General features: G+C 37.8%; 62 protein-coding genes and 1 rRNA gene (1 of these 63 only partly in view). 41 read left to right on the forward strand and 22 right to left on the reverse strand.

Annotation, left to right across the window (positions count from 1 at the left end; genetic code table 11):
• Positions 1-204: 204 nt before the first annotated feature.
• The 5 genes from rrf to E2K98_RS31665 all read left to right on the forward strand — a co-directional run bounded on the left by rrf (position 205) and on the right by E2K98_RS31665 (position 3,068).
• A 5S ribosomal RNA gene (gene rrf, locus E2K98_RS13090) occupies positions 205-321 on the forward strand.
• A 424-nt stretch (positions 322-745) separates the two neighbouring features.
• The gene (locus E2K98_RS13095; RefSeq protein WP_133334736.1) at positions 746-1,561 is read left to right on the forward strand and encodes a dienelactone hydrolase family protein; all 816 of its coding nucleotides are present in this window, start codon (positions 746-748) and stop codon (positions 1,559-1,561) included.
• 136 nt (positions 1,562-1,697) lie between these two features.
• A complete protein-coding gene (locus E2K98_RS13100) occupies positions 1,698-2,345 on the forward strand; it encodes a glycoside hydrolase domain-containing protein (RefSeq protein ID WP_133334738.1) in 648 nt (215 codons plus the stop codon).
• 121 nt (positions 2,346-2,466) lie between these two features.
• A complete protein-coding gene (locus E2K98_RS31660) occupies positions 2,467-2,757 on the forward strand; it encodes a hypothetical protein (protein ID WP_235824827.1) in 291 nt (96 codons plus the stop codon).
• The gene (locus tag E2K98_RS31665) at positions 2,694-3,068 is read left to right on the forward strand and encodes a VanZ family protein (protein ID WP_235824817.1); all 375 of its coding nucleotides are present in this window, start codon (positions 2,694-2,696) and stop codon (positions 3,066-3,068) included. Before E2K98_RS31660 ends, E2K98_RS31665 begins: the two co-directional genes overlap by 64 nt.
• A 128-nt stretch (positions 3,069-3,196) precedes the next feature.
• Here E2K98_RS31665 and E2K98_RS13110 read toward each other — a convergent pair whose 3' ends face one another.
• Positions 3,197-4,177 (reverse strand): NAD(P)H-dependent flavin oxidoreductase, encoded by a 981-nt coding sequence (locus E2K98_RS13110; RefSeq protein WP_208025367.1) that lies wholly within the window; start codon positions 4,175-4,177, stop codon positions 3,197-3,199.
• Positions 4,178-4,454: 277 nt separating this feature from the next.
• Here E2K98_RS13110 and E2K98_RS13115 point away from each other — a divergent pair, with 277 nt between their 5' ends.
• From E2K98_RS13115 to E2K98_RS13125, 3 genes are all read left to right on the forward strand, one after another.
• Positions 4,455-5,684 carry a DUF438 domain-containing protein gene (locus tag E2K98_RS13115; protein WP_133334742.1) on the forward strand — a complete coding sequence of 410 codons (1,230 nt, stop codon included), beginning with the start codon at positions 4,455-4,457 and terminating at the stop codon, positions 5,682-5,684.
• Positions 5,685-5,964: 280 nt separating this feature from the next.
• Positions 5,965-7,185 (forward strand): CaiB/BaiF CoA transferase family protein, encoded by a 1,221-nt coding sequence (locus tag E2K98_RS13120; RefSeq protein ID WP_133334744.1) that lies wholly within the window; start codon positions 5,965-5,967, stop codon positions 7,183-7,185.
• Between the two features lie 21 nt (positions 7,186-7,206).
• The gene (locus E2K98_RS13125) at positions 7,207-8,418 is read left to right on the forward strand and encodes an acyl-CoA dehydrogenase family protein (protein WP_133334746.1); all 1,212 of its coding nucleotides are present in this window, start codon (positions 7,207-7,209) and stop codon (positions 8,416-8,418) included.
• A gap of 255 nt (positions 8,419-8,673) precedes the next feature.
• Here the strand turns inward: E2K98_RS13125 and E2K98_RS13130 are convergent, their stop codons facing one another.
• Positions 8,674-8,982, reverse strand: a complete 309-nt coding sequence (locus E2K98_RS13130; RefSeq protein WP_026576089.1) for a DUF3870 domain-containing protein — start codon at positions 8,980-8,982, stop codon at positions 8,674-8,676.
• Positions 8,983-9,174: 192 nt separating this feature from the next.
• Here E2K98_RS13130 and E2K98_RS13135 point away from each other — a divergent pair, with 192 nt between their 5' ends.
• The 3 genes from E2K98_RS13135 (at position 9,175) to brnQ (E2K98_RS13140) (ending at position 12,286) form a co-directional block, all read left to right on the forward strand.
• A complete protein-coding gene (locus E2K98_RS13135; protein ID WP_133334748.1) occupies positions 9,175-10,485 on the forward strand; it encodes a sensor histidine kinase in 1,311 nt (436 codons plus the stop codon).
• A gap of 102 nt (positions 10,486-10,587) precedes the next feature.
• Complete coding sequence (locus tag E2K98_RS32040) at positions 10,588-10,722, forward strand: hypothetical protein (protein WP_268884087.1); 135 nt, start codon at positions 10,588-10,590, stop codon at positions 10,720-10,722.
• Between the two features lie 208 nt (positions 10,723-10,930).
• Positions 10,931-12,286: a branched-chain amino acid transport system II carrier protein gene (gene brnQ / locus E2K98_RS13140; protein ID WP_133334750.1), complete on the forward strand. Its 1,356-nt coding sequence runs from the start codon at positions 10,931-10,933 to the stop codon at positions 12,284-12,286.
• A 114-nt stretch (positions 12,287-12,400) separates the two neighbouring features.
• Here brnQ (E2K98_RS13140) and E2K98_RS13145 read toward each other — a convergent pair whose 3' ends face one another.
• Together E2K98_RS13145 and guaC are read right to left on the reverse strand one after the other, a co-directional pair.
• Positions 12,401-13,120, reverse strand: coding sequence for a cell wall hydrolase (locus tag E2K98_RS13145; RefSeq protein WP_133334752.1), 720 nt, complete (start codon positions 13,118-13,120; stop codon positions 12,401-12,403).
• A gap of 196 nt (positions 13,121-13,316) precedes the next feature.
• The gene (gene guaC / locus E2K98_RS13150; protein WP_133334754.1) at positions 13,317-14,300 is read right to left on the reverse strand and encodes a GMP reductase; all 984 of its coding nucleotides are present in this window, start codon (positions 14,298-14,300) and stop codon (positions 13,317-13,319) included.
• Between the two features lie 320 nt (positions 14,301-14,620).
• Here guaC and E2K98_RS13155 point away from each other — a divergent pair, with 320 nt between their 5' ends.
• From E2K98_RS13155 to proC, 5 genes are all read left to right on the forward strand, one after another.
• Positions 14,621-15,730, forward strand: a complete 1,110-nt coding sequence (locus E2K98_RS13155) for an FtsZ/tubulin family protein (protein ID WP_133334756.1) — start codon at positions 14,621-14,623, stop codon at positions 15,728-15,730.
• A gap of 177 nt (positions 15,731-15,907) precedes the next feature.
• The gene (locus tag E2K98_RS13160; RefSeq protein WP_133334758.1) at positions 15,908-16,669 is read left to right on the forward strand and encodes an SDR family NAD(P)-dependent oxidoreductase; all 762 of its coding nucleotides are present in this window, start codon (positions 15,908-15,910) and stop codon (positions 16,667-16,669) included.
• 14 nt (positions 16,670-16,683) lie between these two features.
• On the forward strand, positions 16,684-17,595 hold the full coding sequence (locus E2K98_RS13165) for a ketopantoate reductase family protein (protein WP_133334760.1): 912 nt from the start codon (positions 16,684-16,686) through the stop codon (positions 17,593-17,595).
• A 209-nt stretch (positions 17,596-17,804) separates the two neighbouring features.
• Positions 17,805-18,722, forward strand: a complete 918-nt coding sequence (locus E2K98_RS13170; protein ID WP_133334762.1) for a DUF1002 domain-containing protein — start codon at positions 17,805-17,807, stop codon at positions 18,720-18,722.
• A 66-nt stretch (positions 18,723-18,788) separates the two neighbouring features.
• Positions 18,789-19,586, forward strand: a complete 798-nt coding sequence (proC, locus tag E2K98_RS13175) for a pyrroline-5-carboxylate reductase (protein WP_133334764.1) — start codon at positions 18,789-18,791, stop codon at positions 19,584-19,586.
• 49 nt (positions 19,587-19,635) lie between these two features.
• Here the strand turns inward: proC and E2K98_RS13180 are convergent, their stop codons facing one another.
• Positions 19,636-20,457, reverse strand: a complete 822-nt coding sequence (locus E2K98_RS13180; protein WP_133334766.1) for an HAD family hydrolase — start codon at positions 20,455-20,457, stop codon at positions 19,636-19,638.
• Between the two features lie 118 nt (positions 20,458-20,575).
• On the opposite strand from E2K98_RS13180, the gene E2K98_RS13185 reads away from it, so the two are divergent.
• The 4 genes from E2K98_RS13185 (at position 20,576) to E2K98_RS13200 (ending at position 24,704) form a co-directional block, all read left to right on the forward strand.
• On the forward strand, positions 20,576-21,256 hold the full coding sequence (locus E2K98_RS13185) for a glycosyltransferase (RefSeq protein WP_235824806.1): 681 nt from the start codon (positions 20,576-20,578) through the stop codon (positions 21,254-21,256).
• 151 nt (positions 21,257-21,407) lie between these two features.
• Positions 21,408-21,779: a hypothetical protein gene (locus E2K98_RS13190; RefSeq protein WP_133334768.1), complete on the forward strand. Its 372-nt coding sequence runs from the start codon at positions 21,408-21,410 to the stop codon at positions 21,777-21,779.
• Between the two features lie 275 nt (positions 21,780-22,054).
• The gene (locus E2K98_RS13195) at positions 22,055-22,555 is read left to right on the forward strand and encodes a hypothetical protein (protein WP_133334770.1); all 501 of its coding nucleotides are present in this window, start codon (positions 22,055-22,057) and stop codon (positions 22,553-22,555) included.
• 223 nt (positions 22,556-22,778) lie between these two features.
• The gene (locus E2K98_RS13200) at positions 22,779-24,704 is read left to right on the forward strand and encodes an FUSC family protein (protein ID WP_133334772.1); all 1,926 of its coding nucleotides are present in this window, start codon (positions 22,779-22,781) and stop codon (positions 24,702-24,704) included.
• Positions 24,705-24,815: 111 nt separating this feature from the next.
• Here the strand turns inward: E2K98_RS13200 and E2K98_RS13205 are convergent, their stop codons facing one another.
• Entirely contained in the window at positions 24,816-25,802 is a 987-nt protein-coding gene (locus tag E2K98_RS13205; protein WP_133334774.1) for an inorganic phosphate transporter, read from the reverse strand.
• A 37-nt stretch (positions 25,803-25,839) separates the two neighbouring features.
• Positions 25,840-26,454, reverse strand: a complete 615-nt coding sequence (locus E2K98_RS13210; protein ID WP_133334776.1) for a DUF47 domain-containing protein — start codon at positions 26,452-26,454, stop codon at positions 25,840-25,842.
• A 257-nt stretch (positions 26,455-26,711) separates the two neighbouring features.
• On the opposite strand from E2K98_RS13210, the gene E2K98_RS13215 reads away from it, so the two are divergent.
• On the forward strand, positions 26,712-27,989 hold the full coding sequence (locus tag E2K98_RS13215; RefSeq protein WP_133334778.1) for a VTT domain-containing protein: 1,278 nt from the start codon (positions 26,712-26,714) through the stop codon (positions 27,987-27,989).
• 30 nt (positions 27,990-28,019) lie between these two features.
• Here E2K98_RS13215 and serC read toward each other — a convergent pair whose 3' ends face one another.
• From serC to E2K98_RS13230, 3 genes are all read right to left on the reverse strand, one after another.
• Positions 28,020-29,117: a 3-phosphoserine/phosphohydroxythreonine transaminase gene (gene serC / locus E2K98_RS13220; RefSeq protein ID WP_133334780.1), complete on the reverse strand. Its 1,098-nt coding sequence runs from the start codon at positions 29,115-29,117 to the stop codon at positions 28,020-28,022.
• 293 nt (positions 29,118-29,410) lie between these two features.
• Complete coding sequence (locus tag E2K98_RS13225) at positions 29,411-29,527, reverse strand: YjcZ family sporulation protein (protein WP_133334782.1); 117 nt, start codon at positions 29,525-29,527, stop codon at positions 29,411-29,413.
• Positions 29,528-29,565: 38 nt separating this feature from the next.
• The gene (locus tag E2K98_RS13230; RefSeq protein ID WP_133334784.1) at positions 29,566-29,667 is read right to left on the reverse strand and encodes a YjcZ family sporulation protein; all 102 of its coding nucleotides are present in this window, start codon (positions 29,665-29,667) and stop codon (positions 29,566-29,568) included.
• A 453-nt stretch (positions 29,668-30,120) separates the two neighbouring features.
• Between E2K98_RS13230 and E2K98_RS13235 the strand changes: the two genes are divergently transcribed.
• Together E2K98_RS13235 and E2K98_RS13240 are read left to right on the forward strand one after the other, a co-directional pair.
• Positions 30,121-31,578, forward strand: coding sequence for a sensor histidine kinase (locus tag E2K98_RS13235; RefSeq protein WP_133334786.1), 1,458 nt, complete (start codon positions 30,121-30,123; stop codon positions 31,576-31,578).
• Entirely contained in the window at positions 31,575-32,267 is a 693-nt protein-coding gene (locus E2K98_RS13240) for a response regulator transcription factor (protein ID WP_133334788.1), read from the forward strand. The genes E2K98_RS13235 and E2K98_RS13240 overlap by 4 nt, the downstream gene beginning before the upstream one ends.
• A 91-nt stretch (positions 32,268-32,358) precedes the next feature.
• Here E2K98_RS13240 and brnQ (E2K98_RS13245) read toward each other — a convergent pair whose 3' ends face one another.
• Entirely contained in the window at positions 32,359-33,711 is a 1,353-nt protein-coding gene (gene brnQ / locus E2K98_RS13245) for a branched-chain amino acid transport system II carrier protein (RefSeq protein ID WP_133334790.1), read from the reverse strand.
• Positions 33,712-33,963: 252 nt separating this feature from the next.
• Between brnQ (E2K98_RS13245) and E2K98_RS13250 the strand changes: the two genes are divergently transcribed.
• From E2K98_RS13250 to pdxR, 3 genes are all read left to right on the forward strand, one after another.
• Positions 33,964-34,482, forward strand: a complete 519-nt coding sequence (locus E2K98_RS13250) for a DUF2269 family protein (RefSeq protein ID WP_133334792.1) — start codon at positions 33,964-33,966, stop codon at positions 34,480-34,482.
• Positions 34,483-34,721: 239 nt separating this feature from the next.
• Positions 34,722-35,108, forward strand: coding sequence for a YkvA family protein (locus E2K98_RS13255; RefSeq protein ID WP_133334794.1), 387 nt, complete (start codon positions 34,722-34,724; stop codon positions 35,106-35,108).
• A 101-nt stretch (positions 35,109-35,209) separates the two neighbouring features.
• The gene (gene pdxR, locus E2K98_RS13260) at positions 35,210-36,646 is read left to right on the forward strand and encodes a MocR-like pyridoxine biosynthesis transcription factor PdxR (protein ID WP_133334796.1); all 1,437 of its coding nucleotides are present in this window, start codon (positions 35,210-35,212) and stop codon (positions 36,644-36,646) included.
• 50 nt (positions 36,647-36,696) lie between these two features.
• On the opposite strand, the gene E2K98_RS13265 is transcribed toward pdxR, so the two are convergent.
• From E2K98_RS13265 to E2K98_RS13275, 3 genes are all read right to left on the reverse strand, one after another.
• Positions 36,697-37,128, reverse strand: coding sequence for a YfmQ family protein (locus E2K98_RS13265; RefSeq protein WP_133334798.1), 432 nt, complete (start codon positions 37,126-37,128; stop codon positions 36,697-36,699).
• Positions 37,129-37,180: 52 nt separating this feature from the next.
• The gene (locus tag E2K98_RS13270; RefSeq protein ID WP_133334800.1) at positions 37,181-37,375 is read right to left on the reverse strand and encodes a hypothetical protein; all 195 of its coding nucleotides are present in this window, start codon (positions 37,373-37,375) and stop codon (positions 37,181-37,183) included.
• 199 nt (positions 37,376-37,574) lie between these two features.
• Positions 37,575-38,006 carry a Gp49 family protein gene (locus E2K98_RS13275; RefSeq protein ID WP_133334802.1) on the reverse strand — a complete coding sequence of 144 codons (432 nt, stop codon included), beginning with the start codon at positions 38,004-38,006 and terminating at the stop codon, positions 37,575-37,577.
• 273 nt (positions 38,007-38,279) lie between these two features.
• On the opposite strand from E2K98_RS13275, the gene E2K98_RS30930 reads away from it, so the two are divergent.
• On the forward strand, positions 38,280-38,429 hold the full coding sequence (locus E2K98_RS30930; protein WP_165976264.1) for a hypothetical protein: 150 nt from the start codon (positions 38,280-38,282) through the stop codon (positions 38,427-38,429).
• Between the two features lie 157 nt (positions 38,430-38,586).
• Here the strand turns inward: E2K98_RS30930 and trxA are convergent, their stop codons facing one another.
• Entirely contained in the window at positions 38,587-38,907 is a 321-nt protein-coding gene (gene trxA, locus E2K98_RS13280) for a thioredoxin (protein WP_133334804.1), read from the reverse strand.
• Between the two features lie 121 nt (positions 38,908-39,028).
• Here trxA and E2K98_RS13285 point away from each other — a divergent pair, with 121 nt between their 5' ends.
• The 3 genes from E2K98_RS13285 to E2K98_RS13295 all read left to right on the forward strand — a co-directional run bounded on the left by E2K98_RS13285 (position 39,029) and on the right by E2K98_RS13295 (position 42,215).
• A complete protein-coding gene (locus tag E2K98_RS13285) occupies positions 39,029-39,943 on the forward strand; it encodes a LysR family transcriptional regulator (RefSeq protein ID WP_133334806.1) in 915 nt (304 codons plus the stop codon).
• Positions 39,944-40,030: 87 nt separating this feature from the next.
• Positions 40,031-40,885, forward strand: coding sequence for an MBL fold metallo-hydrolase (locus E2K98_RS13290; protein WP_133334808.1), 855 nt, complete (start codon positions 40,031-40,033; stop codon positions 40,883-40,885).
• Between the two features lie 130 nt (positions 40,886-41,015).
• Complete coding sequence (locus tag E2K98_RS13295; protein ID WP_133334810.1) at positions 41,016-42,215, forward strand: class I SAM-dependent rRNA methyltransferase; 1,200 nt, start codon at positions 41,016-41,018, stop codon at positions 42,213-42,215.
• Between the two features lie 216 nt (positions 42,216-42,431).
• Here E2K98_RS13295 and E2K98_RS13300 read toward each other — a convergent pair whose 3' ends face one another.
• Positions 42,432-42,770, reverse strand: a complete 339-nt coding sequence (locus E2K98_RS13300; protein WP_133334812.1) for a DsrE family protein — start codon at positions 42,768-42,770, stop codon at positions 42,432-42,434.
• A gap of 686 nt (positions 42,771-43,456) precedes the next feature.
• Here E2K98_RS13300 and E2K98_RS13305 point away from each other — a divergent pair.
• Together E2K98_RS13305 and E2K98_RS13310 are read left to right on the forward strand one after the other, a co-directional pair.
• Positions 43,457-44,221, forward strand: coding sequence for an SDR family NAD(P)-dependent oxidoreductase (locus E2K98_RS13305; protein ID WP_133334814.1), 765 nt, complete (start codon positions 43,457-43,459; stop codon positions 44,219-44,221).
• Between the two features lie 16 nt (positions 44,222-44,237).
• On the forward strand, positions 44,238-44,543 hold the full coding sequence (locus tag E2K98_RS13310) for an ArsR/SmtB family transcription factor (protein ID WP_133334816.1): 306 nt from the start codon (positions 44,238-44,240) through the stop codon (positions 44,541-44,543).
• A 561-nt stretch (positions 44,544-45,104) separates the two neighbouring features.
• Here the strand turns inward: E2K98_RS13310 and E2K98_RS13315 are convergent.
• The 3 genes from E2K98_RS13315 to E2K98_RS13325 all read right to left on the reverse strand — a co-directional run bounded on the left by E2K98_RS13315 (position 45,105) and on the right by E2K98_RS13325 (position 47,727).
• Complete coding sequence (locus tag E2K98_RS13315) at positions 45,105-46,520, reverse strand: LysM peptidoglycan-binding domain-containing protein (RefSeq protein ID WP_133334818.1); 1,416 nt, start codon at positions 46,518-46,520, stop codon at positions 45,105-45,107.
• Positions 46,521-46,697: 177 nt separating this feature from the next.
• The gene (locus tag E2K98_RS13320; protein WP_133334820.1) at positions 46,698-46,853 is read right to left on the reverse strand and encodes an Arc family DNA-binding protein; all 156 of its coding nucleotides are present in this window, start codon (positions 46,851-46,853) and stop codon (positions 46,698-46,700) included.
• A 13-nt stretch (positions 46,854-46,866) separates the two neighbouring features.
• Positions 46,867-47,727, reverse strand: a complete 861-nt coding sequence (locus E2K98_RS13325; protein WP_133334822.1) for an SPFH domain-containing protein — start codon at positions 47,725-47,727, stop codon at positions 46,867-46,869.
• A 286-nt stretch (positions 47,728-48,013) separates the two neighbouring features.
• On the opposite strand from E2K98_RS13325, the gene E2K98_RS13330 reads away from it, so the two are divergent.
• The 8 genes from E2K98_RS13330 (at position 48,014) to E2K98_RS13365 (ending at position 53,338) form a co-directional block, all read left to right on the forward strand.
• The gene (locus E2K98_RS13330) at positions 48,014-48,646 is read left to right on the forward strand and encodes an AmiS/UreI family transporter (RefSeq protein WP_133334824.1); all 633 of its coding nucleotides are present in this window, start codon (positions 48,014-48,016) and stop codon (positions 48,644-48,646) included.
• Positions 48,647-48,810: 164 nt separating this feature from the next.
• Entirely contained in the window at positions 48,811-49,233 is a 423-nt protein-coding gene (locus E2K98_RS13335) for a MarR family winged helix-turn-helix transcriptional regulator (protein ID WP_133334826.1), read from the forward strand.
• Between the two features lie 62 nt (positions 49,234-49,295).
• Positions 49,296-49,694 carry a DoxX family protein gene (locus E2K98_RS13340; protein WP_133334828.1) on the forward strand — a complete coding sequence of 133 codons (399 nt, stop codon included), beginning with the start codon at positions 49,296-49,298 and terminating at the stop codon, positions 49,692-49,694.
• Positions 49,695-49,818: 124 nt separating this feature from the next.
• On the forward strand, positions 49,819-50,757 hold the full coding sequence (locus E2K98_RS13345) for a ring-cleaving dioxygenase (protein WP_133334830.1): 939 nt from the start codon (positions 49,819-49,821) through the stop codon (positions 50,755-50,757).
• A 23-nt stretch (positions 50,758-50,780) separates the two neighbouring features.
• A complete protein-coding gene (locus E2K98_RS13350; RefSeq protein WP_133335560.1) occupies positions 50,781-51,389 on the forward strand; it encodes a flavin reductase family protein in 609 nt (202 codons plus the stop codon).
• A 38-nt stretch (positions 51,390-51,427) separates the two neighbouring features.
• A complete protein-coding gene (locus tag E2K98_RS13355) occupies positions 51,428-52,045 on the forward strand; it encodes an alpha/beta hydrolase (protein WP_133334832.1) in 618 nt (205 codons plus the stop codon).
• A gap of 147 nt (positions 52,046-52,192) precedes the next feature.
• Complete coding sequence (locus tag E2K98_RS13360; protein WP_133334834.1) at positions 52,193-52,798, forward strand: hypothetical protein; 606 nt, start codon at positions 52,193-52,195, stop codon at positions 52,796-52,798.
• Positions 52,799-52,924: 126 nt separating this feature from the next.
• Positions 52,925-53,338, forward strand: a complete 414-nt coding sequence (locus E2K98_RS13365) for a gamma-glutamylcyclotransferase family protein (RefSeq protein ID WP_165976265.1) — start codon at positions 52,925-52,927, stop codon at positions 53,336-53,338.
• A 46-nt stretch (positions 53,339-53,384) separates the two neighbouring features.
• On the opposite strand, the gene E2K98_RS13370 is transcribed toward E2K98_RS13365, so the two are convergent.
• Positions 53,385-53,813 (reverse strand): hypothetical protein, encoded by a 429-nt coding sequence (locus E2K98_RS13370; RefSeq protein ID WP_133334838.1) that lies wholly within the window; start codon positions 53,811-53,813, stop codon positions 53,385-53,387.
• A gap of 443 nt (positions 53,814-54,256) precedes the next feature.
• Between E2K98_RS13370 and E2K98_RS13375 the strand changes: the two genes are divergently transcribed.
• Positions 54,257-55,270, forward strand: a complete 1,014-nt coding sequence (locus tag E2K98_RS13375) for a DUF3231 family protein (RefSeq protein ID WP_133334840.1) — start codon at positions 54,257-54,259, stop codon at positions 55,268-55,270.
• Positions 55,271-55,567: 297 nt separating this feature from the next.
• Here E2K98_RS13375 and E2K98_RS13380 read toward each other — a convergent pair whose 3' ends face one another.
• Together E2K98_RS13380 and E2K98_RS13385 are read right to left on the reverse strand one after the other, a co-directional pair.
• On the reverse strand, positions 55,568-55,939 hold the full coding sequence (locus E2K98_RS13380; protein WP_133334842.1) for a hypothetical protein: 372 nt from the start codon (positions 55,937-55,939) through the stop codon (positions 55,568-55,570).
• 87 nt (positions 55,940-56,026) lie between these two features.
• On the reverse strand, positions 56,027-56,640 hold the 3' portion of the coding sequence (locus tag E2K98_RS13385) for a hypothetical protein (RefSeq protein WP_133334844.1). Its footprint extends 178 nt past the window's final position; the window shows 614 of its 792 coding nt (coding positions 179-792); its start codon lies off the right edge, out of view; it ends in the stop codon at positions 56,027-56,029.

Genomic DNA, 56,640 nt, shown 5'->3' on the forward strand with positions numbered 1-56,640 from the left:
AGGCGACTGTTCAACTTCGACGAACGCTTCCGAGCCGGCACTGCAAATCCTGCCTTTTGGATTTGTAGAGACGGATCGAAACGGCCGAGAAGTTAGGAGCCGAAGCTAGACAAGTCATATGTATCATATGAAGGTGAACTCGTTTTTACTAAAAACTTCTTCTGTATTATCTAGTTTTGAGGGAATGATACCTCATATAAATAGTCTGGCAATAATGGCGAGAAGGTCACACCCGTTCCCATACCGAACACGGAAGTTAAGCTTCTCAGCGCCGATGGTAGTTGGGGGCTGTCCCCCTGTGAGAGTAGGACGTTGCCAGGCATGATGAAAGACAACCTAAAGAGGGTTGTCTTTTTTGATGTTTCATTTACTGGAAAATAATACAATTAAAGGTGGGGAATATAGTTCAAAAATGGGACAATAAAATCAAAACCTGGAAAATAAATTGAGAAAGCTATTTTTTATAAAAGAATACCTAAAAGATGGTAATTATTAGGAACTTTGTTGCGGATAAGGTCTTTGTAATATGTTTTCATTAGGATTTTTCCTTTTCGGATGGTCTTTGGAAAATAGAATGGGTAAACTGGAAGATAAAATTCATTAATAGGACAATAAAACCCAAAACCGGAAAATAAAATCTTCAAAGTGTGTTCATCAAGTGAGGTTAACCTAAAATTTTTATTTTCCATAGTGGTCTGATAAAATGATATGGGATTACTTGGACAATGAGGATGGAGGTAAATAGATGACATTAGCAACCGAATGGGTTCGTTATGGTAAAAATCAAGAGTACATAGGTTATATAGCAAAAATGGATCGGGTAAATGAAAACCTCCCTGCTGTATTGGTAATTCAGGAAATATGGGGTGTTGATAAACATATCCAGGATATAACGGAAAGATTTGCAGAAGCAGGTTACCTTGCGTTTGCTCCTGATTTATATGCAAAGGCCGAAGAATTGCGTACAGAGCGGGTTGCTGAGGTGAAGGCCTTTCTCGACACATTGCCACATTCGGTATGGAACAACCCTGATGAACGAGAGCAGGCTCTTCGCGAATTAGAGGAAGAAAAACAAAACCGTGTAACAAAAACCTTTGAACGAATGTTTAGCGGGATTAATTCTTCTGATTATATTGAACAGCTTTTGGCAACTTCTAGTTTTTTGCGTGAGGAATACGGGGCGTCTAAGGGACAAGGTGTTGCATCCGTTGGTTTTTGTATGGGAGGGGCTCTTTCCGCACAATTAGCCTGCCGGGATCCCAAATTAAAAGGAGCGGTTATCTTTTACGGAAATGCTCCACAGGATGAAGATATCAAGCATATTCAGTGTCCAGTCTATGGATTTTACGGTGATCAGGACAAACGGATATCGGACAATGTTCCACATCTTGCAGAACAAATGAAACAAAATGGTAAATCATTTGAATATAAAATTTATCAAAATACAGGTCATGCTTTTTTCAACGATACGCGTGCATCCTACAATGTGGCCTCTGCAAGGGATGCTTACCAGCAAGTGTTACAATTTTTTCATCAAGTGCTTAATACAGAAACAAAATAGCTTGATTAAAAGCGTCTCTCCATTTAGAGGGCGCTTTTTTAAGTTTTATAATAAATGCTAATGGCTGTCTTAATCGATTTTTTCATTAGGATAAGTATCCTCCGCATATACATATAGATGGAAATGGAGGTGTAGTATGGCAGTTTTTTGGGGTGTAGACTCTACAGTAAATGCTAATGAGGAAGTATTACTATGTGTCCAGAGAAACTTTGGGATACCGGATTTTTGGGGAAGATATTTGAGCACGGTGCCCAATGCTAGCGAGGGACTTACGAAGGACGAACTACGGTTTTTAAGATCGAAAGGCATAAAAGTTATGCCTATTTATAATGATTTTAACAACCCTGTTGGGCGGCAAGAGGGAAAAGTAATGGCGCGGAATGCTATTTACCATGCCCGAAGGCTGGGAATTCGTAAAGGGACTGTTATATTCGCAAATGTAGAACGGTTTCACGAAGCGGATGCAGAGTGGTTAATTGGCTGGGTGGAAACGTTTTATACCAGTTCATATAGGGCGGGATTTTATCATGATCCAATGGTCGGCGGTTTTCATAGTGCCTACTGTGAAGCCGTTCAAAAAGAGGAGTTCGTGAAAAATCAAGCAGTATTGTGGAGTGCGAAGCCTGAAAAAGGAATCAGCACCAAACGGAGCAAACCAAAATTTAACCCGAAAAAACCAAGATGTCCTGGTTTAGTATGGGCATGGCAATACGGAAGAGATGCAAAAGTCTGCCCGATTGACACCAATTTAGCAGAAGAAAAATTATTTAATCTTATGCATTGAGATTCGACAAAATTTGGGCGGTGCCAGGCACCGCCCAAATTTTGTCGATAAATGGGTTCCCCGCCGCTACTCTTTTTCGTGGTAGAATGGTAAGGATTGATTTTTTGACGGGGGTTCTTCAATGATTTCAAAAAAATGGGCGGTTTGGCTCTCTGTGATCGTATCGCAGGGCTTATTTGCCGCTTTGCTTCCGATTTGGATAAAATTATTTAATTATCTTCATCCGGTCGTTTTGATTTTGGTGTGGTTCTGTCTGACCATTTTTATTTTTTTCTTCATTTTATTAGTTACAGGAAATACGATGTCTATTTCAAAACGGATATTATCGACTTTCTTATTCTTGTATTCATGTTCATTGCTGGTTCTTTTCTTTTCAGGCCATCCAATCAAGAATACCAAACATATAATTTAGTTCCTTTTAAAACTATCTCCTCTTATTTAAGTGGGGAGGTTTCATTCTTAATCGCGTTTTACAACTTAGCAGCAAATGTTTTATTGTTTGTCCCATTTGGGATTTTTACTATGATCATAGCCAGAAAATCGCCTGTCAATAATATAAAACGATTCGGGCTCCCTATTATCATGATTACAATGATTGAGGTTCTGCAATTCCTTACCAAAAGAGGAAGTTTGGATGTAGATGATTTGATATTAAACGTTTTCGGGGTTTATGCAGGCTATGGATTGTCACGTTCGATAAAGAAGGTTCTGCAAATAGATTAGAGGTAGTTGATTTTTATCGGTGTATAAATTAAAAAATGGTCCCGAGTGTTTAAATCTGCACCCGGGATTTGTTAGCTTTTCAGCAAAAAGTAAGCCGAGAGTGTTTCATTCTAGTACAAAATAGACCTTTAAGCGTTTTCTGCAGCCAAACCATATTCAATAGTAAGATTGTCAATGATTTTTTGGACCGGAAGAATTTCCTTTATTTCTCCCACTCTTGCACCAGCAAAAACTAACCCATTCTCCACATCTCCTCCAACAGACACAAGGAGGGAATCTAGTGTGCAAAAACGATAGGAACAATTTTTTAGACAATCATGGCATTTAGCAATTTTCAACTTGTCAGGACCACTGATCAATTTTGTAAAGTTATTGCTTATGGCTCTTCCTTGAAGGCCAACTGTCGTTTTAACCAGAACGGTGTCTTCTTTACGTGCATCCACATATTTTTGCTTGAAGGCAAGTGGCGCATCACATTCCTCGCTTGCCACAAACCGAGTGCCCATTTGCACGCCGGATGCACCCATTCCAATCGCTTTTGCAATATCATCACCCGTCATAATTCCTCCCGCAGCAATGACAGGGATGGAAACAGCCTCTACAATTTCCGGAAGTATATCCAACATAGGACGCTCAGTACCAAGATGTCCTCCCGCTTCAAAACCTTCAACGACCACTGCTGCAGCGCCAAGACGTTCAGAAATTCTAGCCAATTTTGCCGAAGAGACAATCGAAATGACGGGTATTCCCGCCTGTTTTCCCCATGCGTACATATCTCGTGAGATTCCTGCGCCTGATATAATAAAATCCACTTTTTCTTCAAGGGCAGCTTTCATTTTTTCCGCAAAATCATTCATGGCAAATAATACATTTACGCCAATATATCCAGCATCTTTGACAAGATTTTTAGCTCGTCTTATATGGGTCCTCATTTCATCAACTGAAATTCCAGTACCGGATATTATGCCAATCCCGCCGGCATTCGCAACAGCTGAAGCTAGCTTGCTTAAAGAAATGCCAACACCCATACCACCTTGCATTATCGGTACTCTCGGCATCATATGACCTATTTTCAGTTGTGGAAAGTTCACTACATAACCCCATTTCAATTTATTTATTTACTTACACTCTTGCATCATACCATTCAGATTTTATATTGGATGTGATAATTATCATCAGGTCATAATAGCAGGTATTTCCAACTCGACAAAATTCAGGCGGTGCCAGGCACCGCCCGAGTTTTGTCGAATCAACTTGTCTATTTTGTGAACATTGTTTGTTTTGCATTGTAGTAATGATATAAATCACAAACCTTTGGGGGATTGCGTGATATTCTTGAGAAAAGTTATCACTAAGGTACAGATGCTTTAGCGAAGGAGAATCGTTATGAGTGAAATGATTAATAATCGTGAACAATTTTTATTAAAAAATACAAAACGATTTGAAATGATTAAACAAATTTTTACGGATCTTCATAATGGAAGAAGTGTTGAAGAGGTAAAAGCCCATTTTAATGCGCTCATCGGTAAAATTACCATTGATGAAATTTCACAAATACAGCATGATTTTACCCAAGAGGGGACCTTGCCCGCAGAAGAAGTGAAGCGTTTATACGCGGCGCACACCGCTCTGTTTAAAGGCTCAATCGAAGAGGAGCAGCGCTCACAGCATCCTGAGGAACAGCCTGGACATCCGGTCCATACCTTTAAGTTGGAAAATAGGGAATTAGAAAAATTAATTAAAACAAAGGTTCAAATCCATTTATGGCAATTTGAAAAGGAAGATTCACCTGAGAATGTTTATAAACTCCTGGAAGATTGCAATCTTTTACTGGATATAGACAAGCATTTTAACAGGAAGGAACATTTAATTTTCCCATACCTTGAGAAATATGGAATCTATGGTCCTTCTACGAATATGTGGAGAATCGATGACTTTATTCGTGATGCGATTAAAGATGCCAAACAAAATTTATCTTATTACGATGGAGATAAGCAGGGCATTGTTCAAGTTGTTACCTATATCATCAATGAAGTAAATGATATGATTTACCGCGAAGAAAATATTTTGTTTCCAATGGCTCTCAACAATCTGACTGAAGATGAATGGGTGAAAATTGCTCATGAAAGTGATGAAATTGGCTTCTGCCTGACGGAGCCTGCTGATGTTTGGAGGCCTGAAAGACAAGCACTTGCAGAGAATGCCATCTCTGAAGGGTATATCAAGATGGAAACCGGGATATTATCGTTAAAACAGCTCGAACTGCTGTTAAACCATTTACCGGTGGATATTACCTTTATAGACCACGACGATGTTGTTCGTTATTTTTCTCACGGAAAAGATAGGATTTTTGCCCGTACGAAAGCTGTTATCGGGCGCACGGTCCAAAATTGCCATCCGCCAAGAAGTGTCCACGCCGTCGAAGAACTGCTCGCAGATTTTAAATCAGGCAAAAAAGATGTGGAGGATTTCTGGATAAAATTTAAGGACAAATATGTTTATATTCGTTATTTTGCAGTTCGGGATGAAAATGGAGAATATATTGGTACCTTAGAATTTACGCAAAATATTGACCCCATCAAGCAAGTTGATGGGGAGAAACGAATATTATCATAGGTAGGAAAATAAATAATAATTCCCCAAATATATTCAAAAAGCACTTGAAATATTCAGAACATTCTTTTAAAATAAAAATAACTTCTCCCTATCAGCCTTTACAGCTGAAGGTAGTGAAGTCCGTTTTTGATTCTTAAATATTTGACTGAGAAGATTCCAATACCAGCCCTACCAGGTTGGATGAAATGGATCATGTAGCCAGTCCTTAACACATGAATGTGGAAAGGACTGGCTTTTTGTATGTAAAAAATGTTTTTTTTCAAAAAAGGGAGGAGGTAACATGAGCGGTGCATTAGAAGGAATTAAAGTATTGGATTTAACACGTGTGCTTGCGGGTCCTTACTGCACCATGATTTTAGCAGACTTAGGCGCAGATGTAATAAAAGTAGAAGCCCCTGGTGGAAGTGATGAGACACGAGGATGGGGACCTCCGTTTCAAAATGGCGTCAGTGCCTATTATTTATGTGCCAATCGGAATAAGCGCAGCCTGACGGTTGACTTAAAAACGGAAGAAGGCAGGGACATAGTCCGAGAACTAGCCAAAGAGGCGGATGTGTTGATTCATAACTTTAAATCTGGCTCGATGGAAAAATGGTTACTAGATTATGATTCATTGAAAGAAAATAACCCAAAATTAGTTTTTTGTTCGATCACAGGCTTTGGAGAATCAGGCCCCTATCGCCATCTTCCCGGATATGATTATATAATCCAAGGAATGAGCGGTCTGATGAGCATTACGGGGGATCAAGACAGCAGTCCATTTAAAATTGGCGTGGCAATGGTTGATATTCTTACAGGATTATATTCAGCTATTTCCATTGAAGCAGCCCTTTTAGAACGAGAGAGGTCCGGGAAGGGACAAAAAATTGATATGTCGCTTATGGATGCTGCAGTTAGCTCATTAGCTAATGTGGCCAGCAATTATCTTATTTCTGGTAATGTGCCACAAAGGCTCGGAAATGACCACCCAAATATTGTCCCATATTCTATATTTAAAGCTATGGATGGAGAAATTATTATCGCTGTGGGGAATAACAGGCAGTTTACAACATTATGTGAAGTAATGAAGATTCCTGAAATAGCTAAAGATGAAAAATATAGAACAAATGAAGCAAGGGTAGAAAATAGGATTGAACTTACGAATATTTTGGAAAATCAGCTTCAATTAAAGTCTTCTGAATTTTGGATGGAGTTGTTTTCTAAAAATAATATCCCTTGCGGTCCAATCCAAACCATGGACCAGGTATTTAACCACCCACAGGTGATTGAGCGGGATATGGTAGTTCAAGTCAATCATCCTGAGGCAGGTTCAGTAAAACTAGTAGGTTCTCCGATAAAACTATCAAGGACAGCTACAAAAGTAGAACGGCACCCCCCGATGCCAGGAGAGCATACTATCGAGATCCTTCAAGAAGCAGGGTACACTCCTGAAGAGATTTCACAATTTATCCAGAAAAAAATTATCGACTCTGGGATTAATTCATTAGAGTTAAAAAATTAATATAATTGGAGAGTGTTCACGATGAATTTTGATTTTTCAGAAGAGCAAGTAATGCTAAGAAAGATGATTAGAAGTTTCGTAGATAAAGAAATTATTCCAAATATGAGAGAGTGGGATGAACAAGGGGCCTTCGATCCGAAAATTTGGAAGCGCTTAAGTGATTTAAATCTTATGGGGGTTTGTATCCCGGAAGAGTACGGCGGAAGCGGGATGGATTATAATGCACTGGCAATCGTTTGTGAAGAACTGGAAAGAGGGGATACAGCGTTTCGTACAGCGGTATCAGTTCATACAGGACTTAACAGTTTAACACTATTGCAATGGGGAACAGAAGCACAAAAGCAAAAATACCTGGTTCCACAAGCGAAGGGTGAAAAGATTGCTGCATTTGGTTTAACAGAACCTGGAGCCGGTTCAGATGTTGCTTCACTGCAAACCACTGCCGTTCGGGATGGGGAGGACTACATACTAAACGGTTCAAAAACATGGATTTCCTTATGCGATGTTGCTGATCATTTCATCGTATTCGCGTATACAGATAAAGCTCAGAAACATCATGGAATTTCTGCGTTTATCGTCGAAAGAACGATGCCAGGGTTTTCATCCCGTGCCATCAAAGGAAAATTAGGAATCCGTTCTGGTAATACAGGGGAATTATTCTTTGATCAGGTAAGAGTTCCAAAAGAGAACCGATTAGGCGAAGAGGGCGAAGGCTTCAAAATTGCCATGGCTGCCCTTGATAATGGACGTTTTACCGTTGCGGCTGGTGCTGTTGGTTTAATCATGGCATCTTTAGAAGAGAGTGTAAATTATTGTCATGAAAGGAAGACATTTGGGAAAGAAATTGGCAAACACCAATTGGTTCAACAAATGATTGCAAACATGGAAGCAGGCTTACAAATGAGCCGATTATTGGTTTATCGTGTAGGTGAACTAAAAAACAAAGGTGTCCGAAATACACGAGAAACATCGCTAGCAAAATGGCAGGCTTGTGATTTTGCGAATAAAGCGGCCGATGATGCGGTGCAAATCCATGGGGCTTACGGATATTCAAGTGAATATCCAGTCGAACGATTCCTAAGAAATTCAAAGGCTCCGGTGATTTATGAAGGGACGAGAGAGATCCATACCATTATGCAGGCGGAATACGTTCTCGGGTACCGGGAGGATAAACCATTAAATAATACCTTGCCGGCTTGGCCATTTGAAAAGGAAACAGTGAAAAAAGGATAATTTAAATTAAACGTTAGGCTATGTAAAAGGTCAATGTTGATTTTTGAAACGCTGTTGATTGAAGCGACGAGGAGGCTCGACGAGCCGCCCGCGGAAAGCGAAGCGCCTGGAGCGGAAATCAACAACCTGTTTAACAGAGCCAACCGTTAAAACCCCGGAGATTGAGTAACTCCGGGGTTTTAGTATGTAACTTAAAGCCGGTTTCAATCTAGCGTGTTATATTAAGAAGAAAACTCCATCTTTAGTTGAAATCGCTTATTTTTTAATCGACTCAAATTGTTTATATAAGTCCTTTAATGCAGCAATTAGAGCATTTGCTGCTTTTCCATTGTAAAATCTTTTTACATCATCAAGTGGTTTGTCAATTCCATGACGAAGACTATGGCCTTTTAAGAGTCTAGCAATATAATCTTTGCCGTGATCCGTTGCCAGGGTGCATGCAGCATCCACAATCACCCCATAATGATTATCTATTTCAGCTGTGATCGTTAACGTTTCAAACAAATTGCTTGCTGCCATTCCTGAGGGTAATTTTGCATGTCCGGCAATAAACATCGTATTCATTTAACCCACTCCTAAAAGTTTGTATTCTATATTTAGAATAATACAAAAATAGAGTTTTGGTAAGAACAAAAGAAAATTTATGATTGGAATCTATTTCAGAACACCATTATAGTAGAAACCTCTTCCTGCATATCCCTTCTTGTTGTATAATTTACAAGACGTTCTAACCAACATAGTTAGGAGTATGCAACGATGAACTTCGTTTATATCAATCATAATGTATTAGATAACTTGTTTTATATTATTGTCAGCATTCTATTGTTTTTTGTTTTATATGATAATGTAAGCCGGCTTAAGAAGTATAAGCAGATCCTACTTACTGCCTGCATGAGTTTACCGATTATTTTATGTATGAAATTCCCAATCTATATTGATCAGTACTGTGTACATGACCTGAGACAAATTCCACTGTTTATTGGAACCCTTTATGGCGGCTGGCCTACCGGGGCTGCACTTTTGATCATTTTATTAGTGAGCCGGTTTGCGATTTATGGATTTAATTTTTTAACACTGATTGTTTATGTGGTCATCTTTATTGCTACGGCCTTTTTCTCGACAAAGTTCAATCGAGTAAATAAAAAGAAAAAGCTGTTATTTTCAGCTGCAATTACCTTGCTCCTGGAAATCATTACAACCTATATGGCTGTTGCGATGTCTGATTTCTTTAAAGTAACCGAACCGTATATTTTCTATTTTATTATTTTACCTCCTGTGATTGTATTTTTTGCCGTCTACCTGCTAGAGATTTTGATGGATACGATTCATGTAAGATCCAATATGGTGAAATTGGAAAAAATGGAGGTTGTCAGCCAGCTGGCAGCAAGTATCTCACATGAGGTTCGGAATCCACTGACCGTGGTAAAAGGATTTATTGAGCTGCTAAAAGATCCGAATTTATCGCAGGAAAAGAAAGAGCAATATATTGAACATGTGGCGAGAGAACTCAATAATGCAGAGACGATTATTAGTGACTATTTAGCCTTTGCCAAACCGGCGACGGAGAAGGTAGAACCGATTAGCGTTGAAAGTGAATTCAAAAATATTATTGAGATTTTGAAGCCTTGGGCAAACATGAATTCAGTAAAGATAAAGGATCAGCTTGTATCCGGTTCAGTGCTCGGGAATGCGAATTATTTCCGTCAATGCTTTTTGAACATCATGAAAAACGGTGTTGAGGCCATGCCAAATGGTGGGGAGCTGAAAATTGCAACCTTTTTAAATAAAAATGATTTAACCATTAAAGTGAGCGACACGGGCGTAGGAATGACAAAGGAACAAATTAATCGTTTTGGGGAACCGTATTACAGCAGTAAGGAAAAAGGGACCGGGCTGGGGTCAATGGTCGCGGTAAAGACAATTCAAATGATGAAAGGCAAACTGGAGATAGAAAGTGTCCCAAATGAGGGCACGACACTTGCGGTGACATTTCCAGTTTATTTAGCTGAGAAAGCTAAGGTAAAAGAAAACCCAATTAAATTGGAAACGGAGTTTTTACGTTCATAGGTAAAACAGCTTGGGGGTGATTCTCCAAGCTGTTTTTATATCCACAGTTGTGGAATGAACCTCCAAAATCCGTTCATAATAAAGACGAAAAGGGGTGACAGCATGGACGGAAAGTATAATACGAACGATGATGCAACGGTAGAATTGAAGAAGGCGCTAAATAAAACGAAGCCTCCGCAATACCCGAATATGAACGAGGCAGAGAGGCGCATAAAAAATCAAGGGAAAAAAGGTTGAATCAATTAGAAGGGCAGGGGAAACCGTGCCCTTTTATTTGTTACTTTTTTTCAAGAACTGGGAGCGACTTTTTAGAATTGTTATAATAATGTGAGTTTGTGTTGCATTTCACGAACAAGAAGAGTATTATTATTTTGCTAATATAGTAAATTCAGACGATATTTTAGAATATCAACCGTTGTAAAACTTTAGGAGGAAAAGCTTTTTTATGCAAAACAAGTTATCATTTTCGAAATATTTTGTTATTGGAGTCATGCTCTTTGCCTTGTTTTTTGGAGCAGGAAATTTAATTTTCCCAGCATCACTAGGGCAGAATGCAGGATCGCAAATTTGGATGGCGGTCGCAGGATTTTTGATTACCGGAATTGGTTTGCCATTCCTTGGGATTTTGGCGATGGGGTTTTCAGGAAGTAAAAACCTTCAGGAGCTCTCAAGCCGGGTTCATCCAATTTATGGGGTGATTTTTACCGCACTGCTTTATTTAACAATTGGGCCGTTTTTTGCTGCACCAAGAACGGGTGCCGTTGCTTATGACATTGGGATTGCACCGTTTGTTGGCAAAAGCCATGGACATATTGGACTTTTTATCTTTACTCTCATCTTTTTTGTAGTTACTCTCTGGTTTTCATTAAATCCGGCAAAGATTGTCGATAATGTTGGGAAAATTCTATCTCCTGCAATCATTATCCTGATCCTTGTTTTATTATTCATGGTGATCGTTAAACCATTAGGTCCAATTGGTGCACCGCAAGAGACGTATTCAAGTGGAGCATTTGTAAAAGGATTCATGGAAGGGTATAACACGATGGATGCACTCGCGTCCCTTGTATTTGGCATTATCGTCATCAATGCGATTCGTTCGATGGGGGTTACTTCTGCACGAGGTGTTCTGATTACATCTGCAAAGTCCGGACTGGTAGCGGTTGTTTTCCTAGGAATAATTTATGCCGGTGTTGCCTATTTAGGGGCTACCAGCACAGGAAGATTCGGTTTATTTGATACAGGCGGACCTGTCCTTGGAAAAGCAGCCTATTACTACTTTGGAACGTTAGGAACATTAATGTTATCGGTTATTATTATTCTTGCCTGTCTCACGACAAGTATCGGGTTGGTTACAGCCTGTGGGGAATATTTCCATTCATTGCTTCCAAAGTTGAGCTATAAGGCGTGGGTTGTTTTCTTTTCTCTAGTTTGTTTTGTCATTTCGAATTTTGGATTGGCCAATATCATTAATTTTTCCATTCCTGTTTTAATGTTTCTTTACCCATTAGCGGTTGTGCTCATGCTCTTGACTTTTACTTCAAAACTATTTAAGCATGCCCAGATGGTTTATGTAACGGCGATTACTGTTACGTTGTTGATCAGTATTATTGATGGGTTTAAAACCTTGTGCCAGCTTCTGAATATTGAATATTTTAGCTGGCTTGCACCGATTATCGAATTTTATAACAGGGCATTACCTTTTTATGAGGATGGACTCGGCTGGCTGATTCCGGTATTAATTGTGATTTTCGTAACCGGATTGCTCATCCGAATACCAAAGTTCTCTCAGGTTCGCTCATAGACAAGAAGGGATCTCGATTGTGAGATCCTTTTATTTTTTGGCTGTATTAAACTTGGTTGTTGTTTCCGCTCCAATCAACGCCGTTTAAAAATCAGCATTGTTCTTTAGTAAAGCCTATTTTTTAAAAACATGGCGACCAATTGCTAATGTGGTCGGGCGGGTATCGAGCCAGCGGCTTTGCGCGATTTTAGGATTATAGAAAAATAAAGAGCTGCCGACTAAATCTCGTTTACTGCTCAATGCCTCATTCACGGCTTCCCTTGAATCCTTATCGGCCGGTTTATTGATTTGACCATTTAAAACGGGCTGAAACTGGTTTCTAGCATAAATCACAGATCTAATAGAGTTTGGAAACTTTTTACTTTCCACGCGGTTCAGGACCACACAAGCCACTGCAACCTTACCGTTAAAGGGCTCATTTTGGGCTTCAGCTCTAACAAGCCTAGCTAGTAAATCTTTTTCGTAAGCGGTGACTTCGATGGTTTTTGGTGTGCTTTTTGTATGTATTTTCGGTTTCGACTTGCGAATCGCTTGTCTAACTTTTAAGTCTGCTTCCGATATGTATTCAGGTTTTGCTGTATTTGTGCTTTTTCTTATCTTAAGGGGTCCACCAATTTTATGTTCTGGTTTGATTGTATTAATGTATTGCCCTATGTAAAGGGCATTCATATTTTCAATTTGCGGGTTTAGCCTCGTTAATTCCTTCAAGGTTAAATAATGGTCTTGCGCGATCGTTTCCACCGTGTCTCCATCTTTTACGGTATACGCAAACGTTGGGGTTGTGAATAGAAGTGAAACCAAAATGGCAATGGCGGTAATACATTTCTTTAACATACTTTCCCTCCTGAACCTCGTTCGTCACTTGTGAATCTCTTAGCTATTTCTATGACTATGAGCTCCAGGAGTAGATTAGTATTACAGTTAGTAGAGTACTATTACAGTTTAATTACATTGGTAGGAAATCTTTGGGAAAATAATAGTTTTGAGCGAAAAAAATGAGCGGGTACGTATTTGAACCCGCTCATTTTACTTAATAAACCTTATCGCCATTGAAAATGGAATTTTTTACGACCACATAATCCACGGTACGAATGGCATCTAATTTGTTTCCGCCAGCGTAAGAGATAGAAGATTGAAGATCCTGCTCCATCTCGATTAATGTATCGATTAATTTTCCTTTGTGTTCCACATACATTTTTTTACCTTCTACGTTTTTACGTTCGCCTTTTTGGAATTCGGATGCAGAACCGAAATATTCTTTATAGCATTTTCCGTCTTTCTCGTACGTTTCACCCGGAGATTCCGCGTGGCCGGCAAAGAGGGAACCAATCATCACCATGCTTGCACCAAATCTTACAGATTTAGCGATATCTCCATGTGTACGAATCCCGCCATCCGCAATGATCGGTTTTGTTGCAGCTTTGGCACACCAACGTAATGCAGCTAATTGCCAGCCGCCTGTTCCAAAGCCGGTTTTAATTTTAGTGATACAAACCTTACCAGGCCCGATCCCTACTTTTGTTGCGTCAGCTCCGGCATGTTCTAATTCTCTTACTGCTTCAGGTGTACCCACGTTTCCGGCAATAACGAAGCTTCCTGGCAGGAGTTTCTTAATATGTTGAATCATTTCGATCACGGCGTTGGAATGTCCGTGTGCGATATCGATTGTAATGTATTCAGGTGTTAGGTTTTCATCTGCTAGTTGTTGAATGAAATCATATTCTCCATCTTTTACACCGACACTAATGGAAGCAATTAAACCTCGTTTTTTCATATCTTTTATAAAATCAATTCGCTTCTCTGGCTGGAAACGGTGCATGATGTAAAAGTAACCGTTTTCCGCTAGGAAGATGGCAATCTTTTCGTCAATGATGGTTTGCATATTGGCTGGTACAACTGGAAGTTTAAATTTATGACCGCCAAAAGTTATGGATGTATCACATTCTGAACGGCTTTTTACTATAGATTTTGCAGGAATCAATTGTATATCTTCATAATCAAAAACATTTTCCATGAGTTACACTCCCAAACACGAATATTAATGTTAGTTATTTAAAAATTGTTCGTACATTTGTTAATTTACATTATTTTTATCAGTATGTCAAAATATTTTAATATTTATGTGGAAAATATTTCGGGGATGATGGGGTGCGGTCAATAAATAATCAGCTTTTTAGGACAAATACAGTTGTTAAAGCGTTGGAAATGTTCTAAAACTAATATGTTTGGCATTTACCCGTCTACTTTTAGCGCAAAGTAACCCCCATTTTTACAATGAACAAGTCTAATTTCATAAAAAGTGAGTATTATCTAAGTAGATAAGGAGGCGATCTGGTGAAATCGATCGGTATTTTGGGTGTAGGTCAAGCTGGTGGTAATATTGCTGAGATAGCATCGACAATGGGCTTTCAAACCGCCCTTATCAATACGAATCAACGTGATGGGGTAGTAAACACGAAAGTAGAGAAAAAGTATTTTGTCCCAGGTTATAATGGTGCAGGGCAGGACCGTTCAGTCGGTTTGCGTGCCGTTCATGAGCATTATCGCGAAATGATTGATTTTGTGAAAAAATCCTTTCAAAACATCAAACTATTATTGGTTGCATTCTCAACTGACGGTGGATCCGGTTCGGGGATGAGTCCGCTGTTAATCGATATTTTATTAGACCAGCTCCCAGGCGTTAACATAGGGGCGATTGCGATTGTTCCTGAACGCAATGTGTTGGCAGGCAACCGGATTAACGCAGCAGAATGCATCGAACAGATTTCGAAAATAGAGGGAATCTCTTCCGTGTTCCTAGTCGATAACGATCAAATGCGCAAGGCGAACCCGCAATCAAGTAAACAACAAATTTATCTCTCTTCGAATCGTCAGGTCATGGAAGCCATCAGTTATGTGTTGCAAGTGACGCAGAAGAGCTCATTTTTTGGTAATTTTGATGAGACAGATCTCATGAATATTCTAAATACAAGAGGAGTAACGCTTATTTCTTCGGCGACGGTAACGGAAGCGAGGACATCAGCAGACGTTTCCAGCAAAATTCAACGGTCATGGGCGCACTCGATTTTCTGTCCTGTTGATACGGTTGGGGTTATCCGAGCCGGCCTAATATATGAGGGTCCAGAAACGGTATCGAAACTCATCAATGTGCCACAAATTTTTGAAAAAATTGGCGAGCCTTTGGAATTATTTGAAGGTACCTATATTTCGGAATGTGATCCAACGGTTACGACCATTCTAGCTGGGCTTTCTTTCCCGCCAAGCCGGCTGAAGACGCTTGAGGAATCGCTCGAAAAGAACAAAGAGCGGCTGCAATTCCTCGTTAATAAGGAGCAAACAGAAAAATATGAGTCGCAAGTTTCCTGGGCTTCCGGACTGAAAGCTAAAGCACCCGAAAAAAAGCCTGGATCAGTCTCATCGAAGTTGTCTAAGTATCAGAAATAGGTATTCATTCGGCATCTCCTGAAAATGGGGGTGTCATTTTTTTGAAAGGATGTTACATTGCCGTTGAAGAGTGAAAGTTATGGAAAAAGAATTAGTAGCTTTTTTAAAATCTACTCACTAAACCGTTATAATATAAATAGTTCAATATTTTCGCAATTTTAAAAAGGAGCTTTTACAATGGATTTACAACTACATAACAAAAACATTCTAATTACCGGAGGCTCAAAAGGGATCGGGAAAGCCATCGCCAAGGCTTTTGTAGCTGAGGGAGCAAACGTTGCCATCACTGCCCGTGGACTGGATGCATTAGAAAAAACAAAAGAAGAAATCGGCGGCAGTATTACGATCTTTCAAGCAGACCTAACGAACGCAGATGAACGCATCAAGCTCATACATGATTTCGTTGAACAATTCGGAACCATTGACGTCCTGATCAACAATGCTGGTGGCAGCAATGGCGGTAAAGCGACCGAAACGGAGATGGATCTCTTTTACAAGGCGATGGAACTGAATTATTTTTCCGCGATTCACTTAAGCAAACTGGCTGTCGAACAAATGAAAAAACAGCGTTCAGGTTCGATTATTAATATCACTTCCATTTACGGCAGAGAAAGCGGCGGCAAAGTTACCTATAACAATGCAAAGTCTGCTCTCATCAGCTTCACAAAGTCATTGGCAGACGAAGTGATTACATACGGAATTCGGGTCAATAGTATAGCACCGGGGAGTATTTTGCATAAAAGCGCCAATTGGCAAAGACGCTTGGAAGAGGATCCGGAAGGTATCGAAGAATTTGTGAAAAAAGAAATTCCCGCCGGGCGTTTTGGAACACCAGAGGAAATCGCGAATGTTGCAGCATTTCTTGCATCTGAGAAATCCTCTTGGATCGTCGGCGCCAGCATCAATGTCGATGGCGGCCAGTCGAAAATGAATTTTTAGGGAGGAAAGCGATTATGAAAGTATCTATCATTGGGTTGGGAGCATTAGGAATATTATTTGGACACCATTTATCGAAAAAGATGCCTAAAGGGGATTTGCGAGTTATTGCAGATAAGGACCGAATCAAACGGTACCAGGAAGAAGGGGTTTTTTGTAACGGCGAACGCTGCGAATTTCAATATGTTTCACCTGAAGACCACTGTGAACCTGCTGATTTAATTCTGTTTGCGGTAAAATTTAATGGACTACATGATGCAATACAGACTGTTAAACATCATGTTGGTGAACATACCGTCATATTATCAGCTTTAAACGGAATCTCAAGCGAAGCAATTATCGGGGAAGCCTTTGGAATGGATAAGGTTTTATACTGCGTCGCACAAGGCATGGATGCCGTTAAGGTCGGGAATCAACTGACCTTTGATCATATGGGTATGCTTTGTTTTGGAGATCGGGAGCCAGGAGTGGTTTCAAACAAAACAAAGAGCGTAGGCGAATTTTTTGAAAAAATGGAGTTGCCTTATGAGATTGATACGAACATGCAAAGGCGGCAATGGGGTAAATTTATGCTAAATGTCGGCGTCAATCAAACGGTTGCCGTTTATCAAGGGAATTACGGTGAAATTCAAAAAGAAGGGCAAGCAAGAGATACTATGATTGCCGCCATGCGAGAGGTCATCCAGCTTTCTGAAAAAGAGGGAGTCCACTTAACAGAAGAGGATTTGAACTATTGGTTAGATGTGCTGTCAACATTAGGTCCAACAGGAAAACCTTCGATGGCGCAGGATATGGAAGCGAGACGCATGAGTGAAGTGGATTTATTTTCCGGTACCGTATTGGAGCTTGGTCAAAAACATGGTGTATCCACTCCTGTTAACAAGGAGCTTTACGAAAAAATTAAAACGCTGGAAAGCCAGTTTAGTTGATTCTAATTTTTATAAATGATGGGCTCGCCAATCGGTGAGCTTTCTTTTTTGAATTCAAATGATTGTAATCTGCCAAAAAAGACTTCAATCACCGAAACTAAAAATTTATACGGCTTAAAACCTATTCACATGAAAATCTTGGCATGATAGAGTAAAATAGGTTTCTGAAATAAACCAAGGTCATTTATGGAAAAAGGAGAGACTAAAAAATGAAATGGAATCGATTTTTAAAAGGGGCGGCGATCGTCGGTGTTCTGATAACAACATTATTTGTAAGAAATTCTGGCATTGCTCTTGCCTCAAGTGGTGATAATGACAGCATTAATGAAAAGTATGGATCGCCAGTAGTTGTGTACGGGGCACAATTATCCGCTGCCCAAAAAGACGAAGTCAAAAAACTATTAGATGTGACTGACCCAAGCCAAGTAAGAGAGATCACGGCAACCGGACAAGACCTCGTGAACTATATCAAAGGGGATGCACATGCCAATATGTATTCCTCTGCAAAAATAACCAGAGACGACACAGGTGGGGGAATTGTCGTAAACATCGTAACCCCTGAAAATATTACCGAGGTCACGAAAGAAATGTATGCAAATGCCTTGTTAACAGCAGGGGTAAAGGATGCAGAAGTAGATGTTGCCTCCCCGATTAAAGTCAGCGGACATTCCGCCCTTGTGGGGATCTATAAGGCCTATGATACCGGAAAAGGTACAAACCTAAATAAGGACCGGACGGAAGTTGCTAGTGAGGAATTGAGCTTAGCAACTAATTTAGCCAAAAAAGAAGGCATGGATTCCGATAAAGTCAGCCAACTGTTAACAGAGATTAAACAAGAGATTGCCGCACAGCATCCGGCAACGAAAGAGGATATTGCCAACATCGTGGATGAGAAATTAAAAACGTTGAACATCAGTCTAAGTGAGAAAGATCGTCAGCTGTTAATTGACCTATTTGATAAAATGCGTCATCTGAACATCAATTTTGATAACGTACAATCTCAACTCGATAATCTTGCACAGGACGTTAAACAGAAGGTACAGAATGCAGTAGACCAAGGATTTTTTCAAAAGGTCGCGGATTTCTTTCAAAAATTAATTGACGCGATAAAAAGTATTTTTTCATAGAATTTATCCTCCCAATTGGGTAAGCTAAGCAACATATTCAACTTAGAAAATCAAGGTGAAGCAGCAATGAATAATAATAAAAAACATGTTTTGTTTATCGGGGCAGGGCGCATGGCCCAAGCTCTTATTGAAGGAGTGAACAAGAAGGAATTTTCCATTCTTGTCGGCAATAATGGAAACGAAAAGCGATTACATGACGTAAGAGAAATATATGACGTGGAAACAACCAATCACTGGCAGCAAGAGGTTAGCATGATGGATATCATCATACTCGCTTTACCCCCAGAATCCCATGATTCGATTCTTGCAGATTTAGCAGACCTCATGAATGGTCAATTGGTCATCACGGTTGCAGCAGGAATCGGTCCAACTTATCTGGAGTCAAAGCTGCCTAAAGGAACACCTGTAGCATGGGTGATGCCCAATACAGCCGCAAAATTAGGAAAGTCGATGACCTTATATGCACTTGGGCAAAATGTAAAACAAGAACAGCAAGATTGGCTTGAAGCATTGATTAACGGAATTGGTGAATTTGAAAAAGTAACAGAGCAGCAAATTCATGAATTGACAGCTGTCACCGGAAGTGCTCCGGCCTTTATCTACCGAGTCGCAGAAGCACTTGAAAAAATCACACTGGAGTCCGGTGTCAGTCAGGAACAAGCAAGGAAACTAGTGGCAAACATGATTGCCGGCTCTGCAGAAATGTTGAAAACCAATGCGGATCCTGCTGAACTGGCAGATGAAGTGGCCACCCCGGGCGGTTCTACGGCTGCTGGTTTAGAGGTTTTGGACACCAACCATTTGGACCACCTAATGATCGATGCGATTGAAGCATGCCGCCAAAAAGCAATGGTTCAAGATTAACAGAACACAAAAAAGCCTTCCATTCTGATGAATGTGAAGGCTTTTTGGATTAATGCTGCCCAACTGGAGTGTTCGTTAAATGCAATAGATGTCGGACTGCATAAGCAAAACCGTCTTCATCATTTGTTTTTGTAACTAGGTCCGCTTTTTCTTGCACATATAGCGGGGCATTGCCCATCGCAACCGAAATGTTCGCTACTTCAAATTGGCCAAGGTCATTCCCGCCATCTCCAAAGGCAATAATCTCATCAAAAGACAGCCCCATCATTTTTTGGTACTTCAATAGGGCCTTTCCTTTGTGAGCCTCGCCTGACGTAATTTCCACATTATTCGGAAAGGAAGAAGCCATCGTAATCGGGAATTTACCTGTTAACGTCGCTTTTATTTCATCGACTTTTTCGAGTTGGTCATTGTGCACCAAAGCAATTAATTTATAGATCTTCAACTCTTTAAGCTCAAGAATTTCATCATAATTGAATTCTTGAAAAAACCTGTCGAGTTCTTCTTTACTCTTATCTTTCAATGGAGGCAAAGTGGAAGGAAAACCGCCATGATTCGTGTAGACGAGAATACCTGCGCCTAAATTTTTCAAAATTGGAAGAAGTTCTTTAAAGGTGGAAATCGGCAAAGTCGCCTCATACAGCATTTCATTTGTACGTGAATACAAAACAGAACCATTTATACAAAAAATAGGAATCTCCAAATTTTGCACGGCTTTTAGTTGAATGACATCCGCCAAAGCTCTTCCCGTGTTTAAAATAAGCTCATGACCTTGAGCTTTTAATTCGTTTAAAGTTTTTTCGTTTTCTTCAGAAATTTCATGGTCAGAGTTTAATAGTGTCCCATCTAAATCAATTGAAATACATTTCATGATAAAAAAGTTCCTTTCTATTCCACATTAAGACTACTATATCAGATTTTCCTTTAAAAAAGTTTAGTAAAGCATTGGAGGATGCGGGCATAAGGAATAAAAATTTATTAATACTAAAATGGTAAAAATAATAAATAAAGGAGTAAACATCCATGAAAAAAGCGATTATTTCTTTCATTTTCGTTTTCCTGTTTTCCATGTAAATACCGCTTCATTTGCCGGTGCGGAAGTGAGAGATCCGGTAGATCCATCCTGTCTTAATGCCAAAGTAATTGATTTAAAATATCCCATGCAGCAGCTTTGGGTTGAACATGCATGGTGGACAAGAAGTTTAATTGTATCCACACTCAGCGATCTTAAAGATAAAGATGCAGTGTTGGCCAGACTTCTTAAAAACCAAGAAGACTTAGGAACCATTATTAAATCCTATTATGGTGAAGAAGAAGGGAATAAATTTACAGCTCTTTTAAAGGAACATATTTTGATTGCAGGCAAAATTATTGATGCTGCGAGAAGGGGGGACCAACCTAATATTGATAAATTCAATAAAGAATGGGTACAAAACGCGGACGAAATTGTTGCATTTTTAACATCTGCAAATCCATATTGGTCCAAAAAGGTCTTAACCGAAATGTTCTATACCCATCTAAAATTAACTACTGATGAGGTTATTGACCGGCTAAAAGGTGACTGGGTAGGCGATGTTCGTACAGCGGATACGAACGAAACTCATTTGATTCATATGGGGGATATCTTGACCGAGGGAATTGTGAAGCAGTTTCCAGAGAAGTTTAGATAAACATGATGAAAAGGAAATCTAACAGAAGGGATTCTTTGGATTTCCTTTTTCTTCTAAAGGGCATGGTGCTGAAATTCTACACTTTTCATGATAATAGTAGTACCATATATTTATAATAGCTATATTTGAAAAATCCCAAGGAGAAGAAAAGATGAGTTTTAAAAAGGAAGAACTACTTAATTTAAGGGAAAAGGATCATGACCTTTATGAAAAAACGGTTCAGACAGCGTTCATAGAAAAAAGACAGGAATTTCTTGATGTGTTTGAAGATTATTTTCGTGAAAGAGGATTTGTCATTCGAAAGAGAAATGATTCAGTCAAAGCCTCTTTTGACATCCTTCATTTTAAGGCTTTTACAGATGAAACTGGAAAAATAATGATTATGAAAGGGAAGGAGGAAATCGCAAACATCTACATTCATTTTGATGGAGATACCGATCCTGTTTTTTATTATACAGGAAGCAATTTCGAGATAAGGTTTGAAAGCCCATTAGCTATACTTGAAAGTATTTTTCAGATATAAGTTACCAATTAGCACGATTCTTCTTTAAGGCATCGCCGCATTTTGGGTAGAGGGCACTGATATTCAATGAGTATCAGTGTTTTTTTATGAGAAAACACCCGTAGCTTTTGTGAGATCATTTTAAATAAACATTTATTTTCCACTTACCAAATAAAGGTCCTTTATAGGAATAATATTCAATATTTTGTCAACTTTTGCTGAAAAAATAGCTTCAAAACATGATAGGATGATTGTGGTTAGCAATAACCAAAAAATTTTGAATAGGAGAATGTATGATGGGGCTAGATATGTATTTATTCAGTGCACCAAAGATTGACGGAATGAACTTTGAAGATGTGCTCCTTGCAAACGGTCGCTTTCATAAACTCGAAGAGGGGGATATGCTTTATGAACGATTGAAACCGTACATTAAACACTTTGAAGAATATGGTCGCAAATGGTCCAGTATGTTAGAGGAAGTCGCTTACTGGCGAAAGGCAAATCAGATTCACAATTGGTTTGTAGAAAATCTTAATAATGGGACAGATGAACCTGTCTTTACGGTGGAGGTCACGAAAGACCAATTGAGGGAACTTTATAAATTATGCATAGAAGCCCTTACGAAACAAACCCATCCACATGAACAATTACCGACAAGACCAGGATGTTTTTTTGGCAGCATAGCTTATGATGATTACTATTACAAAGAAATTGATCGAACGAAATCGATAGTAGAAAACCTCCTTAAAAACTTCAATTTTGAAACCCACTATTTGTTATATCAATGTTCCTGGTAAGCCTCAATGACTTCGTAAATATAATTCTCAATTTTTTTAATAACTTAAACGCTAAGGTAATTCAGTTCTGCGTACGCATTTTTATTTTATTGTAATACCCATCTGGAGAAATGGGAAATATAAACAGACATCACGATATTCACAATGACGAGGAAAAATCAGATAGCATGCTGTCTGGTTTTTCTACTGTTTTCTTAAACATCATAGAGAGGAGGCCACCCGAATGGGAGAAAACAAAAATGGTTCTCTTAAAGTAACTTCCATTATCAGACAAGCGTTAATGGTAAATAAAATGCCATTCCCTTGGTTGAAAGCATTTTGCGCGGGATTGGCTGCATCGTTACCCATTATGTTTGGATTACTCCTGGGGAATTTTCAATATGGATTATTAGCCGGAATGGGGGGATTTACTTATTTATACGTCTTTCATATTCCTTATGCTCAAAGAGCAAAAAAGTTATTCTTTGTCATACTGGGGATAACGTTCGTTACGTTCTTAGGAACAGTTACAGCTCCACACCCACTAGCAGCCGCTATTTTAATGGGGCTCATCGGAGGTATTGGAATCTTTATTTTTGGGGCTTTAAAAATTAAAGGACCATCCGCCATCTTTTTCGTTTTAATTTTTGCGATGACTTCAGGTATGCCCGTTCAACCTGAACTTGCTCCACTGCGTGCCGGTCTTGCCTTTCTTGGCGGCGCTTTATCATGGGTGATTGCCATGATCGGTTGGTTTTTTCATCCCCATGGTCCTGAACAAGATGTGGTAAAACGGGAATATTTCGAGCTGGCATCCTTTTTTGATTCAATTGGCTCCGATCACTTGAATGCAGCCAGACAACGAGTAATGACCGTTTTTAAAGAAGCGGAAGAAACGCTTACAGCGGGATACATTTCATGGCGTAAAACGGACCTTTTTCAACGATTATTTTTATTACATAATCATGCAAATTTGATATTTATGACTGTCCTAGAAAACATTCCAGAAGAACATGCAAAATTGCCGCCAGAAATGGGTGATTCGATTCGTAATATTGCCCAATCACTTGACCAGGGCGAATGTGGGGTAAAGAACGAAGAGCAAAAAAACATGGATCAATCCATAAACACGATATGGGCAAGAATCTATGAGGCTGAAGCGATTTTGCAAACACCAATTACCGAACTAGGCCCAGAGATGGAATTGTCGAAGCAACCTCTAAAAACGACTTTTTTAGGAGCCTTTGATAAGAACTCGTTTGTTTTCATTTCAGCCTTACGTTTTGGCGTCGTTACCATGATTGCTGCCATTATCGCGTATAAGTTTGGCTTTAATCGGGCATATTGGATACCTTTATCCTGTGTAGCGGTCATGTCGGGAGCTACAATCGTGTCCACCTACCATCGGGCGATTCAAAGAGGAATTGGTACAATTCTTGGGATTCTCATAGCAAGCCTGGTACTCTCAACACAGCCAACTGGATACATGATTGCGTTCTTTGTTCTGCTTTTAACCTTTATAACAGAACTATTTATTGTCAAAAATTATGGGTTAGCTGCATTGTTTTTTACGCCGAATGCTTTATTGATGGCGGAGAGTGGAAGTCATGGAAACTATAGCTTTTCCTTTTATGCATCTGCCAGAATTCTTGACGTCATCATTGGAATTGTGATTGGTATTCTAGGGGTCTTATTGCTAGGGAGGCAGTCAGCTTCAAGTCGTCTGCCGCATAACATCACGAAAACGATAAGAAGCCAGGCACAGTTTTTATTTATCCTTTTCTCTGATCAAGGAGAAGGTTTTGATGCGGGAAAAAGCAGAGAGCGAAGTAAAATGAGGACGAATCTTAATAATTTACGTACTATGTATGATACAGCAACAGGTGAGATTCCCGTTAATCAAAAGGCTTTAGAGTATTATTGGCCCGTTATTTTTTCCATCGAACAGCTAGGGTACTTATTGGAAAAATGTTCGCTTATGTCGAAACGTCCGGTTCTCAGTGACGATACTCTTGCTCAATTGTTTTATGTGTTTGAAACAATAGCAAATGCCGCCGACCGAGAAACATTTCCTGTGATAAAAAATGTACCGAAAATTGGTGAATTCCCAAGTATAGAAAAAGAAATTGATTCCCTACAGCATGCATTTCAATTAAATACTAAGAAATAGGGCCTCAAATAAATGATGTTTCTGTGAACCAAAAAGAATCCCATCTGAATTTAAATCAGATGGGATTTTTATGATTTGTCAATGAGGAAAATCATGTCACCAACTAAAGTATTATAAAAAAATCTTTATGATGGTTATGAAAATGCCAGCAATTGCAGCAGAAATCGGTAATGTAATCACCCATGTAATGACCATTCTTCCTGCAACACCCCAATTGACACCTCGAAATCGCTTTGCAGATCCAACACCTAATATTGAACAGGAGGCAACATGAGTGGTTGAAACGGGAACACCTAATAAAGTTGCTCCCTGCATGACGGCAAAGGATGATAAATCTGCGGCAAATCCATTAATGGGCTGTACTTTAAATAATTTTTTAGCTACCGTTTTAATAATCCGCATACCGCCAATCATGGTACCAAGTCCCATTGCTGCTGCGCAAATCAACTGAACCCAAAAAGGGACATCAAGGGTTGATTGGTATCCGGCTGCTACTAATGCGAAAACAATAATTCCCATTGTTTTTTGCCCATCATTTCCCCCATGTGAAAAAGCAGCTAATCCACCGGCTATAACTTGAATCGAACGAAAACCACGGGTGGCACGGTGAGGATTCGCATTTTTGAAAAGAACTCTTAATATTTTCATGAGAATAAAGCCTACAAAAAAAGCTAAAAAGGGTGAAATAATTAAACCTTTAATAATGTCAGTGAATCCTACCCAGTTGATGGAATGTAGTCCTGATCCAAAAATAACAGCTCCAGCGACTGATCCAATTAATGTGTGGGATGATGAAGAAGGAATCCCAAAATACCAAGTTATCAGATTCCAAAAAATTGCAGATAGTAAAGCGGCAATGACGATGGCCATTCCGTTTTCAATATGGAAGGGATCAGCGATTTTTCCGCCAATTGATTTTGCTACCGCTTGAGAAGTGATTGCACCGATAAAATTTAAAACACCCGCAAAAATCACAGCAAACCGTGGTGATAGAGCTCTTGTAGAAACCGACATGGCGATTGCATTTGCTGTATCATGAAAGCCATTAATGAAATCGAAAGCTAAGGCAAGAACGATAATGATGACAATGATTGTCATGAGATCCTCCTTCAGTTAATTTTATTTTTAGTTGAAATTAGGAGTTCTTCATAATAATGGTTTCTAATGTATTGGCTACAGATTGACAGTAATCGGCGATATCTTCGAGCTCTTCATATATTTCCTTATATTGAATAATTCGAATCGGATCTTTTTCAACCTCGAACAAATGTTTAATGGATTTTCGTAGGATTCCATCACATTTTGACTCAATATCTTTAATTTTGATTGAATGTTCCCGAATAGGTTGTAGTTTTTTGGACGATAACAATTCGATGGCTATATCGATTTCATCTGCACATTTTCGAATCCCTTCAACAAATTGAAGCATGAATTCGTCCGCATTCGTAATAGAATACATTTCAAAAAGAGAAGAAGTATGCTCTAATCCATCCAAAACATCATCCATCGTCATGGTGAGTGCTAGGATATCTTCGCGTTCGATTTGGGTAATGAAGGCATTGTTTAATTCTTGGATGACTTCATGAACATAGGTATCTCCTTTAGTTTCATATTCCTTCATTTTTTCAGCGAAGATTTTAAGATCGCTGACGTTATTAAGTTTGTAATCAGCGAAAAAATAGGCACTTTCTTTCAAATTTAATGAAATATTACTTAGGTAGTTTGCGAATTTATCTTTCTTTTTTGCCATTTTATTTCCTCCACAGCGCTCAAATAGTATTTTAGGTAAATAAGATACTTATTTATTTTTCCATTAAGGGAAATATCAATTCATTTTATTTATAATAAGCAAGCTTGGTCTATAAAAACATTGTACGTTCTCTGTATAATGGATTAATAATTCATGAAAATGCCAAATCTATTTATCAATCGTGCTACATTATTGTTAGTACTAAAATTGATGATAATCAGTTTAGTTCGTTTCTCTTAAAATTTGGAGGAATTTCTATGTCACATTTAATCACTTTATTTGAACAACACAGTTATCTGATTTTATTTATCGGGATTTTTCTAGAACTCATGGCTCTGCCTATATCTGGGGAATTTTTAATGAGCTATGCAGGTTATTTTGTCTATCAGGGGAAAATGAATTACATTATGGCACTCCTGACTGTTTTTTTAGCAGGTGGTGCAGGTATTACAGTTACGTATTGGATTGGGAGGGCAGGGGGATATAAACTGATCGAAAGATACGGGAAATATATTCATCTAGGACCTGAACGTTATAGAAAAACAGCTGCCTGGTTTGAACGATCCGGAAGTAGATTGTTGGTCATTGCTTATTTCATACCGGGAATTCGACATTTCACCGGTTATATTTCAGGTATTTCCAAAATGCCGTTCCGAAAATTTTTTATTTCAGCTTATATTGGTTCCTTCCTTTGGGGATTCTGCTTTATTACACTTGGAAAGGTATTAGGGCCTCGCTGGCAGGTTTTCCATCATGCAGCTAGTAAATATTTTGTTATTTTTATTATTATTTTTGCCATATTGTTAGCAGGGTATTTAGCGTATCGTTTTTATAAAAATCAAATTAAGGACTTTTTCATTCGTTTCGTAAAATGGTTAATCTTCCGTTTTAAAACGATTCGGGCAACTGAAATCTTTCTTATTTTTCTTACGCTCGCTTTTATTGGGATGGTTACCCTAATGTTTGGAATTGCTCAAGACTATCTAGCGAATGACTTTTTAGAATTCAATGAAGTAACGGAATATCTGGTTAAGTCTGCGGTATATTTGGGATGGATGAGGGGATTTTTAGTGTTACAATTTCCTTATCTTCTTGGAATCATCATAGCGTTAACTGTTATTCGGGTATGGAGAAAAGGGCGGAATAGGGGATTAGAGTATCTTCTGCTTGTTGTTACAGTCGCAGGAGCAAAGACCTTTCATGATTTGCTCATGAAAGCCTTTCTATACCTTCAGTCTTATGGTTTCGTAGGGAAATTTCATTCAGCTAATTTTCCTGACCTAAAAGCGATGATTTTCATCATCATTTATGGAACATGTATCTTTTTACTTGTCCGGCATTCGAAAGCGAATATCACAACGATTATAGTCCCTTTATTTGGGATTATTCTATTAGTATGTGTAACCATAGCAAACATTGTAACGACTGATGTTCTTCCAAGCGATATAATGGGGGGGTATGTCTATGGAGGAGTTTGGATCTTTTTTAACTTCTTATTGTTTGAAATGTTTCGGCTTGTATTGGAAAAAGAATGAGACTGCTAGATTTAGCAGCCTCATTTTTTATTAGTTATTTTCCTTCTGAAACTTCACCATAAAATCGCTAAATGCCTTACAAGCTTCATAAGGAACTGCATTGTAAGTAGACACGCGGCAGCCGCCAATAGAACGGTGACCGTTTACACCGACGAAGCCTTCTTGTTTTGCTTGTTCTAAGAATTTTTTTTCTAATTCTTCTTCTTTTAAGTTGAAGGTGATGTTCATCAATGAACGGCTGTCCTTTTCAGCATGGCCGATATAGTAACCTTCACTTGAATCGATTGCATCATAAATGAGTTTTGCTTTTTTCTCATTCAGCTCAGCAATCGCCTCTATTCCACCCAACTCTCGAGCCCAATTAAGAACTTCGCCAAGCATATAAATGCCAAAGGTTGGTGGTGTGTTATACAATGAATTGTTTTTAGAATGCGTGCTATACTTCAGCATCGTTGGGATATTGGTGTTCGCTTGTTCAAGGAAATCTTTGCGAATAATCACAACGGTTACACCTGATGGACCAAGGTTTTTCTGAGCACCAGCATAGATTAAAGCAAATTTGCTGACATCAATTGGTCTAGAAAGAATATCACTCGACATATCGGCAATCAACGGAACGTCTCCAGTGTTTGGGTATTCCTTCCACTCTGTACCGTAAATCGTATTGTTGGAAGTAATGTGCACATAGGCATCATCCTGTTTATACTGCAATTCATCATGTTTAGGAATGCTGCGGTACTTGTCTTCTTTCGTAGATGCAGCTTGATAAGCTTCCCCGAAGAGTGCGGTCTCTTTGAATGCTTTTTCAGACCAAGATCCTGTCATCACATAGGCCGCTTGTTTTCCCGGTTGTAAAAAATTCATCGGAATCATAGAAAACTGAAGACTCGCTCCACCTTGAAGGAAAAGGACTTCATAGTTTTCAGGAATAGACAGCAATTCTCTTAAATTGCTGATTGCTTGATTATGTACTACTTCATACGCTTTACTGCGGTGACTAAGTTCCATGACAGACATTCCCGTTCCACGGAAATCAACCAATTCCAATTGCGCTTTTTCTAAGACGGAAATCGGTAAGGCAGAGGGACCAGCATTAAAATTATAGGCACGCTTTGTTTGTAGTTTCATTATGAACTCACCTCAAATTTTGATTTACTTGAATATAACATATTTTTTTAATTTTTAGGATAAATATTTTAATGCGTGAGGGAGTAAATCATGGTAAGAAAGGGTTTCCAATGTTGTATTTAAGGGAAAAGAAACGAGGATTATTTTTTTTAAAAAAAGGTCACCAGTCCAATTTCTACGTATTTATAAATTGTAGAATACGTACGTTATGTAATAGGAGAAAAGCCTTTTTCAGGCTTTTTCCCTACTTGAAAATCCCCGTTTTTTAGAAAAGTAATAGGATTTTATTCTAATTAATAAAAACAAGCTGCTCCAACAATGATTAAAAGAATGAACAATACAACGATTAAAACAAAAGTGCTGCCGCCATAGAAGCCGCCGCCTCCGTATCCGTATCCACCGAAGCACATAGGGAGTCCCCCTTTTCATAAGAAATTGAAATCATTTTTTAATAAAATCCGCCACCAATGAAAGCTGTCCCTACAATAATTAGCAGGATAAATAATACAACGATTAAGGCAAATCCGCCTCCACCAACACCATCAGACATAATATCGAACCCCCCTTCACAAGTTAATAACAAAATATGTAAAAAATAAAAAATTGGAAGGGCACCTTTCAAAAAAGGCTAGAATGTAGGGGGATTTTTTTGAATATTCCTTTTGAATAAGCCCAGAGAGGTCTATTCAGCAGACTTTAAAAAAACATCAACAAGGTACCGCCGCCCTGACTGATGCATAAGCTTTATAGTACCTCAAAAACAATAGTAATCTCACGAAATTTAAAAAGGTCCCTTTGATGGGACCTTTTTGAATTTTATAGACAGTTTCTAAATTCAAATTTTGTATAAGACAATAAAAGGGGTCTGACCCCATTATTTATACATTTTTTAGATTTGTTTTAGAGATGGTTTAGATATGTTGGGTATGATGAACTTAAAGGTATGAACTAAAATTTAAAAGGATTGAATTGGTTTTAAACCATTTTTAAGGAGATTTTTTATATGTCAATTAAAACGAGATTATTGCTTTCTTATCTTGCTATGACATTTATTCCCATCATCATGTTTGGTTTCATAGTAACGACACTGTTTTCTACTTTGTATAAAGATATGGCAGGAACCGGGGGTGGGAAGCGAATGCCAGTGTTTTGGGAAATGGCGAATCAACGTCGAGACCTGATTGCTGGTGTAAAATTTATGGCGCAAACTGATCCTGACAGATTTACTAACAGCGAGTTTCTAAAAAATACGGATAAAAGAATGAACATTTTGCATTCAGGACTAGTTGTCATGGAAAATCATAAAGTTACCTTCTCTTCTCCATTCGTTGACAGACTGGACCTTAAACAGTCGCTTCAAGAGTTGACCACGAATAATGGACAAGTCCGTTGGGGGAAAAATCGGTATTCAGTAGAAAAGTACAATATCAAATTTAGCAATCACTCAAGCGGCACTGTATACCTAATTACTGATTTAACCCCCTTTTTCAACGAAGCGAGAAAATTTTTCCCATTGCTTATATTGTCCCTGCTTTTCGTGATTGGGCTAACTAATGGTTTTCTTACTTTTATCGTTTCCCGTAGTTTTATTAAACCTATGTATACCTTAAAACGGGCTGCTGAGCAAATAAAAGAGGGTAATCTACAATATGAGTTGAAGTTGAAACGAAAGGATGAAATTGGGGAATTGGCAGCTTCGTTTGAAGAAATGCGTTACCGGTTAAGCGATTCAATTCAGCTTCAAATCCAGTATGAAGAAAACCGGAAAGAACTAATATCCAATATTTCGCATGATCTAAAAACCCCAATTACCGGAATTAAAGCTTGTGTTCAAGGTATACAGGACGGAATTGCGGATTCTGCATCAAAACAGGATAAATATATCAATATGATTGCAAAAAAGGCAGAAGACATGGACCATTTAATTGATGAATTGATGCTGTTTTCCAAACTGGATTTGAAACGACTGCCGTTTTATTTGGAATCAATGGATATAAATGCTTATTTGCGTGATTGGGTAGAAGAATTACGCACTGACCCAAGAATGGAGAAAATCGGAATAATCTTTTCTGACAGTAACAATCCTATTCCAGTGATAGCTGACCGCGAAAAGTTGTATCGGGTTTTGATGAATATTATCGATAACAGCTTAAAATATATGGATAAGGGACAAAAGGAAATTTGGATATCATTACTCGATTATGATGACAAAGCTACTGTACGCATTCAGGATAATGGTCCCGGAATTGATAGTGAGGCGCTACTTCATATTTTTGATCGTTTTTACCGAGCAGACCCTTCAAGGAACTCAACCACAGGAGGAACCGGCCTGGGACTTGCAATTGTCAAACAAATGATTGAAGGGCAAGGGGGGAGTGTTTGGGCAGAAAGTCAAATAGGTGAAGGGACTAGCATTTATTTTACATTGCTAAAAACCACAAAGGAGGGTGAGCACAAGTGAAACGAATCTTAATCATCGAGGATGACCCGGTGATTGTGGAGGTAGAAAAAGATTATTTAGAAGCTAGTGGGTTCAAAGTGGATATTGCAACAAGAGGCGATATTGGTCTCAATATGGCTCTTGAAACGAAGTATGATTTAATCATACTTGATCTCATGCTTCCCCATACGGACGGCTTTGAAATTTGTAGAAAAATCCGCGAAGTGAAGAATATCCCAATTCTAATGGTTTCCGCGAAAAAGGAGGAGATTGATAAAATACGCGGACTTGGACTTGGAGCAGATGATTATATGACGAAACCATTCAGTGTCGGTGAGTTAGTTGCCAGGGTGAAAGCACATCTATCAAGGTATGACCGATTAATCACAGATAACCAGACGAGACAAAAGGATGAAATCCAAATACGTGGAATTCGAATAGATCAGTTATCTCGAAAGGTGTTCGTAAATGAAAAAGAAATCTCATTTACGTTGAAAGAATATGATTTATTGTTATTTTTGGCCAAACATCCAAACCAGGTATTCAGCAAAGAGGATATATTTGAAAAAATCTGGGGACTTGATTCGATGGGCGATACTGCCACTGTTACGGTTTATATCGGAAAATTACGTGAAAAAATAGAACTCCATCCATCTAAACCGCAATATATCGAGACAATTTGGGGTGTTGGTTATAGATTTAATGTTTAATTGTCCGAAAAAGAAAAGGTTTTTCAATATAAAAATAATAAACATTAGAAAAGGGCTATCAAATCGCAAAGATTTGATGGCCCTTCTCTAGTTATCGTATTTCAATTTTTTTTAACCGTGTTGGCCACAAATTGCCGATAATGGCTCCAACAACTGCTGGTAAGATCCATCCAAGACCAAGATCATAAAGCGGTAAATAATTTACATAAAACGATTTAATCGATTCGAATAAAGCAATAGTAGCTCCCGGTAAGCTGCTTACTAATGTGCTATAGCCATCGAATATACTTACAAAAAATGTTAGGAGCATCGTCACTGCATAAACACTTCGTTTATTGCCAAAAAGTGGTGAACAAAGTGCCAATAAGATAAGAACTATGGCCAGTGGATACAAGAACATTAATACTGGGATCGCGAATTGAATGATATTCGTTAAGCCGAAGTTTGCGATTATGAACGAAACAAGACAAAGGATTGCCACGAACCATTTATAGCTTACCTTTGGAAAAACTTCATGGAAAAATTCACTGCATGATGTGATTAGACCGATGCTCGTTTTTAAACATGCAAGGACGATAATGATAGCCAATAAAATGTTGCCGAATGAACCGAAATAATACTGAGCTACCTCCGCAAAAATCAAACCGCCATTATCGAATTTCCCTATTGCTGAAACACTCGATGCCCCCATATAGGTGATGAGTCCGTAAATAAGCATCATAAGTCCCATCGCAAAAATACCTGATTTCCAGGTTGCTTTCGCAATAGATTTCCGGTCGGTGATGCCTTGGCTCTTGATTGCATTGATGACAACAATACCGAATGCGAGGGAGGCCAGGGCATCCATTGTGTTATAACCCTCTTTAAAGCCCGTTATAAAAGCTAGTCCGCTATAGTCACCCGTCGGCTTACCGAAGTGACCCATTGGTTTGACAATGGCAATGATTATTAACACGAATAAAAATACTAAAAACGCTGGTGTTAAATATTTGCCAATATAGTCCATAATTTTTGCAGGATTTAATGAAAAATAATAAACAATTGCAAAAAATAAAAAGCTAAAGAGTCCGAGATAAAGACTAGTGTGCGCTGGATTAATATACGGTTCAAATCCGACAACAAAGGGTACCGTTGCAGTACGTGGAATCGCGAAAAACGGACCAATTGTTAAATATAGAGCCATTGCGAAAACGACTCCAAATAATGGGTGTACGCGATTAGCTAAATCTCGCAAGCCATTACTTCCTGATAGACCTATTGCTAGAATTCCCATAAAAGGCAGCCCAATGGCTGTGATTAAAAAGCCGATTAATGCCGGCCAAAAGTTCGTACCAGCAAGCTGTCCCATCTGGATGGGGAAGATCAAATTACCCGCACCAAAGAATAGTCCGAACAACATCGTACCAATGACAGCATACGTTGAAAATGGTATTTTTTGTGGCATACAAATTGCTCCTTCTAAAAATTTAATATTGTTGTTTTTTAAAAATAATATAATAATATAATAATTTCGTCATTATTGAAAGGGCGTTATAACATTTTCACTCCTTTTCTAAGATATTTTTACTATTCATTAAGAAATTACTTCCGTATCTTATCTATATTTTTATACTTTTTTTAGATTTGCTTTAGAGTCCTTTTAGACCCAACGATTATCATTATGAATAGTAATAGTTTTGAAGGAGTGATTCATGGAATGAGAAGACTAAGTTTAACGAAAAGAAAATGGCTGTTGATTCTTCATTTACTGTTTTCGGCCATTATGTTAGGAGTTTCTATTGTTTTTCTAATTCTAAGTATAACGGCTGCAAATACAAACGATGTAAATGTGTTGAAAGCATGTTATTCCAGTATGCATGTGCTTGCGAAGACATCCATTCGTGCTTCAACAATCGGCACCGTAATAACAGGAATACTACTTTCCGTTCTGACCCAATGGGGATTGTTCAAATTTTACTGGATTATTGTGAAAGAATGGTTGACGCTCCTCTCACTTATATTGGGTCCTTTTGCTATGTATAGCTTAACACTTAAAGCAGTAACACTAACAGCCAATAATGGAGTCAACGTTCTTTTCGATCCAGCTTTTACAGTGAATAAATGGCAGCTCTGGTGTGGGATTATTCTACAAATCATTTCACTTGTTTCGATGTTCGTGATTTCTGTTTTTAAGCCATTGGGAGAGAGAAAAAAGAAAGAGATGAAAATTGCGTAATAATGAGAGGGGACAAGACAAGTGGAAAATTAAAATAGAAAAGTGTTAAATAAGGATAATAAACAAGGATCTGCAAGTGTGCGCACAGTAAGATTTTTGAATATGAAGGCAGCTTAGAGGCCATACATTATTACATTTATTAAATTCAGTTAAAAAATGTCAGCAGTGGTCAATACTAACGGATAGAATAAGATCCGCATAATATATCAGAAATTGTTCATTTTTTAAAGGAGAAAAGCATGGGTAAAATAAAGACTTGGGCGAAAAATTTGAAACGAAAAATATTTATTCTTTACTTTGCATGCAAAGATAAAAGAGTTCCTTGGTATGCAAAAACGTTTACGGCTGGTGTTGTCGCCTATGCCTTCAGTCCCATTGATTTAATCCCCGATTTTGTACCAATCCTAGGCTACCTGGATGATATTATTATTGTTCCATTGGGAATTATGCTTGCCTTAAAGATGATTCCTAAAAATGTAATTTCTGATTGTGAACTGAAAGCAGAAGAAATGTTGAAAAAGGGAAAGCCAAAAAATTGGGTAGCTGGTTCACTCATTATTAGCATTTGGAGTCTATTTATCCTCTTGCTGATTATAAAGGGATATCAAATTATGCAGGGCCAGTGATCAAAACACTGGCCTTTGTTCTTATTTCAAATGCTTTTTTTTTGACCTTGAAAAAGTATACAATAGTTTAACAGAGTAAATGGAAATAGAGGATGTAACAAATGGATTGGAAACCGGATCGAGAATCGAAAATACCTATTTATAAACAACTTGCTGACTATATCGAAAACGGGATTGCAGATGGAACCTTTCCTCCTGATAAACCACTGCCATCTGAAAGAGGTTTGGCGAAAGAGCTTGGAATCAACAGAAGCACGGTTATTTCTGCCTATGACGAATTGGAAGCAAATGGACTCATTGATCGGAATAGAGGCAGTGGAACAACGGTCAGCAAAGATATTTGGGGGATAGCCAAGAAACGGATCCCTAGTTGGAATCGGTACATTGAGGCAGGTTCGTTTTTACCTAATTTGCCTGTCACTCAAAGAATACATAAAGAAATGGTCGAGCAAAATCTGATTAATTTAGCGAGTGGGGAATTGTCTCAGGATCTTTTTCCGATGACTTCCCTAAGGGAGATTACTTTCAACCGATCGTTTATCGGAACCTTGGGATATGATCATCCCCAAGGGAATGCGATCCTCCGGCAAACGCTAACGAATCACGTGAAACAGTTTCGTAGTATAGAAACGAACCCATCATCGATTTTAATTACATCAGGGGCACAGCAAGCTTTGCATCTTGTCGTCCAATGTTTATTAAAACCTGGAGACGGCGTTGCGATTGCAAATCCTTCCTATCATTATAATCTGCCTGTTTTTAAATCAGCCGGAATCAAAACTTATTCTTTAAAAATGGATAAGGAAGGGATTAACCCTTTAGATATAACGACATTGTATAAAAAACATCGAATCCGAATGATTTTTATGAACCCTATTTATCAAAATCCCACAGGTACGCTAATGTCGGAAGAAAGGAGAAAAAAGGTTCTGGAGTTATCATCCGAATATGGAATTCCGATTGTAGAGGATGATCCGTACAGTTTAACCTCTTTTACAGGGGAAAAGATGCAGACGCTCAAATCATTAGATCGGAACGGGAATGTATTATATATTAGCTCACTAACGAAAATTGTTGCTTCAGGTCTAAGGATTGGATGGATTATTGGTCCAAAAGCAGTGATTGAACGGTTATCAGATGCTAAGCAGCAGGTTGATTATGGACATGCAAGTTATACGCAGTGGATTGCCAATGATTTTTTAGATTCAAGCGATTTTGAATATCATATAAAAAATTTAGTGAAGCAGTTAGAAAGCAGAAGAAATCAAATTGTCGTCAGTCTTGAGTCAATTTTAAAAGATCAGGTTGATTTTTATATTCCTAATGGCGGAATTCATATTTGGTGCAGGATAAAAAGGGAAGTGAATGAAAATCAATTGCTGGAGGAATCCATTAAAAGAGGAGTCATCTATGTTCCCGGTTTGACAATGGGCTCAGAGAAGGGATTTGTTCGATTTACTTTTTCAAGGGAAAAAGAAAAAGATATACATGAAGGAATTAAAAGATTTGCTGATGCTTTGAATGCAATTACAAAATGATATGAAATAGAAAAGGCGGTCATATATAAGACCGCCTTTTCTAATTCTTGTTATGCAGAAAAAGACCATTTTTGAAGGCTTTTTGAAAGCAGTTGATAGGCTACTATCTTTTTCTTGTACTGTTTGACTACTTCCACATTGTGTTTGGAACAGTAGACAAATAACCGGACATCGTTTTTACCTTCTTTTGTTTCAATGACGAAGGGGGGTTCACTGTTCTCTGGATGTAAATATAATTCCTCTGTTCCCGGATAAATATAATGCTTCTTTAAAAATGTAGCCTCATTAAATGATTGAAGTACTCCCACTTTGTTTTCACCTTCAAGTAGTTTCCCGCCAAAGGTAACGGTGACATTCATGTTGGTAAGTTTTGTATGAGTTTCAAATTTATTGATTAGCCATTCCACTGGACCGGTTGGAAGACAGGTCATTAAAATTTTCACCATACTGACGAGTACAATTGAAATCACAGCCCATGTCATCTTTCATCATCTCCGTTTAATGTATTCCAATAAAATAGTGGACCTTGTTTATTTACAGAGTCAACCAAATATAGATTCCTAGTGATATCAGAGCGATAAAAATAATGACTACATAAATTAAAGTTAAGTTCGTTGTATTTCTTCTTGTGGATTTACTGTAGTCTTCATCTGGTTTTCCGGTAATGAATAGGGTCAAAACGACAGAAATAATTAAAATTAAGATAACCAAACCTATCAATATATTCATGTTGCACCTCTTAAAATTTACTTTCTTTAGTGTTCTACTTTTTTATAATTAAATCATATCGCAACCAGAAGAAATGATAACCATCCAATTAAACTAAAAAAAGACCATCCACTTTGAGGCGCGTTTCAGCAAACCAATAGCTTAAATAATCCGGAAAATGAGAAAGGGCCGGTGATTTTCACATCACTAGCCCCTCTAATTAATACTGATATTTGTAGCCTTCTAATTCCGAAATTCTTTGTTTGATGCGTTCTAAACAAATCTGGGTATCTGTGTCTTTATTGTAATGTGCTGGATCTTGGCTCGTAGTTGATTCTGTAAGGACAAAACCATTTGCCAGCTGAACTGCAACCATTGTACATTTGCCAAAAAGCTCAATGATTTCTATTTGCGCATTTTCCATCATCGAATCAATATCCGCCAGTGTAATTTCTTGTTTTTGCACTTGTGCCCTTGGACTTACTGATGCAATAAATTTATATTCTGTTGGTTCAAATGCGATTTCAAAGGCTTGCTCTGAAATTTCAATGATCTCATTGGTTGCTAAATTTTTAACCTTCACAATCCCATCATTTGTAATTTCTAATAATTCTACTTTATTATCTGTGCCTTTTACCCGGTAAACCTTCAATTTATCTTCCCCCCATACCCATTTTCCTTCAAAATTCTGTCTAATAAGGCATCACCCTCCGGTATTGCATGTTTCATGAATAATCCACATTTATTAATAGCTTATTCAGGTCTAAACCTTCGGTGAAAGCTGAAAGTGCGGAAAAATGCAGGTATTTGAAGTTAATGGTTTTAAGGAATACTCTCTAAAATCTATAAAGAGTATAAATATTCAAGGGAATAATAACGAATCCTAAAAGTGTATTTTTTCAATCCATTTAAATGAGGTGAAACCATGAATAAGAACAATCCGATTGAGTATACTGGCAAAGTTCTGGACCAAAGAAACGACCTTACGGGTCCAGATGATGCAGGTAAGGGAAACTATCCAAAACCACCCAAAAAAGTAATGATACAACAGCAAAACCGTTCTAATGGGCAATAACCTTTTGAATGAAATTACCAATTTTATGAAATATCCTCTCATTAAAACAGCAGCCAGTTCAGGCTGCTGTTTTATAGTAATTCTGACAATGAGAATCCATTTAAAATTGTAGGGGAATCCTTTGTTCTTAACTCAAAAAAAGCTATCAATTAACCTCTTATTCAACCAACCTATGCTTTTTTATTGATTCGATCAGCATTTCTTTAGGTTGAAAACCTGTTATCCGCTTCACCAGCTGACCATCTTGAAAAAACAATAATGTCGGTATTCCAAGTACCTCAAACTGATTTATAAACTCCTCATTCTCATCGGAATTAACTTTTACTATTTTTAATTCCAGTTCCTCATCGATTTCTTCCAAAACAGCTCCAATCATTCTGCAAGGAGGACACCATGGAGCCCAGCAATCAATCAGCACTGATTTACTTGTTTGGATTTCCTTCAGAATTTCTTGCCCCTTTGCGTGTAAGATACTCATGAAATTTCCTCACCTTTCTTATTATCTTGCTTGTAGTATATGATGAGTTATAATATAAGTAAAATTAATACTTTTAATTTCTTAAATAAGTAAAAACTAATAAGTAAAAAAGAGGGAATTTATGACTATATTCCAATTAGAGGTTTTCTTAAAGGTAGTTGAAACGAAAAGTTTTACAAAAGCCGGGGAGCAAATCGGCCTTTCTCAATCTGCCGTCAGTCAAGCAGTAGCAGCCTTGGAATCCGAGTTAAATATAAAATTATTAAACCGACACAGGAATGGGGTTAGCGTTACAGAAATTGGAGAGCGTATCACGAGCTTGATTAAGGACTTGCTAACGATTAAAACAAAAATTGTAAACGAAGCAAGTGGAATGGCAGCCGTTGAAGCAGGAACAATAAAAATCGGAAGTATTTCAGGTATGTCAACGAAACTATTACCAGGAATGATCAGTTCCTTTAAAAAACGGTTTCCCGGTGTAGATGTCACTCTATATGAAGGAAATTATGAAGAAGTCAAAAATTGGATTAAATTGTCGGTAATTGATGTCGGCGTGGTCACAGAGGAAAAGCATGAATTTGAATTTATTCCCTTATTACAGGATAAAATGGTTATAATTGTTCCGGAGCAACATCTTTTGGGAAATCAATCTTCCATATTCTTAAAGGAAATCGGAAGTGAACCTCTGATCATGCCAAAGGAATGTGATCGTTTACTTCGTGCAGTCTTTAAGGAACAAGGAATAACACCTCACATTCAATTTGAAGTCAGCGACATAGCAACCATTATTGCAATGGTTCAAGAAGGGGTTGGATATACAATACTTCCGGAGTTGGCAATTCCCTCAACCTTGCCGAAGGTCACTCCTTCATACTTATCTCCTCAAGTGTACCAAAACCTAGGTCTAGAGATCCGTTCATTAGAATACATTAGTCCAGTCCTAACTGCTTTTATTCATGAGGCACAAGAATTCACAAAAAACTTATCACTAAAATTATTTAACAGCTATCATTCTGTTATTGTGAAAAAAAGATAATTTCTTTTGGAGCACTTCATCAAGTAAATAGGAAAAATTAATTGGAAAATAATAATGAATACAAGTAATCAAAGGGGGAAATTAGTTATGCATTCAATTGAGAAGATAGGTAAGCGCTTTTGGTATATCACTCCAATTTCTGAGACGGACAGGCCCATTCTTGGGATGGTGGTTGGGGATCACAAGACATTGATGATTGATGCAGGTAACTCCGAAAACCATGCCCAATATTTTTTAGCAGAACTTTCAAAAAGGAATGTCCCAAATCCTGATATAGTCGTTCTAACACACTGGCATTGGGATCATATCTTTGGCCTTCCGGCATTAACAAATACCGTATCTTTTTCCTCCAAAGAAACAAAAGAGGAAATGGAGAAATTCATTCATCTTTCATGGTCGGATGAGGCGATAGATGCAAGGGTGAAGGAAGGAACAGAGATTGAATTTTGTGCGAATGCAATTAAGCAGGAATACACTGACCACCGAGATATCACCATTGTCCTACCCGATGTAGTTTTTGAAAATCAAGTGGAGATAGACCTTGGAGGAGTAACCTGTATAGTTCAGAAGGTTGGAGGTGATCACGCCTCAGATTCTGTCATCGTGTATATCAAAGAAGAAAAGATTTTATTTTTAGGCGACTGCATTTATCCCGATATTTTTTCGGAAAAAGAAAACTATACAATCAAGGAAACACTTCAACTTTTAGATAGATTAGAAACATTTGATGCAGATACATATGTCCTTTCCCATTGGAAGCCGATTTCAAAAGAGGAATTTAATCAAGAAGTTACCATGCTGAGAACGATTGCAAGATTTACTGATACTTATAGCGGGGATCAACAGAAAATACAAGTAGAATATGCGAAATACGTAAAGAGAGAACTTACAGAAGACGAAATGGTAACAATCACCGATTTTGTGAATGGATATCTAATATAAAGTTCAGAATGGAAGCACCGAACTTTGGTGTTTCTTTTTCTGTAACGGAGAGAAGGTAGTGACAAGTTTTCTTTCAAATTATGACTATATATGTAACAATAGAATGTAACTTAAGGTAAGGATGGAGATAATGGGATCAGAAGTGAGTATAAAGGTGAAGGCATCGTTCGTTAACAAATATAAGGAAGGTTATCCCCTTATATCGAAACAATTGATTAATAACGCATCTGATTTAACAGAAGAGGGTATGTTGATTAACCTTGTTGATGAAGGACATACATTTATAGGAAAAGGCTATTACGGTAAGCAAAACAAAGGGTATGGCTGGGTGCTTACTCATAATAAGGATGAAAAGATTGACCAATTGTTTTTTGAAAGAAAGATTAGGGCTGCATTAGACAAAAGAAAATCGTTTTTTAAAGATCAGGAAACGACCGCCTTTCGAGTATTTAATGCAGAAGGTGATGGAATTGGCGGCTTAACCATCGATTATTTCGATGGCTATTACTTAATCAATTGGTACAGTAGAGGGATTTATACGTATAAAGACCATGTGCTTGCAACACTTAAGAATCTAGTTGATTATAAAGCAATTTACCAGAAGAAGCGTTTTAATATTGAGGGAAAATATATCGAAGAAGATGGATTTGTTGATGGAGAAAGAGGACAGTTTCCGATTATTGTCAAAGAAAATGGGATTAATTTAGCTGTCTATTTAAACGAAGAAGCGATGGTTGGGGTTTTTCTTGATCAGCGCGATGTGAGGAGAACGATTCGTGATAAGTACGCTAAAGGAAAGACTGTATTAAATACCTTTTCGTATACCGGGGCATTTTCTATTTTTGCGGCAATCGGTGGTGCTGCAAAAACAACCAGTGTTGACTTGGCTAATCGTAGTTTACCGAAGACGATTGAGCAGTTCAGTGTGAACGGAATTGATTATGAAGCCCAAGATATTATTGTGGAAGATGTTTTTCATTATTTTAAATATGCTGGTAAGAAGAAGCTAACCTTTGATATGGTAATCCTTGATCCTCCTAGTTTTGCAAGGTCTAAGAAATTTACCTTCAGTGCAGAAAAGGATTATAAAAATCTCCTGAAAGAAGCGATCGCGATTACAGAGAATAATGGGGTAATTGTCGCTTCGACTAATTGTGCTGCGTTTGACATGAAAAAGTTCAAAGCGTTTATTGATGCTGCATTTAAGGAGAGCAACAGGAAATATCGAATAGAAGAGGAATTTTCATTACCTCAGGACTTTAAAACAATTAAGCAATTTAAGGAAGGAAACTACCTTAAAGTTGTGTTTATTAAAAAGCTTAATGGCTAGAGGAATGAGTAAAAGGTAATGAACTGCACCTCAATTTTTGGTGTTATCCAATAATTGTAGGTGCAGTTTTTGATATGGCCTAATTTATGGTTGATATATATAAAGTATGTTGTAATAATTGTCCTATCTTGTTGCATTAAAGCGCCGATTGTTGTATCTCAACATTGTTTAGATTTTAAATAAATGACAGATACCTTATGGAAAACCTCTTCAAAATCAAGATAAGGTAAGGACCTCATATTTTGAGGCTAATTCAATAAAATGGTCCATCCCGCTGATTTTCCCAGCTACAAGCCTATCATTTAGCTCATAAAAGTCTACACATGTTTTACATGCAAGAACGTCAACACCCTTTTCTTCCAGTTCTTTTAATTGGAGAGAAACAAGCGAGTTATCTGTTAGTGTAAACACACCCCGGTTCATACAAAAAACAGCAGCAGTCAGTTCTTCCTTCTGCTTAAGAATCGTAAAGAAGGTTTCTAATATTCCTTCACCTAGTTCTGGTTCTCCTTTGCCAAGCTGATCTGAAGAGAGTAAAATGACTTTGTTTTTCAATTTCTCCACCTCACTGATTTATTAACATAATGGTAGCATATTTAATTAGGAAAAAACTACCTTGTCTGGTTGATGTTGTAATTCATTCAGTTGCTTTCTTTCAATCATAGCTGATTTTCATGTAGCTATGATAGTAGGCGGAGATTCTCCGGCTAATGTATGTAGTCAAGTGTTAAGAAGCACATATTAGCGGAGATATTCCGGTTAACTCCTCTAAACAAGCTAAAATCTAATGATTTGGATGAGATAAACGGAAAACCTACCTTTATTTTTATGGAAATATGAACATTTCCCAAACTAAAAGGAATTTTTCCGTTTATTTTTCAAACACCGTGAAATCAACATTCAGTTAATAACAGAGCGGAAAAAGTACCCTGGGCATAGGGCTCCTGCGATACAGGCAACCGCCAGAAGTGTTTTGCCTGCTACGAAAAAGTAAAGAATGAGTCCAAGATACAGACAAGCAAAAATGAGGCCGATCACAGCCACTGTTTAATGGTCAGAAAAATTCGAAGCAGTCCTTCCAAATTCGGAGCATAAGTAAATGATTATAATTTGTGATCTTTCTCTCAATGTAATTGACATTAAGAGGATATTTAATTATTATACGTTTAAACGTTTAAACATTTAAACGCGAATATTCTATTTTTCGAATAAAATACAAACCCCAATGGAGGAACGAGTGTGTGAAAAGGACAGCATTAATTACTGGAGCTACAAGCGGCTTAGGATATGAGTTCGTAAAACTGTTTGCTGCTGATGGCTACAATCTTGTTCTAGTTGCTAGAAATAATCAAAAATTAGAAGAAATCAAACATACCTTTCCCCATATTGAAGTGACGATCATTGCTAAAGACCTAAGCGTACCAGGAGCGGCTAATGAAGTATTCCAGGAAGTTAAAAAAAAGGGAATTAATATCGATGCTTTGATTAACAATGCTGGTTTTGGATTAATGGGGAACTTCGTTGACCTAGATCTTCAAAAACAATCAGAGATGATTCAACTTAACATTACGGCATTAACAGAATTAACCTATTATTTCCTGCCAAGCTTAAAACAACAGAATAAGGCGAGAATCCTGAATGTCGCAAGTACAGCCGCATTTCAGCCGGGTCCATTAATGGCTGTGTATTACGCGACAAAGGCATATGTGCTTTCTTTTTCAGAAGCACTTGTGGAAGAGTTAAAAGGGAGCAGTGTTACCGTTACCACTCTATGCCCTGGTGCAACAAAGACCAATTTTGGTTCGGTTGCCAGTGTGGAAGGAACAAAAATGTTCAGTCGGGCTATGTCTTCAAAAATAGTAGCTCAACAAGGTTACCAGGCAATGATGCACGGGAAACGTGTGATAATAACGGGTGGATTGAATAAAGCTGGTGCACTCGCAGCAAAGTTTTTGCCAAGGAGCCTGGGAGCAAAAATTGCGATGTATGTCGCTGGTGAAAAGTAAGGGGGCTCTTGGAGTTATGACAAAACAAGCGATTGATGTTTTTAGGGCGTGTATTCCGTTATTTAACACGTTAAGTGACCCGGCAAGGCAGGATATTATTCTTTTGCTGGCAGAACGAGAACCGTTAAGTGTAAATGAAATTGCTGAACATTCCAGTTTATCGCGACCAGCGATTTCTCACCATTTAAAAATCATGCGGGATCTTCAACTTGTTAAAATAGAACAAAAAGGAACTCAGCGTTATTATTCACTTTCGTTAAATCAAAGTATAGAGCAATTGAAGGAGTTAATTGAAATAGTCGAGACTGAATGTATTCTTTAAAGTGTAAAAATGGTCCTGTTTCATTTATAGCCTGGATGAAGGACATTTCGCGAGTATCCAATGAAAGATTTGTCCTTCATTGCCTGGATGAAGGACATTTCGCGGGTATCCAATGAAAGATTTGTCCTTCATAGCCTTGATGAAGACCATTTTACAGGTACCCAATGAAAGAATTGTCCTTCATAGCCTGGATGAAGGACAATTCGCGGGTACCCAATGAAAGATTTGTCCTTCACAGCCTTGATGAAGACCATTTCACAGGGAACCCAGAAAGATTTGTCCTTCATAGCTTTGATGAAGATCATTTTACGCGTACCCAACGAAAGATTTATCCTTCATAGCCTGGATGAAGGACAATTCGCGAGTATCCAATGAAAGATTTGTCCTTCACAGCCTTGATGAAGACCATTTCACAGGGAACCCAGAAAGATTTGTCCTTCATAGCTTGGATGAAGACCATTTTACGCGTACCCAACGATAGATTTATCCTTCATAGCCTGGATGAATGACAATTCGCGGGTACCCAATGAAAGATTTGTCCTTCATATCCCAGATTCCCCATTACAAAGCTAATTTTTTTATCGTAAAATTGTCACCTAATAATGCCCAGTTTTGTGGATATGGATAACCTAATGCCCAGTAACTGACACCACGCAGGTTATATTGTTTCACCATGTCAAACTTTGCTTGAGCACTGCGTGCATCTTCAAACCATACTTCATGACCCCGGCCTTGCTCATCTACATAGCGAAAAAATGGTGATTGTGCGATCGTATCATATTGTATGGAAGCCCCATATTTAACAGCCCTTCTTACCGCTTCTTGAGGGCTAAAGGTCTCGGCTTCTTGGCCCTGAACATGTGGGAGAAACCAATCACGGGCATAAATTTGGAATCCTAAAAATATTTTTTCTGCTGGCATCACCGATAAGGCATATTCCACAACTCTTCGCATTTGATTAATAGGAGAGATTGCTTGCGGAGGGCCAAGTCGATATCCCCATTCATAGGTCATAAGTACCACGAAATCTGCAATTCTTCCATGTGCCTCATAATCGTGTGCTTCATATAACAGTCCTGCTTGGGTTGCACTTACTTTTGGTGCAAGAGCAGTTGAGACCAAATATCCCTTTGGATGCAGACGGTCAACCGCTAATTGTAAAAATTGATTATAATTCTCGCGGTCATCCGGTTGTACATTTTCAAAATCAATGTTTAACACTTTATAGCCCTTAGTATCCATCACTTGAAGAGCATTTGTAAGTACTTTTTCTCTTAAATCTGGATTGGATAAAATAACATGCGCTAAATTTGATCCAGCTTGTGTGGAGGTGAAATTTGTGATCGCCAACATGGGTACAATATTTTTAGATTTTGCAGCATCAACCATTACCTGGTCATTCATCGGTTGTAATGTCCCATCTTCCTTGATCATATAAGCAAATGGGCTAAAATAAGTAAGTAGATTCCCAAATTCATTAAAGTTATCGACAGTTGTTTCGTTCGACTGATACGTATAAGCATTTACTTCAATCGTTGGTTTTGTTCTTGGGATTGCCAATTGCATACCTGGATAAATCATGTTAGGGTCTTGAATGTGATTTTCACTGATGATTGCCTGAACCGTGATCCGATACCTGTTGGAGATTTGCCATAAGGTCTCCCCTGATTGAACAATATGTGTGATAGAAGGAATAAATAGTTTGGTCCCAGGATATAAAACATTTGGATTTGTTAGTTGGTTCGCTTGGATAATCGCCTGAATGGTGACGCCGTATTGTTGAGAAATGGACCATAATGTATCCCCATACTTAACGCTGTGGGATGTCCCAGGTTTTGGAATAACTAACGACTGTCCTATTAGTAATTGATTTGGGTTGGGTAACCCATTTAATTGAACTGTTGTATTCATATTTACAGCATAGCGGTTGGTAATTTGCCAGAGCGTCTCGCCAGCGCTCACCACATGTATAATCATTCGGACTCCCCCTAGGCGTTTTCATTAATGCATAATATGTAACAACCAATAAAAGGTGTATTACCTTGGGGGGTGACTCTTTTTTAAATGGGAGGAGCCCGTTCATTAACCAGCTCCAGCTGTAAACTAAAGGCACGGGGATAATTATTATATCCCCGTGCCTTAAATATCCGTAATTTATTCTTTTTTCATTCTGCCGGCCTTTTTGGCCGCCTCTTTTAAAATTACTTCGATTTGGGCGTTCACACTTCTAATTTCATCTTCCGCCCATTTTTCCAACACTTCATATAATTTGGGATCAATACGGAGCGGAAATGATTTTCGTTTCGTCATTTACGACACAACCTTAATAAATACTTCCTGTATTGATAATGGGCTGCGTGCCCTTTTCAGATACAATCGCGACCATCAAATTATTGACCATCTGTGCCTTTTTCTCCTCATCCAGCTCGACAATTTCTTGTTCAGCCAGCTGATCAATTGCGGCTTTGACTAGCCCTACAGCACCATCAACAATCACTTTCCGTGCCGACAACACTGCTTGAGCCTGCTGTCTTTGAAGCATGGCAGATGCGATTTCGGAAGAATAGGCCAGATGCATAATCCTTGCTTCAATGACATCGACCCCGGCAACCTCAAGTCTTTTTTGTAAGTCAGACATAAGAACGTCTGCAACCTCATCGCTATTTTGTCTTAATGTTAAGGCGTTTCCGGATGATTCAAATGAATCATAGGCATAGGTGCTGGCAATGTGGCGAATCCCAGTTTCACTTTGAATTTGAATGAATTTCTCGTAGTTTTCTACATCAAATAGGGCTTTAGCAGCATCCCTTACTTTATATACCACAACAGCAGCGATTTCAATCGGATTTCCCTCTAAATCGTTGACCTTTAATTTCTCGCTGTTAAAGTTCGTCACACGTAAGGAAACACGTCGTTTAAACGTGAAGGGAATGGTTGCCCATAATCCTTGTTCACGAATCACACCTAGATACGTACCGAAGAATGTTAATACTTTTGCTTCGTTAGGCTGAACAATGGTTAAACTGGTCGCAATGATCAAACCGAGTAGAACGGCTACAATGGCAAGTATTTTTTCTAGTGTTGAAACACCGTTAATGACTAATAAAACTCCGCCAACAATACACACAATGGCAATGACAAGTGCGGCAAAACCATTCATTTTAAAGATCGTTTTTTCTGTCATACAATCCCCTCCCTAAGATCAACGTGATATAAAAGTGATATCACATTTATATCATATGATTTTTGTTGAAAAAAGTAAAAGGTTATAGTGCTAACCAATTTATTTGTGTGGTGAAATAAACAATTTCCATTTTTTTAAGATATAGAAAGGATTTACTCTCTGATCGAGTATAAGTATAATAAGAAATGCTAATCGGACGTCATACGACTTTTTAAAAAGTAAAGACTTTTGATTATATAAAAAACCAGCTACTTGTAATATAAAAAAACGAAAAGGAAAAAATAAAATGGATATAATCGGTTTGTTCTTATCTGGTGCTGCATTATTTTTAAATGGGATTATGCTCGTAGGAAAAGCGGATGAAAAAAACGTTGGGATTTTTAATCTGTTTGTTGGGGCGTTCCAAGTCATCGCTCCTTTTTATTTAATTATTATTTCCGGTCAAGATCACTGGTTTTTATTTGAAAAAGCAGCCACTTTCTTGTTCGGTCTAACCTATTTGTACGTCGGAATTACTCTGTTAAAAGGAATGAATGGAAGCGGGCTGGGTTACTACTCTTTATGGGTGTCTATTATCGCTCTCGGTTATGTGATGGAATCCATTATCCATTTTCATGATATGGTTAATGCGTTGACATGGCTATTGTGGTCATTTTTATGGTTTTTATTTTTTGTAATCAATACACAAAAAATCAATATCAATAAATTCGTTGGAAAAGTAGCTATTATTCAATCATGGATAACCTTAACTTTGCCGGCGCTTTTTTCTTTCATAGGCATATGGGGGAATAAATGGATCTACAATATCTGGATATTCGTCTTAGGAATTTCAATCATCTACTTTCTGCTTTTGGCATACAAACAATTTTTTTATCAAAAAAAGCTTAGCTTTAAAGGAAAATTAACCATTTCAAAATAAGAAAATTGGACTAGGGCGGCATGACTTTTAATAAGTTATGCTGCCTTTTTTCTAATTGGGGAAATTGCATGAATAAAAATAGGTGTTGACATGAAAAATGTTAAGAATTATAATTATCTCATATTCAAGATAATAAATTTCGAGATTTTGGGAGGTGATTTAAAATGGTGCGAAAATGCAAGAATTTACCCTTTCTTGTCTTAATGCAAACATCAAAAGCTATTCATGAGCGCATAAAGGAAGAAATGACTAAAAACAAACTGAGTATTACGGAATTTTCAGTTTTAGAGGTCCTTTACCAAAAGGGGAAACAGACCATCCAACAGATTGGTCACTGCATCTTAATTTCTAGTGGATCGATGACCTATGTGATAGATAAATTAGAACAAAAAGGTTTGTTAAAGAGAAATGACTGTCCTAATGATCGACGTGTGATTCATGTGACATTAACGGATAAAGGAAATCAATTTATGGAGGAAATCATGCCGAAACATCTTGAGTTAATTGAGGATATGTTTCATTCATTAAATTCTGATGAGGCAGTGACATTGTTTCGGTTATTGGAGAAAGTAAAGAATACAATATAAAATTTTATTTTTTAAAATAAATATCTCGGATTCAAGATAAAAGCACTTAGGAGGAATCAGAAATGATTAATGTTGGCTTATTAATAATTCGTTTAGTAGTTGGTATATTATTCATTGGTCACGGTGCTCAGAAATTATTTGGTTGGTTTGGTGGTTACGGGTTAAAAGGTACGGGAGGCTGGTTTGAATCCGTTGGTGTGAAACCGGGAGTAACCATGGCCTTATTCGCTGGATTAGCAGAACTAATTGGTGGAATTTTGTTTGCTTTAGGACTTTTAACGCCACTTGCGGGAATTATCATTGCAGGTACTATGGTAATGGCGATCGTGAAAGTGCATGGTCCAAATGGAGTATGGGCAACATCAAATGGGTATGAGTATAACTTAACTTTGATCGCCGTTACGATCGGTATAGCTTTAGTCGGTCCTGGTCAATATGCTTTAGATGCTTTATTTTTCTAAAATATCTCGGAATTGAGATTCTTAAATTCAAATAAATATAAGACTTCAAAATTCAAATTAGGAACAAAATAACGTATACAGTTCCTTTTCAAAGCGAATTTCACATTAAAAAGGAGTGAGAAAAATGAGTAAGAAAACAATGGGGATTCACCATATCACAGCCATCGTAGGTCATCCACAAGAAAATGTAGATTTTTATGCTGGAGTTTTAGGATTACGACTTGTCAAACAAACGGTCAATTTTGATGATCCAGAAACTTATCATCTTTATTTTGGTAACGAAGGTGGAAAACCAGGAACAATTATTACCTTTTTTCCATGGACAGGTGCACGTCAAGGGATCATTGGAGACGGGCAAGTCGGAGTAACTTCATATGTAGTTCCGACAGGTGCTTTTAGATTTTGGGAAAAAAGACTAGAAAAATTCAACATTTCTTTTACGAAAATGGAACGCTTTGGCGAGCAATACCTGGAATTTGATGATCCACATGGGCTTCATTTGGAAATCGTAGAAAGAGAAGAAGGGGAAGCTAATACTTGGACCTTTGGTGGAGTAACATCGGATGTAGCCATAAAAGGATTTGGCGGTGCCACTCTTTTATCCTCTCAACCAAATAAATCAGCGGAATTGTTAGAAAATGTTTTAGGATTAGAAAAAATCGGGATAGAGGGGGATTTTGTACGCTTTCGCTCCTTAGCTGAAATCGGAAATATAATCGATCTTAAATTAACTCCGATTGGTCGAGGACAAATGGGTGTGGGAACTGTACACCATATTGCATGGAGGGCGAAAGATGATGAGGATCAATTAGATTGGAAACAATTCGTTCAAGCAAATGGGTATAGCGTTACACCAGTACAGGATCGAAACTACTTTAATGCGATATATTTTAGGGAACATGGGAAAATCCTTTTTGAAATTGCAACTGATCCTCCAGGTTTTGCGCATGATGAGTCACAAGCTACAATGGGGGAAAAATTAATGTTGCCATCACAATATGAGCCTCATAGAGGACAAATAAAACGCGGATTGTTACCATTTGAAGTAAGAGAACTAAACTGATTTTACGAAAGGAAATGATTACTGTGCTTTCGATTGACCCAGCCATATTGTCTGAACGGGATAATTATAAGTTCCTAATAGGAAGCATCATACCTCGACCGATTGCTTTCGTCACAACGATATCAAAAGACGGGGTTTTGAATGGTGCACCATTTAGCTATTTTAATATCGTATCATCCAATCCTCCGTTGATTTCATTATCGATTCAACGTGCACAAGGGGAACGAAAGGATACATCAAGAAATATCATCGAGTCTAAAGAATTTGTTGTTCATATTGTGGATGAACAAAATGTGGAAAAAGTAAATAAAACAGCTGCCAGTCTTCCACCAAATCAAAGTGAAATAGAGTTAGCGAAATTAACTCCAGTAGAAAGCGTAAAAATTACTGTGCCGGGAGTTAAGGAGGCGAAAATTAGAATGGAGTGTTCTTTGGAACATTCATTTGAATTGGGAGGTTCGGATTCCCCGGGATGTGATTTAATCATTGGAAAAGTGGTGCAATTTCATATCGAAAATGACCTCTATGAAAAAGGGAGAATTGATCCCAAGGGTTTGGCTGCGGTAAGTAGATTGGCTGGGAATTATTACGCCAAAATTGGTGAGATTTTTGAAATCGAAAGACCTAAATAGTTCATTTCAACGATGAACGTTCTGGAGGGAGATTAATCATGAAGCATATATTCAATAAGGGACAAGACCCAACTAAACCAACGTTATTATTACTGCATGGTACGGGTGGCACAGAATTAGACCTGTTGCCGATTGCAGGAAGAATGGATGATGAGGCGAATGTCTTAAGCGTCCGTGGGAATGTATTAGAAAATGGCATGCCGCGTTTTTTTAGAAGATTAGCGGAAGGGGTCTTTGATGAAGAAGATCTTATTTTCCGTACAAAAGAATTAAATGAGTTTCTAGATGAAGCAGCTGAAAAGTATGGTTTTGACCGAAATAATGTCATTGCCATCGGTTACTCAAATGGGGCGAATATTGCGGCAAGTTTATTATTTCATTATCAAAATGCCTTAAAGGGTGCGATTCTCCATCATCCAATGGTACCGAGAAGAGGAATCGAACTTCCTGATTTATCAGGGAAGTCAGTATTTATTGCCGCTGGAACAAATGATCCAATCTGCTCTCCAACAGAGTCCTCTGAACTACAATCTTTATTAGACAAGGCAAATGCGAAGGTTGAAATTCATTGGGAAAATAGAGGTCACCAACTAACATTGGAAGAAGTAGAGGCTGCAGGCCAATGGTATAAACAATTTAAATTAAAAAATATGTAAAAAGAAAATCAATGAATATAAACTAATCGGAATTTTTTTCGGTTAGTTTTTTTATGGGTATAAAAATGGGTAAAAGAAACAAAGCAGGAAATCCTTTGATTTTATCGAAAGTATATGAAAAACAGGTTTTAATATAGAGGTGACATAATGATTTTTCATTATCATTTTTGGACTCCCCATGTGGAGGAAACTGAAAAGTTTTATCAAGAGAATGGATTTCGCATATCGCAACGTTTAGGAAAATACAATGGCGATTTTCAAACGTTTAATCCTCCATTAACTTGGGATGATTTTCGTGAAAAAAAGATTCTTTTCCGAATTTTAGAAGCAAGAAAAGGGGCAGTTAATATAACTTTTGGTTATGGAAAGAGGATTATGTTTGATCATATTGGCTTTATAGTATCGGAGGAAGTAAAAGGAGAAATTAGTGAAAATGCTGAAAGAATGAATTGGGAAGTTGATCGCGGTGAAAGGAGGACCTTTATTACTACACCCTATCATTTTAGGATTGAACTCCAATTGAATATAGATGTAATAGACTCTATGAGTGAGAACATAAAAATAAAAAAATTAAAATTGGTAACTAAAATGGAGGGATTGGATAAAGACCTTGCCCAGTTGTTTGGAGGACCTCTTTATCAAATCATTTCCAAAGTCGGTAATGAAGTTATGATTAAGGAAGTGGTTATAAATGGGTTCTTATCGTCGAATGTTGTTGACCCTAACGGAGTAAAAGTTTTTAACAATATTTAGATAAATATTATAAACTAACAATCATAAAAAAACTCATAAAGGCCAAATAACAAAAGTGGTTTAAAGTGATGTACTGCTTTCGGGAGTATTTGTAGGAGAAGATTTAAATATTTGGGAGTGATGGTAATGGAAAAAAGGCACCATGTATTCGTTTACGGCACCTTAAGAAAGGATGACCGTAATCATAAGCTGCTTAAAGATGCTGTTTGTATTGCAAGTCATTGTTTCACAGAAGGAAGGCTATTTGATTCGCATCAGGGGTACCCGTTTTTAGTGCAATCCACTGACAGTCGAGTAGTTGGAGAACTTTATATAGTGGACGACGCGCAGCTTTCTGACCTCGATGGGTTGGAAGACTACAATGGAGTTGGAAAAGATAATCTTTATAATCGAGTGGAACAAGTGATCCATACTGGTACTGGGGATTTTCTGGCCTTTGTTTATGTCCTTCCAGAGAGTAAGAATTTCAAAAATATGAAGTTGATTGAAAGCGGAGACTGGTTTCTATATCAAAAAAATCAGAAAACAAGTCTAGGGTAGTGTTATTCTAATAGTAAAAGGCCGAAATATTAAATAATTGATTGGTTTAATGGCTTGGTAGCAGCATTTTATCTAAATCGCGCACTCTGTCATAAGATTCTACTAGATGTTTAGGGACCAACGTTCTTCCAAATTCCCAAGCATTTGTTTCAATTAACGATTTAAGCTGTTCGATCTCATCATCTTCTCCATACATTAGAATCCTTGTATCATGTTTGTTTTTCTTAAAATCTAAATAGTACCCGAGTACTCGATAAAGAATAAGTTTAACAAAGTTTTCATCAGTCTCTTTAATTTTAAAGTTCAATTTATCTTTATATCCGTTAATTTGTAAGTAGTTAAACTTAATCGTATTTGTCGATACGTTATAACTCATGGGCACAGTTAGATGATTGTTAAATTCATAATTAATTTCTAAATTATGTTGTTGGAGAGTATTTTCAATGATCTTTTCAATATCCCATATGTATAGCATTTGTTCCACCAATACCTTTTCCCATAATGATATCTGATAACCTTCATGTAATTATCTGAATTTGTCAAAATTATAGCACAGATTTTTATTAAATTAATGATAAGAGTATTACAATTTAATATCAGATCACTTACAAGAAATTTATCCTTCTATATACAGGTGAATATTCATAAAGGTTTTTAGGTTCCCCATTCAATTCGAATGGGGAACTTTTTTGTATTAAGCTCTATTAAAATTTTGAATGAAGATTCAATAATCAAAACCTGAATAACAATTATTTACATAGGAAAATCTATCACAAGGCGAACCATTTGAAAAATTAAAGGTATAGGAAAAGTTTTTAGCATAACGGTTAATTCTAATACTTCTATGAACATAATTACCTAGTATATATTTTCAGTATTAGATTGTTGATATAGATGAAAAAGGATGGTGGACATGTTATGGAGAGCAAGGACGAGAGCGTAAAACTAACAAGCGCAGAAGTATCAGTCTTATGGGGTACGTATGTTAACGACAGTATGGTGGATTGTATAATGCACCACTTTTTGGAATCCTACTCAGACCCAGACATTCATCCTATACTCGAGCAAACGAAAAACATTGCCAAAAAACATATGAATGAAACAGAGCAATTATTTCTGAAGGAGAAAATTGCAGTACCAGAAGGCTTTAAGGTAGGGAAACATGTTATTCCTGGGGCACCAAAACTTTTTTCCGAGATGTTTTATATGCAGTATGTATTGCAAATTTGTCGTTTTGGAATTGCTTCCCATACTGTAGGTTTAACATCAGCTGCAAGAGAAGATGTACGAAAAATGTATAAAGATTTCTACGATGATGCCTCACAATTATACAATGATGTAGTGAATCTTATGGAAAATAAGGGCACTTTTGTGCGGATTCCTTATATGACCTATCCAATTAAAATTGACTATGTCAACAAAGAAAATTTTTTAACAGGTTGGTTTGGTCGCAAACGTTCCTTGTTGGGAATAGAAGTTATCCATTTGATGCTTAATGCTTTTCAAAATGAAATTGGTAGAGCAACATGTGTGGGTTTTCCGCAGGTGGCTCAAGAACGAGAAATAAGAGAATATTTCCTGAGAGGAAAGCACTTAACGAAACATATTCTGAGTTCTATTCATGATGTACTTTTAGAAAGTGATGTCCCAAATGCAATGTCATGGGACCAAAGTGTTACAGATTCAACCATACCGCCATTTTCGGACCATTTGATGCTTTATATTATTGGCATTCTTTCTAATCTTGGTGTAGCAACTTATGGAGCTGGATTATCTGCAACCATGCGTAGGGATATTAGTGCGATGTACGCCAGTTTTATAACGAAAGCAGGAGCTTTTGGAGAAGATGGCATGGATTTAATGATTGAGAGAAGATGGAGGGAGCAACCTCCGACATTTGAAGACCGAGATCGGTTAGCTAAAAGGGATTAGTTTCAGGAACAAAATAAGGTAACGACAATCAAACTGAAAACGAGCCCCAATTATGTGGCTCGTTTTCCCAGGTGGTAAAGTCTTACTTTTCCTTGACAGCAAGTCCGATCATCATCACTATGAGCGTAAGCAACTGAATCATAACCTCTAGGTTAATCTTCATTCGCCCTCCTAACCTAAGTGAATTTTCTATCCTCCGGTCTCACTAAGAAGAAGTAAAGACTTACGTTTCCCATACAATATAGATATTCGGTCAACCAGTAAATATGACAGTTGAAATTATGATGATTTGAATTTCTATTCAAGTCCTGTTTGGGTTTTACCAGAGACGTGCCCATGTATGAATGTTACCAATATCGAATTCGGACCGGCACTTGCAGCATAGGTGTAGACTTCCATTTTCAATTTCCCTGATTGGCCTTGGGTTTGGTCAGTTGGTTTCCCAAGGATTTTTTCTACCTCAGCTTTAGTCATGCCACCTTCGCCAGTCTTTACATCTCCTACGCGAATTTGATCATAGTCTGCTTTACCTGGCAGAGCTTTTTCACTTTGTTGTGGTGCATTTTTCTCATCTAAGATATGCGGAATTCCATTGACAACCCCAACGATGATAAAAATTAACACAAAAGCTCCTATAAGAAGCATGACAAGTTTAAAAAGTTTTCCCATTATGATTCCCCTAACACATTCATTGTCTTATCAACACACACTATATTAACAGACAATCAATTTAAATCCAAAGGATGAATTCAATGTTTAATCCTGTTCTTTCAGACTAAACCCCATCTCCCATAATTCCTCAAAATAAAGCTCTTCAAATTTTTTCTCAAGAATTCCATAAAAATAGGCGATTGGTTTTTTGACGATGGAATTTGTTTTTAGCTTTCTAACTAATTGCTTAAATGCTTGAATGGCTGTTTCTAGAACTTGATCTTTATTCTTTTCCTGGTCACCTCGATAGGCTGCAATATTCACCATATGCCAAAATTCTTCAATGGTTTTAGCATCAGAAAAGAAGAATTTTACTAATTGCATAAACGGTTTCGGTACTCGGTCACTAACAAAAGTGTGATCGATTTCAACAGACGGTTCTTGATTACGTTTATTTATCTCTTGATTATTGGTTTTAGGAAGATTGCTAGTTTTAGGGTGGTCCATTTTTTCCTCTTTTGGTGGTTCACTTTGAGGAAAACGATTAAATACATAAAGGTTACTCGATTGTGAGCCGTTTTTTCTTTCGGTTTCATAGACTGTCATGATTCCTAAGTTGATTGCTTTTTGGATCATCCGTTTAAAGGTTGACCGGGAAATGCCGTTGTCATGATATTCTTCATGAATCGCTTTTAAGACGGTGCCAATTTTGGCATTCG

It is taken from the genome of Bacillus salipaludis (assembly GCF_004358205.1).

What these genes read in the sequence shown, in the direction of transcription:
- E2K98_RS13230 (WP_133334784.1), bottom strand. Translation starts at nt 29,667, where the DNA reads ATGTCTGATGGTGTTGGTGGAGGCGGATTTGCCTTAATCGTTGTATTA.
- E2K98_RS13355 (WP_133334832.1), top strand. Translation starts at nt 51,428, where the DNA reads ATGAAGCATATATTCAATAAGGGACAAGACCCAACTAAACCAACGTTA.
- E2K98_RS13235 (WP_133334786.1), top strand. Translation starts at nt 30,121, where the DNA reads ATGTCAATTAAAACGAGATTATTGCTTTCTTATCTTGCTATGACATTT.
- E2K98_RS13200 (WP_133334772.1), top strand. Translation starts at nt 22,779, where the DNA reads ATGGGAGAAAACAAAAATGGTTCTCTTAAAGTAACTTCCATTATCAGA.
- E2K98_RS13340 (WP_133334828.1), top strand. Translation starts at nt 49,296, where the DNA reads ATGATTAATGTTGGCTTATTAATAATTCGTTTAGTAGTTGGTATATTA.
- E2K98_RS13370 (WP_133334838.1), bottom strand. Translation starts at nt 53,813, where the DNA reads ATGCTATACATATGGGATATTGAAAAGATCATTGAAAATACTCTCCAA.
- E2K98_RS13325 (WP_133334822.1), bottom strand. Translation starts at nt 47,727, where the DNA reads ATGACAGAAAAAACGATCTTTAAAATGAATGGTTTTGCCGCACTTGTC.
- E2K98_RS13335 (WP_133334826.1), top strand. Translation starts at nt 48,811, where the DNA reads ATGGTGCGAAAATGCAAGAATTTACCCTTTCTTGTCTTAATGCAAACA.
- E2K98_RS13145 (WP_133334752.1), bottom strand. Translation starts at nt 13,120, where the DNA reads ATGTTAAAGAAATGTATTACCGCCATTGCCATTTTGGTTTCACTTCTA.
- E2K98_RS13265 (WP_133334798.1), bottom strand. Translation starts at nt 37,128, where the DNA reads ATGACATGGGCTGTGATTTCAATTGTACTCGTCAGTATGGTGAAAATT.
- E2K98_RS13205 (WP_133334774.1), bottom strand. Translation starts at nt 25,802, where the DNA reads ATGACAATCATTGTCATCATTATCGTTCTTGCCTTAGCTTTCGATTTC.
- pdxR (WP_133334796.1), top strand. Translation starts at nt 35,210, where the DNA reads ATGGATTGGAAACCGGATCGAGAATCGAAAATACCTATTTATAAACAA.
- E2K98_RS13380 (WP_133334842.1), bottom strand. Translation starts at nt 55,939, where the DNA reads ATGGGAAAACTTTTTAAACTTGTCATGCTTCTTATAGGAGCTTTTGTG.
- E2K98_RS13375 (WP_133334840.1), top strand. Translation starts at nt 54,257, where the DNA reads ATGGAGAGCAAGGACGAGAGCGTAAAACTAACAAGCGCAGAAGTATCA.
- E2K98_RS32040 (WP_268884087.1), top strand. Translation starts at nt 10,588, where the DNA reads ATGGACGGAAAGTATAATACGAACGATGATGCAACGGTAGAATTGAAG.
- E2K98_RS13130 (WP_026576089.1), bottom strand. Translation starts at nt 8,982, where the DNA reads ATGAATACGATGTTTATTGCCGGACATGCAAAATTACCCTCAGGAATG.
- E2K98_RS13190 (WP_133334768.1), top strand. Translation starts at nt 21,408, where the DNA reads ATGAGTTTTAAAAAGGAAGAACTACTTAATTTAAGGGAAAAGGATCAT.
- E2K98_RS13285 (WP_133334806.1), top strand. Translation starts at nt 39,029, where the DNA reads ATGACTATATTCCAATTAGAGGTTTTCTTAAAGGTAGTTGAAACGAAA.
- E2K98_RS13345 (WP_133334830.1), top strand. Translation starts at nt 49,819, where the DNA reads ATGAGTAAGAAAACAATGGGGATTCACCATATCACAGCCATCGTAGGT.
- brnQ (WP_133334750.1), top strand. Translation starts at nt 10,931, where the DNA reads ATGCAAAACAAGTTATCATTTTCGAAATATTTTGTTATTGGAGTCATG.
- E2K98_RS13165 (WP_133334760.1), top strand. Translation starts at nt 16,684, where the DNA reads ATGAAAGTATCTATCATTGGGTTGGGAGCATTAGGAATATTATTTGGA.
- E2K98_RS13135 (WP_133334748.1), top strand. Translation starts at nt 9,175, where the DNA reads ATGAACTTCGTTTATATCAATCATAATGTATTAGATAACTTGTTTTAT.
- E2K98_RS31665 (WP_235824817.1), top strand. Translation starts at nt 2,694, where the DNA reads ATGTTCATTGCTGGTTCTTTTCTTTTCAGGCCATCCAATCAAGAATAC.
- E2K98_RS13195 (WP_133334770.1), top strand. Translation starts at nt 22,055, where the DNA reads ATGGGGCTAGATATGTATTTATTCAGTGCACCAAAGATTGACGGAATG.
- E2K98_RS13210 (WP_133334776.1), bottom strand. Translation starts at nt 26,454, where the DNA reads ATGGCAAAAAAGAAAGATAAATTCGCAAACTACCTAAGTAATATTTCA.
- E2K98_RS13270 (WP_133334800.1), bottom strand. Translation starts at nt 37,375, where the DNA reads ATGAATATATTGATAGGTTTGGTTATCTTAATTTTAATTATTTCTGTC.
- E2K98_RS13170 (WP_133334762.1), top strand. Translation starts at nt 17,805, where the DNA reads ATGAAATGGAATCGATTTTTAAAAGGGGCGGCGATCGTCGGTGTTCTG.
- proC (WP_133334764.1), top strand. Translation starts at nt 18,789, where the DNA reads ATGAATAATAATAAAAAACATGTTTTGTTTATCGGGGCAGGGCGCATG.
- trxA (WP_133334804.1), bottom strand. Translation starts at nt 38,907, where the DNA reads ATGAGTATCTTACACGCAAAGGGGCAAGAAATTCTGAAGGAAATCCAA.
- E2K98_RS13100 (WP_133334738.1), top strand. Translation starts at nt 1,698, where the DNA reads ATGGCAGTTTTTTGGGGTGTAGACTCTACAGTAAATGCTAATGAGGAA.
- E2K98_RS13095 (WP_133334736.1), top strand. Translation starts at nt 746, where the DNA reads ATGACATTAGCAACCGAATGGGTTCGTTATGGTAAAAATCAAGAGTAC.
- E2K98_RS30930 (WP_165976264.1), top strand. Translation starts at nt 38,280, where the DNA reads ATGAATAAGAACAATCCGATTGAGTATACTGGCAAAGTTCTGGACCAA.
- E2K98_RS13365 (WP_165976265.1), top strand. Translation starts at nt 52,925, where the DNA reads ATGGAAAAAAGGCACCATGTATTCGTTTACGGCACCTTAAGAAAGGAT.
- E2K98_RS13225 (WP_133334782.1), bottom strand. Translation starts at nt 29,527, where the DNA reads ATGTGCTTCGGTGGATACGGATACGGAGGCGGCGGCTTCTATGGCGGC.
- E2K98_RS13115 (WP_133334742.1), top strand. Translation starts at nt 4,455, where the DNA reads ATGAGTGAAATGATTAATAATCGTGAACAATTTTTATTAAAAAATACA.
- E2K98_RS13255 (WP_133334794.1), top strand. Translation starts at nt 34,722, where the DNA reads ATGGGTAAAATAAAGACTTGGGCGAAAAATTTGAAACGAAAAATATTT.
- E2K98_RS13185 (WP_235824806.1), top strand. Translation starts at nt 20,576, where the DNA reads ATGGTAAAAATAATAAATAAAGGAGTAAACATCCATGAAAAAAGCGAT.
- E2K98_RS13120 (WP_133334744.1), top strand. Translation starts at nt 5,965, where the DNA reads ATGAGCGGTGCATTAGAAGGAATTAAAGTATTGGATTTAACACGTGTG.
- guaC (WP_133334754.1), bottom strand. Translation starts at nt 14,300, where the DNA reads ATGGAAAATGTTTTTGATTATGAAGATATACAATTGATTCCTGCAAAA.
- E2K98_RS13315 (WP_133334818.1), bottom strand. Translation starts at nt 46,520, where the DNA reads ATGATTATACATGTGGTGAGCGCTGGCGAGACGCTCTGGCAAATTACC.
- E2K98_RS13320 (WP_133334820.1), bottom strand. Translation starts at nt 46,853, where the DNA reads ATGACGAAACGAAAATCATTTCCGCTCCGTATTGATCCCAAATTATAT.
- E2K98_RS13290 (WP_133334808.1), top strand. Translation starts at nt 40,031, where the DNA reads ATGCATTCAATTGAGAAGATAGGTAAGCGCTTTTGGTATATCACTCCA.
- E2K98_RS31660 (WP_235824827.1), top strand. Translation starts at nt 2,467, where the DNA reads ATGATTTCAAAAAAATGGGCGGTTTGGCTCTCTGTGATCGTATCGCAG.
- E2K98_RS13180 (WP_133334766.1), bottom strand. Translation starts at nt 20,457, where the DNA reads ATGAAATGTATTTCAATTGATTTAGATGGGACACTATTAAACTCTGAC.
- brnQ (WP_133334790.1), bottom strand. Translation starts at nt 33,711, where the DNA reads ATGCCACAAAAAATACCATTTTCAACGTATGCTGTCATTGGTACGATG.
- E2K98_RS13310 (WP_133334816.1), top strand. Translation starts at nt 44,238, where the DNA reads ATGACAAAACAAGCGATTGATGTTTTTAGGGCGTGTATTCCGTTATTT.
- E2K98_RS13330 (WP_133334824.1), top strand. Translation starts at nt 48,014, where the DNA reads ATGGATATAATCGGTTTGTTCTTATCTGGTGCTGCATTATTTTTAAAT.
- serC (WP_133334780.1), bottom strand. Translation starts at nt 29,117, where the DNA reads ATGAAACTACAAACAAAGCGTGCCTATAATTTTAATGCTGGTCCCTCT.
- E2K98_RS13360 (WP_133334834.1), top strand. Translation starts at nt 52,193, where the DNA reads ATGATTTTTCATTATCATTTTTGGACTCCCCATGTGGAGGAAACTGAA.
- E2K98_RS13215 (WP_133334778.1), top strand. Translation starts at nt 26,712, where the DNA reads ATGTCACATTTAATCACTTTATTTGAACAACACAGTTATCTGATTTTA.
- E2K98_RS13295 (WP_133334810.1), top strand. Translation starts at nt 41,016, where the DNA reads ATGGGATCAGAAGTGAGTATAAAGGTGAAGGCATCGTTCGTTAACAAA.
- E2K98_RS13125 (WP_133334746.1), top strand. Translation starts at nt 7,207, where the DNA reads ATGAATTTTGATTTTTCAGAAGAGCAAGTAATGCTAAGAAAGATGATT.
- E2K98_RS13250 (WP_133334792.1), top strand. Translation starts at nt 33,964, where the DNA reads ATGAGAAGACTAAGTTTAACGAAAAGAAAATGGCTGTTGATTCTTCAT.
- E2K98_RS13160 (WP_133334758.1), top strand. Translation starts at nt 15,908, where the DNA reads ATGGATTTACAACTACATAACAAAAACATTCTAATTACCGGAGGCTCA.